The sequence below is a fragment of the Sulfitobacter sp. M05 genome, from assembly GCF_029285175.1.
Taxonomy (GTDB): Bacteria; Pseudomonadota; Alphaproteobacteria; order Rhodobacterales; family Rhodobacteraceae; genus Sulfitobacter.
Genome location: NZ_JABEDH010000002.1, coordinates 1 through 56,629, shown reverse-complemented (window position 1 = coordinate 56,629; position 56,629 = coordinate 1). Strand labels below are relative to the sequence as shown.

56 protein-coding genes and 1 tRNA gene (1 of these 57 cut by a window edge) are annotated in these 56,629 nt (G+C 53.9%); 38 read left to right on the top strand and 19 right to left on the bottom strand.

Annotated features, from left to right (window positions below; genetic code table 11):
- Positions 1-134: the 3' portion of a 50S ribosomal protein L30 gene (gene rpmD / locus HKX44_RS08420; protein ID WP_025045921.1), read on the top strand. Its footprint begins 55 nt before the window's first position; 134 of the gene's 189 nt are visible here — the last part of the coding sequence; its start codon lies beyond the left edge, outside the window; its stop codon occupies positions 132-134.
- A 173-nt stretch (positions 135-307) separates the two neighbouring features.
- Here the strand turns inward: rpmD and HKX44_RS08415 are convergent, their stop codons facing one another.
- Together HKX44_RS08415 and HKX44_RS08410 are read right to left on the bottom strand one after the other, a co-directional pair.
- Positions 308-727, bottom strand: a complete 420-nt coding sequence (locus tag HKX44_RS08415; protein WP_276151873.1) for a group III truncated hemoglobin — start codon at positions 725-727, stop codon at positions 308-310.
- Positions 727-885 (bottom strand): hypothetical protein, encoded by a 159-nt coding sequence (locus HKX44_RS08410; protein ID WP_276150894.1) that lies wholly within the window; start codon positions 883-885, stop codon positions 727-729. Before HKX44_RS08410 ends, HKX44_RS08415 begins: the two co-directional genes overlap by 1 nt.
- Positions 886-961: 76 nt before the next feature.
- Here HKX44_RS08410 and HKX44_RS08405 point away from each other — a divergent pair, with 76 nt between their 5' ends.
- The 17 genes from HKX44_RS08405 (at position 962) to HKX44_RS08325 (ending at position 15,847) form a co-directional block, all read left to right on the top strand.
- Entirely contained in the window at positions 962-1,396 is a 435-nt protein-coding gene (locus HKX44_RS08405; RefSeq protein WP_276150893.1) for an Rrf2 family transcriptional regulator, read from the top strand.
- Between the two features lie 121 nt (positions 1,397-1,517).
- Entirely contained in the window at positions 1,518-2,000 is a 483-nt protein-coding gene (gene rplO, locus HKX44_RS08400) for a 50S ribosomal protein L15 (RefSeq protein ID WP_276150892.1), read from the top strand.
- Between the two features lie 122 nt (positions 2,001-2,122).
- On the top strand, positions 2,123-3,487 hold the full coding sequence (gene secY / locus HKX44_RS08395) for a preprotein translocase subunit SecY (RefSeq protein WP_276150891.1): 1,365 nt from the start codon (positions 2,123-2,125) through the stop codon (positions 3,485-3,487).
- Entirely contained in the window at positions 3,484-4,062 is a 579-nt protein-coding gene (locus HKX44_RS08390; protein WP_276150890.1) for an adenylate kinase, read from the top strand. Before secY ends, HKX44_RS08390 begins: the two co-directional genes overlap by 4 nt.
- 266 nt (positions 4,063-4,328) lie before the next feature.
- Positions 4,329-4,697: a 30S ribosomal protein S13 gene (gene rpsM, locus HKX44_RS08385; RefSeq protein ID WP_276150889.1), complete on the top strand. Its 369-nt coding sequence runs from the start codon at positions 4,329-4,331 to the stop codon at positions 4,695-4,697.
- A 14-nt stretch (positions 4,698-4,711) separates the two neighbouring features.
- Positions 4,712-5,101, top strand: a complete 390-nt coding sequence (gene rpsK, locus HKX44_RS08380; RefSeq protein WP_025045916.1) for a 30S ribosomal protein S11 — start codon at positions 4,712-4,714, stop codon at positions 5,099-5,101.
- Between the two features lie 114 nt (positions 5,102-5,215).
- Positions 5,216-6,232 (top strand): DNA-directed RNA polymerase subunit alpha, encoded by a 1,017-nt coding sequence (locus HKX44_RS08375; RefSeq protein ID WP_276150888.1) that lies wholly within the window; start codon positions 5,216-5,218, stop codon positions 6,230-6,232.
- Positions 6,233-6,397: 165 nt separating this feature from the next.
- Positions 6,398-6,814, top strand: coding sequence for a 50S ribosomal protein L17 (gene rplQ / locus HKX44_RS08370; protein WP_276150887.1), 417 nt, complete (start codon positions 6,398-6,400; stop codon positions 6,812-6,814).
- Positions 6,815-6,947: 133 nt separating this feature from the next.
- Positions 6,948-8,261 carry a replication-associated recombination protein A gene (locus HKX44_RS08365; RefSeq protein WP_276150886.1) on the top strand — a complete coding sequence of 438 codons (1,314 nt, stop codon included), beginning with the start codon at positions 6,948-6,950 and terminating at the stop codon, positions 8,259-8,261.
- A 48-nt stretch (positions 8,262-8,309) separates the two neighbouring features.
- The gene (gene crcB / locus HKX44_RS08360; RefSeq protein WP_276150885.1) at positions 8,310-8,690 is read left to right on the top strand and encodes a fluoride efflux transporter CrcB; all 381 of its coding nucleotides are present in this window, start codon (positions 8,310-8,312) and stop codon (positions 8,688-8,690) included.
- A complete protein-coding gene (locus HKX44_RS08355) occupies positions 8,687-9,733 on the top strand; it encodes an RluA family pseudouridine synthase (protein ID WP_276150884.1) in 1,047 nt (348 codons plus the stop codon). The genes crcB and HKX44_RS08355 overlap by 4 nt, the downstream gene beginning before the upstream one ends.
- On the top strand, positions 9,730-10,413 hold the full coding sequence (locus HKX44_RS08350) for an HAD-IA family hydrolase (RefSeq protein WP_276150883.1): 684 nt from the start codon (positions 9,730-9,732) through the stop codon (positions 10,411-10,413). Before HKX44_RS08355 ends, HKX44_RS08350 begins: the two co-directional genes overlap by 4 nt.
- Positions 10,410-11,123: an ATP12 family protein gene (locus tag HKX44_RS08345; protein WP_276150882.1), complete on the top strand. Its 714-nt coding sequence runs from the start codon at positions 10,410-10,412 to the stop codon at positions 11,121-11,123. The genes HKX44_RS08350 and HKX44_RS08345 overlap by 4 nt, the downstream gene beginning before the upstream one ends.
- A 206-nt stretch (positions 11,124-11,329) precedes the next feature.
- Positions 11,330-12,346, top strand: a complete 1,017-nt coding sequence (locus HKX44_RS08340; protein ID WP_276150881.1) for an amino acid ABC transporter substrate-binding protein — start codon at positions 11,330-11,332, stop codon at positions 12,344-12,346.
- A gap of 137 nt (positions 12,347-12,483) precedes the next feature.
- Complete coding sequence (locus HKX44_RS08335; protein WP_276150880.1) at positions 12,484-13,728, top strand: ABC transporter permease subunit; 1,245 nt, start codon at positions 12,484-12,486, stop codon at positions 13,726-13,728.
- Between the two features lies 1 nt (position 13,729).
- Positions 13,730-15,028: an amino acid ABC transporter permease gene (locus HKX44_RS08330; RefSeq protein WP_276150879.1), complete on the top strand. Its 1,299-nt coding sequence runs from the start codon at positions 13,730-13,732 to the stop codon at positions 15,026-15,028.
- 51 nt (positions 15,029-15,079) lie between these two features.
- The gene (locus HKX44_RS08325; RefSeq protein WP_276150878.1) at positions 15,080-15,847 is read left to right on the top strand and encodes an amino acid ABC transporter ATP-binding protein; all 768 of its coding nucleotides are present in this window, start codon (positions 15,080-15,082) and stop codon (positions 15,845-15,847) included.
- Positions 15,848-15,879: 32 nt separating this feature from the next.
- Here the strand turns inward: HKX44_RS08325 and HKX44_RS08320 are convergent, their stop codons facing one another.
- The 11 genes from HKX44_RS08320 to rpmH all read right to left on the bottom strand — a co-directional run bounded on the left by HKX44_RS08320 (position 15,880) and on the right by rpmH (position 24,734).
- Positions 15,880-16,371, bottom strand: coding sequence for a histidine phosphatase family protein (locus tag HKX44_RS08320; RefSeq protein WP_276150877.1), 492 nt, complete (start codon positions 16,369-16,371; stop codon positions 15,880-15,882).
- A 2-nt stretch (positions 16,372-16,373) separates the two neighbouring features.
- The gene (locus tag HKX44_RS08315; protein WP_276150876.1) at positions 16,374-17,027 is read right to left on the bottom strand and encodes a ferredoxin; all 654 of its coding nucleotides are present in this window, start codon (positions 17,025-17,027) and stop codon (positions 16,374-16,376) included.
- Complete coding sequence (gene argB / locus HKX44_RS08310) at positions 17,024-17,887, bottom strand: acetylglutamate kinase (RefSeq protein WP_276150875.1); 864 nt, start codon at positions 17,885-17,887, stop codon at positions 17,024-17,026. The genes HKX44_RS08315 and argB overlap by 4 nt, the downstream gene beginning before the upstream one ends.
- An 8-nt stretch (positions 17,888-17,895) precedes the next feature.
- Complete coding sequence (gene yihA, locus HKX44_RS08305; RefSeq protein WP_276150874.1) at positions 17,896-18,546, bottom strand: ribosome biogenesis GTP-binding protein YihA/YsxC; 651 nt, start codon at positions 18,544-18,546, stop codon at positions 17,896-17,898.
- Positions 18,546-19,283, bottom strand: a complete 738-nt coding sequence (locus tag HKX44_RS08300) for an MOSC N-terminal beta barrel domain-containing protein (protein WP_276151872.1) — start codon at positions 19,281-19,283, stop codon at positions 18,546-18,548. Before HKX44_RS08300 ends, yihA begins: the two co-directional genes overlap by 1 nt.
- A complete protein-coding gene (gene yidC / locus HKX44_RS08295; protein WP_276150873.1) occupies positions 19,283-21,139 on the bottom strand; it encodes a membrane protein insertase YidC in 1,857 nt (618 codons plus the stop codon). Before yidC ends, HKX44_RS08300 begins: the two co-directional genes overlap by 1 nt.
- A gap of 238 nt (positions 21,140-21,377) precedes the next feature.
- Positions 21,378-22,919, bottom strand: coding sequence for a bifunctional diguanylate cyclase/phosphodiesterase (locus HKX44_RS08290; RefSeq protein ID WP_276150872.1), 1,542 nt, complete (start codon positions 22,917-22,919; stop codon positions 21,378-21,380).
- A 116-nt stretch (positions 22,920-23,035) separates the two neighbouring features.
- Positions 23,036-23,863: a tRNA 2-thiocytidine(32) synthetase TtcA gene (ttcA, locus tag HKX44_RS08285; protein ID WP_276150871.1), complete on the bottom strand. Its 828-nt coding sequence runs from the start codon at positions 23,861-23,863 to the stop codon at positions 23,036-23,038.
- A 71-nt stretch (positions 23,864-23,934) separates the two neighbouring features.
- A complete protein-coding gene (gene yidD / locus HKX44_RS08280) occupies positions 23,935-24,156 on the bottom strand; it encodes a membrane protein insertion efficiency factor YidD (protein ID WP_276150870.1) in 222 nt (73 codons plus the stop codon).
- Positions 24,153-24,557, bottom strand: coding sequence for a ribonuclease P protein component (gene rnpA, locus HKX44_RS08275; protein ID WP_276150869.1), 405 nt, complete (start codon positions 24,555-24,557; stop codon positions 24,153-24,155). Before rnpA ends, yidD begins: the two co-directional genes overlap by 4 nt.
- 42 nt (positions 24,558-24,599) lie before the next feature.
- Positions 24,600-24,734 carry a 50S ribosomal protein L34 gene (gene rpmH / locus HKX44_RS08270; protein WP_276150868.1) on the bottom strand — a complete coding sequence of 45 codons (135 nt, stop codon included), beginning with the start codon at positions 24,732-24,734 and terminating at the stop codon, positions 24,600-24,602.
- A gap of 298 nt (positions 24,735-25,032) precedes the next feature.
- Here rpmH and HKX44_RS08265 point away from each other — a divergent pair, with 298 nt between their 5' ends.
- The 6 genes from HKX44_RS08265 (at position 25,033) to HKX44_RS08240 (ending at position 31,651) form a co-directional block, all read left to right on the top strand.
- Positions 25,033-25,776: a VTT domain-containing protein gene (locus HKX44_RS08265; RefSeq protein WP_276150867.1), complete on the top strand. Its 744-nt coding sequence runs from the start codon at positions 25,033-25,035 to the stop codon at positions 25,774-25,776.
- A complete protein-coding gene (locus HKX44_RS08260) occupies positions 25,773-27,191 on the top strand; it encodes an FAD-dependent oxidoreductase (RefSeq protein WP_276150866.1) in 1,419 nt (472 codons plus the stop codon). The genes HKX44_RS08265 and HKX44_RS08260 overlap by 4 nt, the downstream gene beginning before the upstream one ends.
- A gap of 81 nt (positions 27,192-27,272) precedes the next feature.
- On the top strand, positions 27,273-28,667 hold the full coding sequence (locus HKX44_RS08255) for a HAMP domain-containing sensor histidine kinase (protein ID WP_276150865.1): 1,395 nt from the start codon (positions 27,273-27,275) through the stop codon (positions 28,665-28,667).
- A 69-nt stretch (positions 28,668-28,736) separates the two neighbouring features.
- Positions 28,737-28,813 (top strand) — tRNA-Arg (locus HKX44_RS08250).
- A 474-nt stretch (positions 28,814-29,287) separates the two neighbouring features.
- Entirely contained in the window at positions 29,288-29,806 is a 519-nt protein-coding gene (locus HKX44_RS08245) for an HD domain-containing protein (protein WP_276153203.1), read from the top strand.
- A 168-nt stretch (positions 29,807-29,974) separates the two neighbouring features.
- A complete protein-coding gene (locus HKX44_RS08240) occupies positions 29,975-31,651 on the top strand; it encodes a hypothetical protein (RefSeq protein ID WP_276150863.1) in 1,677 nt (558 codons plus the stop codon).
- Between the two features lie 79 nt (positions 31,652-31,730).
- Here the strand turns inward: HKX44_RS08240 and HKX44_RS08235 are convergent, their stop codons facing one another.
- Positions 31,731-32,405: a hypothetical protein gene (locus HKX44_RS08235; RefSeq protein WP_276150862.1), complete on the bottom strand. Its 675-nt coding sequence runs from the start codon at positions 32,403-32,405 to the stop codon at positions 31,731-31,733.
- Positions 32,406-32,636: 231 nt separating this feature from the next.
- Here HKX44_RS08235 and HKX44_RS08230 point away from each other — a divergent pair, with 231 nt between their 5' ends.
- From HKX44_RS08230 to HKX44_RS08200, 7 genes are all read left to right on the top strand, one after another.
- Positions 32,637-32,867, top strand: a complete 231-nt coding sequence (locus HKX44_RS08230; RefSeq protein ID WP_276150861.1) for a helix-turn-helix domain-containing protein — start codon at positions 32,637-32,639, stop codon at positions 32,865-32,867.
- 205 nt (positions 32,868-33,072) lie between these two features.
- Positions 33,073-33,774 (top strand): hypothetical protein, encoded by a 702-nt coding sequence (locus HKX44_RS08225; protein WP_276150860.1) that lies wholly within the window; start codon positions 33,073-33,075, stop codon positions 33,772-33,774.
- Positions 33,764-35,971 carry a DDE-type integrase/transposase/recombinase gene (locus HKX44_RS08220; protein WP_276150859.1) on the top strand — a complete coding sequence of 736 codons (2,208 nt, stop codon included), beginning with the start codon at positions 33,764-33,766 and terminating at the stop codon, positions 35,969-35,971. Before HKX44_RS08225 ends, HKX44_RS08220 begins: the two co-directional genes overlap by 11 nt.
- A complete protein-coding gene (locus HKX44_RS08215; protein ID WP_276150858.1) occupies positions 35,955-36,917 on the top strand; it encodes a TniB family NTP-binding protein in 963 nt (320 codons plus the stop codon). Before HKX44_RS08220 ends, HKX44_RS08215 begins: the two co-directional genes overlap by 17 nt.
- The gene (locus tag HKX44_RS08210) at positions 36,914-38,734 is read left to right on the top strand and encodes a TniQ family protein (RefSeq protein ID WP_276153708.1); all 1,821 of its coding nucleotides are present in this window, start codon (positions 36,914-36,916) and stop codon (positions 38,732-38,734) included. The genes HKX44_RS08215 and HKX44_RS08210 overlap by 4 nt, the downstream gene beginning before the upstream one ends.
- A gap of 541 nt (positions 38,735-39,275) precedes the next feature.
- A complete protein-coding gene (gene tcmP / locus HKX44_RS08205; RefSeq protein WP_276150856.1) occupies positions 39,276-40,394 on the top strand; it encodes a three-Cys-motif partner protein TcmP in 1,119 nt (372 codons plus the stop codon).
- On the top strand, positions 40,394-41,140 hold the full coding sequence (locus HKX44_RS08200; RefSeq protein WP_276150855.1) for a phage Gp37/Gp68 family protein: 747 nt from the start codon (positions 40,394-40,396) through the stop codon (positions 41,138-41,140). Before tcmP ends, HKX44_RS08200 begins: the two co-directional genes overlap by 1 nt.
- A 5-nt stretch (positions 41,141-41,145) precedes the next feature.
- On the opposite strand, the gene HKX44_RS08195 is transcribed toward HKX44_RS08200, so the two are convergent.
- Both HKX44_RS08195 and HKX44_RS08190 read right to left on the bottom strand, forming a co-directional pair.
- The gene (locus HKX44_RS08195) at positions 41,146-42,498 is read right to left on the bottom strand and encodes a hypothetical protein (RefSeq protein ID WP_276150854.1); all 1,353 of its coding nucleotides are present in this window, start codon (positions 42,496-42,498) and stop codon (positions 41,146-41,148) included.
- A gap of 101 nt (positions 42,499-42,599) precedes the next feature.
- Complete coding sequence (locus tag HKX44_RS08190) at positions 42,600-43,172, bottom strand: recombinase family protein (RefSeq protein ID WP_276150853.1); 573 nt, start codon at positions 43,170-43,172, stop codon at positions 42,600-42,602.
- Between the two features lie 264 nt (positions 43,173-43,436).
- Here HKX44_RS08190 and HKX44_RS08185 point away from each other — a divergent pair, with 264 nt between their 5' ends.
- On the top strand, positions 43,437-45,308 hold the full coding sequence (locus tag HKX44_RS08185; RefSeq protein WP_276153707.1) for a BTAD domain-containing putative transcriptional regulator: 1,872 nt from the start codon (positions 43,437-43,439) through the stop codon (positions 45,306-45,308).
- A gap of 46 nt (positions 45,309-45,354) precedes the next feature.
- Here the strand turns inward: HKX44_RS08185 and HKX44_RS08180 are convergent, their stop codons facing one another.
- Genes HKX44_RS08180 through HKX44_RS08170 form a run of 3 tightly spaced genes read right to left on the bottom strand, consistent with a single transcriptional unit; the run spans position 45,355 to position 48,415 of the window.
- The gene (locus HKX44_RS08180; RefSeq protein ID WP_276150851.1) at positions 45,355-46,068 is read right to left on the bottom strand and encodes a hypothetical protein; all 714 of its coding nucleotides are present in this window, start codon (positions 46,066-46,068) and stop codon (positions 45,355-45,357) included.
- A complete protein-coding gene (locus tag HKX44_RS08175; RefSeq protein WP_276150850.1) occupies positions 46,061-47,524 on the bottom strand; it encodes a peroxidase family protein in 1,464 nt (487 codons plus the stop codon). Before HKX44_RS08175 ends, HKX44_RS08180 begins: the two co-directional genes overlap by 8 nt.
- 15 nt (positions 47,525-47,539) lie before the next feature.
- Positions 47,540-48,415, bottom strand: coding sequence for a YcaO-like family protein (locus HKX44_RS08170; RefSeq protein ID WP_276150849.1), 876 nt, complete (start codon positions 48,413-48,415; stop codon positions 47,540-47,542).
- A 555-nt stretch (positions 48,416-48,970) separates the two neighbouring features.
- Between HKX44_RS08170 and HKX44_RS08165 the strand changes: the two genes are divergently transcribed.
- The 6 genes from HKX44_RS08165 (at position 48,971) to HKX44_RS08140 (ending at position 55,690) form a co-directional block, all read left to right on the top strand.
- On the top strand, positions 48,971-49,366 hold the full coding sequence (locus tag HKX44_RS08165; RefSeq protein ID WP_276150848.1) for a hypothetical protein: 396 nt from the start codon (positions 48,971-48,973) through the stop codon (positions 49,364-49,366).
- A 45-nt stretch (positions 49,367-49,411) separates the two neighbouring features.
- Positions 49,412-52,129, top strand: coding sequence for a hypothetical protein (locus HKX44_RS08160; RefSeq protein WP_276150847.1), 2,718 nt, complete (start codon positions 49,412-49,414; stop codon positions 52,127-52,129).
- Entirely contained in the window at positions 52,122-52,760 is a 639-nt protein-coding gene (locus HKX44_RS08155; protein WP_276150846.1) for a hypothetical protein, read from the top strand. Before HKX44_RS08160 ends, HKX44_RS08155 begins: the two co-directional genes overlap by 8 nt.
- A 143-nt stretch (positions 52,761-52,903) precedes the next feature.
- Positions 52,904-54,058 carry a hypothetical protein gene (locus HKX44_RS08150; protein WP_276150845.1) on the top strand — a complete coding sequence of 385 codons (1,155 nt, stop codon included), beginning with the start codon at positions 52,904-52,906 and terminating at the stop codon, positions 54,056-54,058.
- Positions 54,055-55,110 carry a hypothetical protein gene (locus HKX44_RS08145; protein WP_276153201.1) on the top strand — a complete coding sequence of 352 codons (1,056 nt, stop codon included), beginning with the start codon at positions 54,055-54,057 and terminating at the stop codon, positions 55,108-55,110. Before HKX44_RS08150 ends, HKX44_RS08145 begins: the two co-directional genes overlap by 4 nt.
- Positions 55,070-55,690 carry a hypothetical protein gene (locus tag HKX44_RS08140; protein WP_276150843.1) on the top strand — a complete coding sequence of 207 codons (621 nt, stop codon included), beginning with the start codon at positions 55,070-55,072 and terminating at the stop codon, positions 55,688-55,690. The genes HKX44_RS08145 and HKX44_RS08140 overlap by 41 nt, the downstream gene beginning before the upstream one ends.
- The last annotated feature ends 939 nt before the right edge of the window (positions 55,691-56,629 follow it).

The window sequence follows — 56,629 nt, the reverse complement described above, 5'->3', positions numbered from 1 at the left end:
AGCAAAAGGCTACACTTGTTGGTCTGGGTCTGAACAAGATGCACCGCACACGTGAGCTGGAAGACACACCTTCCGTGCGCGGCATGATCAACAAGATCAGCCACATGGTAGAGATCGTAGAAGAAAAAGGCTAAGCCCTTATTCTACTGCTGAAATTGAAAATCCCGGTCATCGCGACCGGGATTTTTTTGTTTTGCGACGTTTGGAGTAAAACTTGGCCCCCTTGTTCGTGGCTTCTTCCCTTGGTCGAACGCAAAAAGGGGTGGCATGATGTCTCTAGCGAGGGTCCGGACCCATGCACTCTGCATCAGTTTGGAAAGGCGGAAAGATTCGGCGGTGCGGCAGCGGTCTTGCGATCCGCATATTCCAATCCAAAACTCAGGCTTCTGCCGATGCGATGCGCCAGTGTAGACCAGTAAGCGGCCTTTGGTTCTGGCAAGGTGCTGTTCAGCACCGCATCAAACAGAGACAGCCAGACCGGAAAATGCGCTGGCAGGACATTGCCCGCGCCAAGATGTTTTTGCATCGGATTACCGGAGTAACCCGGTTTCCTCAGGATGGCACCACACCAGAAATCAACGATCTTTTCCTCGTGGCTGTCCCAATCGGTGACATGTGCAGCAAACACCGGCCCGAGTTCGGGATGGGCGCGGGTGCGGGCATAGAAGGCCCGTACGACCTGACGGATCTCGGGTTCGTCAGGCGGTGACTGGTTCACATGGCGCATTAGACGACCACTTTCCAAAGGATAGTCAAACATATCACAAGATAGATAAGCGAGTTCAGCATCCACCGCAGCAGACCCGCGTCGCCGTCAGGATCAATGCCAAGTTTTCGACAAATCGCGTTGCCCGGCCAGAACAGGATATCAGCAAGCAGTTGCATTGGGGTCTCCTTAATGCGTAAACTGAATGCGGAATATATACGTGGATTAATCCGTAAATGAAATACCAATTAAAAAATGCAGCTTGATAAATTCTCTGACTATGCCTTGCGGGTGATGATGGTACTGGCGGTGCGGGCACCGGAGCGGGTGTCGGCACGGGAAATTGCCGATACATTTGCCATCTCGGAGAACCACGTGGCGAAGATTGCCACGGTTCTGGTGCGTGAGGGGTATGTTTTGTCCCAACGCGGGCGGGCAGGGGGGCTCTGCCTTGCTCATCCGGCTGCGGAAATCTCTGTCGGTGCGGTTCTGCGTCAAATCAAAGCGCCCCCACCCGTGGCGGAGTGTTTTGCAGCGGGCACGTCTTGCCGGATTCTGCCGGCCTGCGGACTGCGTAGCCCATTAAAGGACGCACAGGAGGCATTTTTTACGGTGCTGGACGGATACAGCCTTGCGGATATCACGGTGCAGCAGGGGGCACTTGCGGGTCTGTTGGCTGCGGCCTCTTGATCCGCGCGCCAACCCCCTCTATACGCCCCCAGTGGCTGCGATTCCGGCCACCCTATTTGAAACGCCGCGTCTGTCCACTTCCCGTCGCTGGGGGACATTTCCGGCAAAAGGAGAAGCGACAATGTTTAAGTTGAATGAACTTTCTGACAACCCAGGTGCAACCAAGAAGCGCAAGCGCGTTGGCCGTGGTCCTGGTTCCGGCACCGGTAAAATGGGTGGCCGTGGTATCAAAGGTCAGAAATCCCGTTCAGGTGTGGCAATCAACGGCTACGAAGGTGGCCAGATGCCCCTGTACCAACGCTTGCCAAAGCGTGGCTTTAACAAGCCGAACCGCAAGTCTTATGCGGTTGTGAACCTGGGCCTGATCCAGAAATTCGTTGACGCCAAGAAACTGGACGCGAAAAAGCCAATTGATGCGGCTGCACTGATTGCTTCCGGTCTGGTTCGTCGCGAGCTGGATGGCATTCGTTTGCTGGCCAAAGGCGAGATCACAGCCAAGCTGGACCTGCAGGTTGCGGGCGCTTCCAAATCTGCGATTGAAGCAGTGGAAAAAGCCGGCGGCACAGTGACCCTGCCTGCGAAAGCAGAAGCAGCGGCAGAGTAACGTAGCCTTAAGGCTTGTGAGCGGGCTGCGTCCCGCTTACATACTCACATAAGTTTTCCCAAACGCCGCCCGCTGGAAAACAGCCGGGCGGCGTTTGCATAACCACGAAAAGAGATCGCAAAATGGTATCAGCCGTCGAGAACATGGCCGCCAACACCAGCTGGGCTGCGTTGGGCAAGGCCACGGACCTTCGAAACCGCATCCTGTTTACGCTAGGCTTGTTGATTGTCTATCGCTTGGGCACGTTCATTCCTGTTCCGGGCATCGACGGTGGCGCATTGCGTGACTTTATGGATCAGGCCGGTCAGGGGATCGGCGGCATGGTCAGCATGTTCACCGGTGGTGCGCTGGGGCGGATGGGTATCTTTGCGTTGGGGATCATGCCGTATATCTCGGCTTCGATCATCGTACAGCTTTTGGGATCCATGTATGGCCCTTGGGAGCAGTTGAAGAAAGAAGGCGAGCAAGGCCGCAAGAAGCTGAACCAATATACCCGCTATGGTACGGTCACCTTGGCGATTTTGCAGTCTTACGGTCTGGCTGTTTCCCTTGAAGCCGGGGATATCGCTGCCGATCCGGGGCTTTATTTCCGCATCGCTTGCATGATCACGCTGGTGGGCGGCACCATGTTCCTGATGTGGCTGGGTGAACAGATCACCGCACGCGGCATCGGTAACGGCATTTCCTTGATCATCTTTGTTGGCATCATCGCCGAGGTTCCCGCCGCGATTGCACAGTTCTTTGCGTCTGGCCGGTCCGGTGCAATCAGCCCTGCGGTGATTGTGGGTGTGTTGGCCATGGTGGTCCTGACGATCATGTTCGTGGTCTTTATGGAGCGCGCCCTGCGCAAAATTCACATTCAGTATCCGCGCCGCCAGGTTGGCATGAAGATGTATGATGGCGGGTCAAGCCACCTGCCGGTCAAGGTAAACCCGGCGGGCGTTATTCCGGCCATCTTTGCCTCGTCCCTGCTGTTGCTGCCGGTTACGATCAGCACCTTCTCGGGGAACTCTACAGGGCCGATCATGTCCGTCCTCTTGGCGAATTTCGGCCCCGGTCAGCCGCTTTACCTGTTGTTCTTCGTCGCCATGATTGTGTTCTTTACCTATTTCTACACGTTCAACGTCAGCTTTAAGCCAGACGAGGTTGCGGATAACCTGAAGAACCAGAACGGCTTTGTGCCGGGCATCCGTCCGGGCAAGAAAACTGCGGAATATCTTGAGTATGTGGTGAACCGTTTGCTGGTGCTGGGCTCTGGTTATCTGGCGCTGGTCTGTGTCTTTCCGGAAATCCTGCGTGGGCAGTTTGCCATCCCGTTCTACTTTGGCGGTACGTCTGTTTTGATCGTCGTGTCGGTAACTATGGATACAATTCAACAGGTTCAGAGCCATCTATTGGCCCATCAATACGAAGGTCTGCTTGAAAAATCCAACCTGCGCGGTAAAGGTAAAGGTCAACGCAAAAAACGGAGCCCGATACGTCGATGAATATTATTCTTCTTGGACCCCCAGGCGCGGGCAAAGGTACACAAGCGGGCCATCTGGTCGAGACGCGCGATATGGTGCAGCTGAGTACCGGTGACATGTTGCGTGAGGCCAAGACCTCGGGGACAGAGATGGGCAATATGGTTGCCGATGTGATGGCGCGCGGCGATCTCGTAACAGACGAAATCGTCATCGGGCTTATCCGCGAAAAGCTGTCAGGTGAGAATAAGGGCGGGTTTATCTTTGACGGTTTCCCGCGCACGCTGGAACAGGCGGACGCATTGGATCGGCTGATGTCTGAGACCGGGCAGAGCATTGATCATGTGATCGAGCTGCGGGTGAACGACGAGGTTCTGGTCGACCGCATCGTTGGCCGCGCCGAAGATGCCCGCAAAGCCGGGCAGCCGGTTCGGGCGGATGACAATGAAGAAAGCCTGAAGATCCGGCTGATGGCCTATTACAAGCAAACCTCGCCGTTGATCGGGTATTATTATGCCAAAGGTATGCTCAAGCAGGTTGACGGTCTGGCCGAAATCAATGCGGTTCAAACGTCAATCGCGGCCGTTCTCGACGCCTGAATAGGGTGCCGGGCTTTTGCAAAGGTCCGGCCCGATTTAGCGACATAAACCGCGCCATGCTCGTGCTGATGTGCCGCCGGGTTGACGGCCTTTCGAAAACCAAATAGTCAGCGCTATCTCGCAAGAGAATCAATTTGTGGATCGGGTCGCACCCGTCTGCATGATCACCTGATCAGCTTTAGCCCGACGGCCGTAATCGCCTCGGGCTTATGTTGTGAAAAAAGGGTCTGGTACAACGGACCCGCAACGAAAAAGGAATTGCACACGTGGCACGTATTGCCGGCGTAAACCTCCCGACTGCAAAGCGGGTTCCAATCGCCCTCACTTACATCACCGGTATCGGTAACACATCCGCAGAGAACATCTGCGAAGCTGTTGGCATCGAGCGTTCGCGCCGTATCAACGAGCTGTCAGATGCCGAGATCCTGAAAATCCGTGAACACATCGACGAAAACTATACCGTCGAAGGTGACCTGCGTCGTGACACGCAGATGAACATCAAGCGTCTGATGGACCTTGGTTGCTACCGTGGCCTGCGTCACCGTCGTAACCTGCCTGTCCGTGGACAGCGTACACACACTAACGCTCGCACTCGCAAAGGCCCTGCAAAGGCCATTGCCGGTAAGAAGAAATAAGGGAGGCTGAATAGATGGCACGCGATGCACGCAAGACCAAGCGTAAGGTCTCCAAAAATATCGCCGCAGGTGTGGCGCATGTGAATTCTTCGTTCAACAACACAAAAATCCTGATCTCCGACGTTCAGGGCAATGCAATTGCATGGTCCTCAGCCGGTACAATGGGTTTTAAAGGTTCTCGTAAATCGACGCCTTACGCTGCCCAGATGGCTGCTGAAGACGTTGGCCGTAAGGCACAGGAACACGGCGTCAAGACGCTGGAAGTTGAAGTGCAGGGCCCCGGCTCTGGCCGTGAATCAGCGCTGCGCGCGCTGGCCGCAGCAGGCTTTAACATCACGTCCATCCGCGACGTGACACCGATGGCCCACAACGGCTGTCGTCCGCCAAAGCGCCGCCGCGTTTAAGCGATACAAATCTAAGGGGTCTGCGTGGGTTCATGCAGGCCCCATACCGTTTTTTTGAAACCTCGAGCGTAACTGCTGATCGGACATGCGGCAGATACAAGGATGGAGGGACATATGATCCACAAAAATTGGGCTGAATTGATCAAACCCGCACAGTTGGACGTCAAGCCGGGTAATGACCCAGCGCGTCAAGCCACTGTGATGGCAGAACCGCTGGAACGCGGCTTTGGTTTGACAATGGGCAACGCACTGCGCCGTGTGCTGATGTCGTCACTGCAGGGTGCAGCGATCACATCCGTACAAATCGACAATGTTTTGCACGAATTTTCATCCGTAGCCGGTGTACGCGAAGACGTTACCGACATCATTCTGAACCTTAAGGGTGTCAGCATCCGGATGGAAGTCGAAGGGCCAAAGCGTCTGTCGATCTCGGCAAAAGGTCCTGGTGTTGTGACGGCTGGCGACATTTCGGAATCTGCGGGCATCGAGATTTTGAACCGTGATCACGTGATCTGCCACCTTGATGATGGCGCAGACGTGTACATGGAGCTGACTGTGAATACCGGCAAGGGATATGTATCTGCCGAGAAGAACAAGCCGGAAGATGCACCAATTGGGTTGATCCCGATTGATGCGATCTATTCCCCGGTCAAGAAAGTGTCTTATGACGTGCAGCCGACCCGTGAAGGTCAGGTGCTGGATTATGACAAACTGACCATGAAGATCGAGACAGACGGATCCATCACGCCGGATGACGCGGTGGCATTCGCGGCGCGTATCCTGCAGGATCAGCTGGGCATCTTTGTGAACTTTGACGAGCCTGAATCAGCATCGCGCGCCGATGAGGATGACGGTCTGGAATTCAACCCGCTGCTGCTGAAGAAAGTGGACGAGTTGGAATTGTCCGTGCGCTCGGCCAACTGCCTGAAGAACGACAACATCGTTTACATTGGCGATTTGATCCAGAAGACCGAAGCCGAAATGCTGCGGACGCCGAACTTTGGCCGCAAGTCCTTGAACGAGATCAAGGAAGTGTTGTCAGGTATGGGGCTGCACCTGGGCATGGACGTCGAGGACTGGCCACCGGACAACATCGAAGATCTGGCCAAGAAGTTCGAAGACAACTTTTAAGATTGCGCGGGCTTCACCCACCCTATGTGGGGTGGGTGAAGCCCGCGAATACCGGGTAACACGCTTTCGTTCAGGAGGCGCTTACCCCAAGGAGAACCGGTGACACGCATCGCCGGTCAGACAAAGTAAAACAGCCCGTAGAGGGCACATTTAGGAGACTACAACATGCGTCACGCACGTGGATATCGCCGCCTTAACCGCACACATGAGCACCGCAAGGCGCTCTGGGCCAACATGGCAGGCTCGCTCATCGAACATGAGCAGATCAAAACAACTTTGCCCAAGGCAAAAGAACTGCGCCCGATCATCGAGAAAATGATCACATTGGCGAAACGCGGCGATCAGCACGCCCGTCGTCAGGCCGCGTCTAAGCTGAAAGAAGACAAATACGTTGCGAAACTGTTTGAAGTGCTTGGGCCACGTTACAAGGACCGTCAGGGCGGATACGTCCGTGTGTTGAAAGCCGGTTTCAGGTATGGCGACATGGCACCGATGGCGATTATCGAATTTGTTGATCGCGACCGCGACGCAAAGGGTGCAGGCGATAAAGCCCGCCTTGCTGCGGAAGAAGCAGCCGAGTAAGAATTTTCGCATTTTGCGGATGAAAAGCCCTGCCATTTGGCGGGGCTTTTTGTTTGGGCTGTCGGATTTGAGTTTAGGGGCAAGATGAAGCTGGGGTGTTGCGCTGTGTGAACGGGCCGCGCATATGTTTGGTATGGCAGATTTATTTGATAGTGGCGCTGCGGTGCCGGATACAGCGCCGCGCCCTTTGGCCGATCGTATGCGGCCACGGTCGATTGCCGAGGTAATCGGGCAGCAGAAGGTTCTGGGGCCCGATGCGCCGCTAACGGTGATGTTGGCGTCGGGCAGTTTGTCATCGTTGATTTTCTGGGGTCCGCCGGGGGTGGGTAAAACCACGATTGCCCGGTTGCTGGCGGATGAAACCGATCTGCATTTTGTCCAGATCAGCGCGATTTTCTCCGGCGTGCCCGAGTTGCGCAAGGTGTTCGAAGCGGCAAAAATCCGGCGTCAGAACGGACAGGGGACTTTGCTGTTTGTGGATGAGATTCACCGTTTCAACAAGGCGCAGCAGGATGGGTTTTTGCCGCATATGGAGGACGGCACGATCCTTTTGGTGGGGGCCACGACAGAGAACCCCAGTTTTGAGCTGAACGCCGCTGTGATGAGCCGGGCGCAGGTTCTGGTGCTGGAGCGCTTGTCATTGGCTGATCTGGAATTGATGGCGCAGCGTGCGGAGCTGGAGTTGGGGCTGGGTTTGCCCCTTGATGGGCCCGCACGCGAAGCTTTGTTGGAAATGGCGGATGGGGACGGGCGCGCATTACTGAACCTGATCGAGCAGGTGGCGGCGTGGAAAACCGATCAAAAGCTGGATAGCGCAGCACTTGGTCAGCGGTTGATGCGGCGCGCGGCGCAGTATGACAAGGGCGGGGATTCGCACTACAATCTGATTTCGGCCCTGCATAAATCGGTGCGCGGATCGGACCCGGATGCGGCGCTTTACTGGTTTGCGCGTATGTTGGAGGGCGGTGAAGATCCGCGGTTTCTGGCCCGCCGGATTACACGCATGGCCGTCGAGGATATCGGATTGGCCGATCCGCAGGCACAGGCGGTTTGTTTGCAGTCTTGGGAAACCTATGAGCGGCTGGGGTCTCCCGAGGGGGAGTTGGCGCTGGCGCAGGCGGTGACCTATCTGGCGCTCGCCCCCAAGTCGAACGCGACCTATGTGGCCTATAAGGGCGCGCGCAAAGCGGCGAAACAGACCGGTTCGGAATTGCCGCCAAAGCATATTCTGAATGCCCCGACCAAGATGATGCAGGAGCATGGGTATGGCGCCGGCTATGCTTATGACCATGATGCCGACGACGGGTTTTCAGGGCAGAACTATTTTCCCGAAACCATGAAACGTCCGGTGCTTTACGCCCCGGTCGAGCGCGGGTTTGAGCGCGAGTTGAAAAAGCGGCTGGATTACTTCACCAAGCTGCGGATCAAGCGGGAAGATCAGGTCTAGAACGCCACTCAGCTTGACAAATGCGCCTTAAAGGCGGACAGACCGGCCATGTTTTCAACGATGCTTCTTGTTGCGTTTGGCGGTGCCCTTGGTGCCGCGCTTCGGTTCTTGTCGGGGGTCGCTGTGCTGCGTCTGACGGGACCTGCGGAGTTTCCTGTCGCGATCATCACGGTAAATGTGATTGGATCATTTCTGATGGGGGTCTTTGTGGTGGTTGCCGCGCAGCGTGGGCTGACGCATCTTAGCCCCTTTGTCATGACGGGGCTGTTGGGTGGTTTCACAACCTTCTCGGCGTTTTCGCTTGAGACGGTGACGTTGATGGAGCGGGGCGCATTTGGCGCGGCCGCGATTTATGTGGCGCTGTCGGTGGGGTTGTCCATTGCTGCGTTGATGGCGGGGCTGTGGCTCGCGCGAGGGGTATTGATATGAGCCGTGTTCAGACACTTGTTGTGCAAGAAGGCGACGGCGATCAGCGGTTGGACCGTTGGTTCAAGCGGGAGTTTCCGCAAATTTCACAAGGGCGCATCGAAAAGATGTGTCGCAAGGGGGACATCCGTGTGAACGGTGGGCGGGTCAAGGGATCGACCCGGATCGAAGTCGGGCAGGAAGTGCGCATTCCGCCGCTGCCTGATGAAAAGGCACCGCCACCACCCAAGCGGACGCGGGTGACGGATGCCGATGCCAAGATGATCCGGTCTTGTGTGATCTATCGCGACGAACATGTGATTGCCTTGAACAAGCCGCCGGGTTTGGCGGTGCAGGGCGGATCAGGGCAGGCGGACCGGCATGTTGATGCGCTCTCCGAAGCCTTGATGTTCGACATGGAAGAAAAGCCGCGGCTGGTGCATCGGCTGGACCGTGACACATCGGGTGTCTTGTTGCTGGCGCGGACGCGGATGGCGGCCAAGGCGCTGACCGCTGCAATGCGGCACCGCGAAACCCGCAAGATTTACTGGGCCATCGTGGCCGGGGTGCCCACGCCATATCTAGGTGAAATCAAATACGGTTTGGTCAAAGCGGGCGGCCATGGCCGCAGCGGTGAGGGCGAAAAGATGATCGCCGTGCATCCGCGTGATATCGACGATACGCCGGGGGCCAAGCGGGCGCATACGCTTTATGCCACACTTTACCGTGTCGGGTCGCGGGCGTCCTGGGTGGCGCTTGAGCCGGTGACAGGGCGCACCCATCAGCTGCGCGCGCATATGGCCGAGATCGGGCATCCGATTGTGGGGGATGGCAAATACGGCGGCTCTGGTCAGGAAAACATGGGGGATGGCTGGGGCGCGCAACTGGGCGGGATGATCAGCAAAAAGCTGCATCTGCATGCGCGGTCGATGACCTTTATGCACCCACACACACGCAAGGTACTGACGGTCACAGCGGAACTTCCGGATCACATCGCGCATTCCTTTGATACCTTTGGCTGGACCGAGGATCTGGCGGCGGATGACCCTTTCGAGAGCCTTCAATGAGCGCGCCTTTGCGCTTGGTGATTTTTGATGTTGATGGCACTTTGGTGGACAGCCAGAGCGACATCGTTGCAGCGATGACATTGGCTTATGAAGCGGTGGGGGAGCCGGTACCGCCCCGCGCGGATATTCTGGGTGTTGTTGGCCTGTCGCTGGATGTGATTTTTCCGCTGTTGATGCCTGACATGTCACCGCAGGGGCATCACAAGATGTGCGAAGCATATAAAACCGCCTATATGGACATGCGCGCACGGGCTGGTGTGCAACAGTCATCTCCGCTTTATCCCGGGGCAATTGAGGTCTTGCAAAGTTTGCAGGCCGCACCAGAGGTCTTGCTGGGCGTGGCGACAGGTAAATCCAAGCGGGGGATTGATAAATTGATCGAAGGCCATGGGTTGGAGGGGCTTTTCGTGACCCAGCAAGTTGCCGATTTCCATCCCTCCAAACCGCATCCGTCGATGATATTTCAAGCCATGGCTGACGCCGGGGTCGAGGCGGAGCAGACGGTGATGGTGGGGGATACCAGTTTCGATATGGATATGGCGGCCGCGGCCGGAGTGCGCGGGATCGGCGTATCCTGGGGCTATCACGGGGCGGGGCGTCTGACGTCGGCCTCGGTTTTGATTGATGATTTTGCGGGGTTGCTGCCTGTGTTGAATGAAATGTGGAAGGTGTCTGCATGAGCGATTGGAAAGCCAAACGGTTCTGGAAAGAAGCGACGGTCCAAGAAGCAAACGATGGTTTTGAAGTCCGGCTTGATGGACGTCCGGTCAAGACGCCGGCGAAACGTGGCCTGATCCTGCCCACTCGGGCAATGGCCGAGGTGATTGCAGCGGAGTGGGATGCACAAGAGGGGGAGATCAATCCGCATCTGATGCCCGCAACCAAAACCGCAAATGCGGCCATCGACAAGGTTGCCATACAGCACGGCGAAGTCGCGGATATGCTGGCCGATTACGGCGATAGTGATTTGCTGTGTTACCGCGCGGATGGGCCGTCAGAGTTGGTTGTACGACAGGCCAGCCTTTGGGATCCGATGCTGGAGTGGGCGCGGTGTACGCTGGGGGTCACGCTGGCACCGCGCACCGGGGTCATTCACGTGCCGCAGGAAGAATCTGCGATTGCGGTGCTGCGCAGCAAGACACATGCCCTGTCCTTTTTTGAGCTGGCGGCCTTTCACGATTTGGTGAGCCTTTCCGGCTCGCTGGTTCTCGGCTTTGCCGCTGCGCATCACGCGCGGGATGCAGAAACCTTGTGGGATTTGTCGCGCCTTGATGAAATTTGGCAGGCCGAACAATGGGGTTTAGACGAAGAAGCAGAGGCGATGGCGGCAGTAAAAAAGGACAGTTTTCTGCACGCAAATACCATGTTCACGCTTTGTCGCACTGATTGATCGTCTGCTTGCCGCAGGATCACGCATTGCCCGGAAACATGGGGTGTAATTGCCTAATTCTTTGGCGGAATCCCTTGACCTTCAAACTGGAATCCGATCACACTACTTGCCACTGATCGGATAAATCCGTGATGTATCGCCTCCGGTACCCAAAGGTATCGGATCAACCGCCCATCAACGTGGCGGATTATCAGGAAGAGGTAACAATGAATAAATCTGTACTTTTCGGCGCAATGACAGTCGCCGCTCTGGCAGCTGGCGCTGCTGCTGCCGGGACGCTTGACGACGTAAAAGCACGTGGCAAGCTGAACTGCGGTGTGACAACCGGTTTGGCCGGCTTTGCTGCACCCGATGCCAATGGCGAATGGAAAGGCTTTGACGTTGCGGTATGCCGCGCGGTTGCAGCCGCCGTTCTTGGCGACGCAACAGCTGTTGAATTCGTTCCAACAACCGGCAAGACACGCTTTACCGCGCTGGCTTCTGGTGAAATCGACATGTTGGCCCGTAACACCACATGGACACTTTCACGCGACGTCGATCTGAAGTTCGACTTTGTTGGCGTTAACTATTATGATGGCCAGGGCTTCATGGTTCCAAAGGAACTGGGTGTTTCTTCGGCCAAGGATCTGGACGGCGCGACCGTTTGTATCCAGACCGGTACAACAACCGAGCTGAACCTCGCGGATTTCTTCCGTGCCAACAACATCAGCTATGAGCCAGTGCCAATCGAAACAAACGCGGAAGGCACACAGCAGTACCTTGCCGGCGCTTGTGACACCTACACAACAGACGCATCTGGTCTGGCGTCCACACGTGCAACATTCGAGAACCCCGGCGATCACACGCTGCTGCCGGAAATCATCTCGAAGGAGCCACTGGGCCCGCTGGTTCGCCACGGCGATAACGAATGGGGTGACATTGTCCGCTGGACATTGAACGCGCTGATCACAGCTGAAGAGCTGGGCGTGTCCTCTGCCAACGTGACCGAAATGACCACATCCACAACAAACCCAGAAATCGCGCGCCTGTTGGGCAGCGAAGGTACACTGGGCGAGATGCTGGGTCTGGACGCAGATTGGGCCAAGCGCGCAATCGAGACACAGGGCAACTATGGTGAAATCTTTGCGAAGAACATCGGCGAAGACACACCAATCGGTCTGGCCCGTGGTCTGAACGCACAGTGGACAGACGGCGGCCTGCTGTACAGCCCACCGTTCCGCTAAATACGACGGCCAAAGGGCGCGGATCATACCGCGCCCTTTGTGCAACTTTGCTTTGGGCGACCAACAAACACACCTGGCACGGGCGCGGTTAACGCGCTGATAAAAATCAACGGCCAGGACTTACGGGGAAAACTCTGATGTCGACAACTACTGACCCTCAAGGGGGTACATTCCGGCTATCTATGCTGTTGAATGATTCACGGTATCGGTCGCTGACGCTACAGGCTATTGCGGCCATCATTTTAGCGTTAGCCATCTTTCAACTTTATTCAAATCTGGCGGAAAACCTGCGTATTGCAGGGCTTAATATTTCTTATGCGTTCCTGGGAACGCCGGCCGGGTATGACCTGAACCAGACTTTGATCGACTACAACAGTCAGTCAAGCAACCTGCGGGCGGCATTTGTCGGTATTCTGAACACACTTCTGGTCGCTGTTTTGGGATGTATCACCGCAACCGTTTTTGGTGTGATTGCGGGCGTTCTGCGCCTTTCAAACAACTGGCTGGTCAGAAAACTGATGGCCTTCTATGTCGAGATTTTCCGTAACATCCCCGTGTTGATCTGGATCATCATCATTTTCACAATCATGACGGCTGTGATGCCCGGCCCAAAACTCTATCTGGGTGCCGAGCCGGAGCGGGAACTGATTGGCGGTCTATTCGCCTTTACCAACCGCGGCATTTATGTGCCTGCGCCGTTTTTCACCAGCGGGTTTGGTGGGGAAGAGGGCAGTGGCCTGAACTGGTTGCTGGTTATTGGGGTGCTTGTCGCGTCGTTTTTCGCAGCGCGATTTGTCACTGCCAGCGCAAATGCGAAACAGGCCGAAACAGGGGTGCGTCCGAATACAATGTACCTGAACCTTGCCATCTGGTTTGTGCCGGTAGCCATTGTTCTGTTCATCCTTGGCCTGTCTTGGGATATGCCTGATCCGCTTGCCAACCGGTTTAACCTGCGTGGCGGGCTTCAGATCGGTGCGCCGCTGATTGCGCTGTGGTTTGCCCTGTCGATCTATACCGGTGCTTTCATTGCTGAAAACGTCCGCGCGGGTATTCAGGCGGTTTCCAAAGGCCAGACCGAAGCGGCATCCGCATTGGGGCTGCGTCCGGGGCGCACGATGAGCCTGGTTGTCTTGCCTCAGGCCTTGCGGGTCATCATCCCGCCGCTGATTTCGCAATACCTTAACATCACCAAGAACTCTTCGTTGGCGATTGTTGTGGGCTATGCCGACATCACCGCGACATTGGGCGGGATCACTCTGAACCAGACGGGGCGCGCAATCGAATGTGTCCTGCTGTTGATGGCATTCTACCTGATCATCTCGCTGCTGATTTCGATGGGGATGAACGTCTATAACAACGCCATGAAATTGAAGGAGCGCTGAGATGTCAGACCTACATGCACATTCCGTGTCCTTTGTTCGCACCGAAACCATTCCACAATCCGCGCCGCCAATGACCGCCTCGGGGCCGTTGCGGTGGGGGCGTGAGAACCTTTTTGCAACACCTGCGAACGGGGCTCTGACTTTGGTCGCCTTGTTTGCCATTTACCTTATCCTGTCGGCCACCGTGCCATGGATATTGAACGGCGTGTGGAACGCCGGCAGCCTGTCGGAATGCCGTGAAATTCTGAATGGGACCAAAGGGGCCTGTTTTGCGGTGCTGGCAGATCGTTGGGACCAATTAATCTTTGGCTATAGCTATCCGGCGGATGAATACTGGCGCCCAACGCTGGCGTTTATTCTGATGCTGGTGGCGATTGCGCCGGTGTTGTTCTTTGATCTGCCGCGCAAACTGTTGATCGTGACGGCCCTGTTTCCTTTTGTTGCCTTTTGGCTGATCTGGGGCGGAACCATCTGGACACCGATCTTTGCTTTGGTCGGATTTGTGGTCGGTTACTTTGTCTATGCCCGTTTCGTAACCCGGAGCTTTGCAATCGGGTTCTTTGGGGGCATCGCGGCGGCATTGGCGACCTGGTGGGTTTCAGGATTCATCGTTCCCACTCTGGCACCGGAAGAGCCATTCCTGTCTTCTGTGCCCTCTCGCGATCTGGGCGGTTACATGCTGAACATGATGCTGGGGGTGACCTGTGTGTCGCTTTCCTTGCCGTTGGGCATCGCACTGGCGCTTGGGCGGCAATCCTCGATGCCGCTGATCAAATACCTTTGTGTGATCTTCATCGAGTTTATTCGCGGTGTGCCACTGATCACCCTGCTGTTTGTGGCAAGCGTGATGTTGTCCTACTTCTTCCCGCCCGAGCGCACGGTTGATCTGTTCATTCGCGTTGTGATCATGATCACGATGTTCTCGTCGGCGTATATCGCCGAGGTGATCCGCGGTGGTCTTGCTGCCCTGCCAAAGGGGCAATTCGAGGCGGCAGATTCTCTGGGCCTGGATTATGCGCAGGCGATGCGATTGATCATCCTGCCGCAGGCGCTCAAGATTTCCATTCCGGGGATCGTGAATATCGCGGTGGGCCTGTTCAAGGACACCACGCTGGTTTCGGTTATTTCGATGTTTGACATCATCGGCATGATTCGCGGACCGATCCTTGCCTCAACCGACTGGGCTGGCTTGTACTGGGAATTGTTCCTGTTTGCCTGTGCTGTCTTCTTTGTCGTCTGCTACGGCATTTCACAATATTCGCAGTGGCTGGAACGCCGTCTTGCGACAGATCACCGTTAAGCCGCGCTTGAATAGCGAAGCATTGGCGTAAAAATAAAGGGAGGCTGAAAAATGGCCGAAACTGCAATGATGAAAGTATCGGACGAAGTCGCGATTTCGATCCAGAACATGAACAAATGGTACGGGTCTTTCCACGTGCTGCGTGACATTGACCTGACGGTTTACCAAGGTGAGCGGATTGTGATTTGCGGGCCTTCGGGGTCGGGGAAATCAACGCTGATCCGGTGTATCAACGCCTTGGAAGAGCATCAGAAAGGGTCGATCGAGGTTGACGGCACACTGCTGTCCTCCGACCTCAAGAACATCGACAAGATTCGGTCGGAAGTTGGCATGTGTTTTCAGCACTTCAACTTGTTCCCGCATCTGACGATCCTTGAAAATCTGACGCTGGCGCCGATCTGGGTGCGCAAGACACCCAAGAAAGAAGCCGAAGAAGTGGCGATGCATTACCTTGAAAAGGTAAAAATTCCAGATCAGGCGAACAAGTACCCCGGCCAGATGTCCGGTGGTCAGCAGCAGCGTGTGGCGATTGCGCGCTCCTTGTGCATGAAGCCGCGGATCATGTTGTTTGACGAACCGACATCGGCTCTGGACCCAGAGATGATCAAAGAGGTTCTGGACACGATGATCGAGCTTGCCGAGGAAGGCATGACCATGCTGTGCGTGACCCACGAGATGGGTTTTGCCCGTCAGGTGGCGAACCGCGTGATCTTTATGGATGAAGGTCAGATCGTGGAGCAGAACGAACCGGAAGAGTTCTTTAACAACCCGCAGTCCCCACGGACTCAGTTGTTCCTGAGCCAGATTCTGGGTCACTGAAGCAATGGCGGGGTGATCCCCGCCTTATGGCATCAAAGATCGCGCGGCACTGTGAAGTGTCGCGCGTTTGCATTTCCCCAGCCGGCTTGTGTCCAGTCTGTGATGTCAAACTCTGCAAGCAGGGTGGCGCCACTTGGGTAGGCGGTGAATTTTGGGTGGTCTGGCGCGTCTGAAAGGATCGCTTCGGCCATCTCGCCAATGCCGGGATTATGTCCGATCATCAATACACATTCCCCCGTTGCCCCGCGTAACGTGGCAAGGATGTCCGCCGCCGGCGCAAGGTAGAGGCCACGCAGGTGTTGCGGTGCGATGTCGTCTTTGAGGTCGAGCCGTTGGTGGGTTTCCATTGTGCGCGCAGACGAGCTGCACAGGATTTCATCCGGTCGCACCTGTTGCTCATTAAGCCATTTTCCCAAAGCAGCTGCGGCTTTGCGTCCGCGCGGGTTGAGCGGACGGTCTTGGTCACTGGAGGGGCCACCGGACCAGTCGGATTTGGCGTGACGCATCAGGATCAGGCGTTTCATTTTCAGACTCCTTGGAACTGGCGCATGTGATAGGCGGATTGTGCTGGTAAACGGGCAAACGTCTGTGACACCGGGCAAATGCGCCGAACGTTACATCCCGTGGACAGATTTGCCGCGCCTTGAGGGGTGGCAAGAAAGCTCTTGCAGCTGGGCACATCGTATCCCGCAGGGGTTAAGGCACCGGACAGGCAGGCCGTGCGACAGGGCTGCGCTGTACAGGTCTGGCAAGGGGATGGTGGCGCAGATGGCAGTTCAATGTGGTCGCGCAAGGCAAGGGCCCCGCGGAACGACACAAAAAGCCCGGCCTGATCATGTACCAAAAACTGCACTGGTGCGCTGTGAATGCGCCCCGTGCGCAGCGCCCATGTGTAAAATGGCTGAAAAGGGGGGCCGCCAAAGGGATAAAGTGCGAGCGCATTCAGATCAGCGGCCCAACCACCAATCACCCGGATTGACCACCGGTCCATTGGGTCAGGCGCGCCGTCCTGCCATTCGGGGGACTGCGTAAAGGCCGGCCAGAAAGCGGGTTCGTCCGGGCCCAGTAATACAAGGGTTTTGCAATCGTCAGGGGCGTTATCATCCGCGTTGGGATGAAACCCGCCAAGCACTGTCAGGTGGCGGGCCTTTGCGGCCGTTTCAAGGGCCGCAAACGTCATCCGTGACGGATGATGCTGCCCGCACCGTGTTCGGTGAACAGCTCCAGCAAGCAGGCGTTGGGCGCGCGTCCGTCAAGAATCACAGAGGCTCGCACGCCACCGGCCAGCGCGTCGATTGCGGTCTGGGTCTTGGGGATCATGCCGCCGGCGATGCTGCCATCGGCAATCATGTCGTTGATCTGCGCTGGAGTCAGCTCGGTCAGCACATCGCCTTGCGGGTTCTTCACACCGGCCACATCGGTCAGCAGTAACAAGCGGTCGGCCTGTAGCGCGGCCGCAATGGCCCCCGCAGCCGTGTCGCCGTTGATGTTGAATGTCTCACCATCCATCCCCATGCCCAAAGGTGCAATCACAGGGATGATATCTTTTTCGGCCAGATCACGCAGGACACGCGGATCAATCTTGACCGGCTTGCCCACCAGCCCCAACGCTGGGTTTTCGGGTTCACAGATGATCAAGCCGGAATCCTTACCCGAGAGGCCAACCGCGCGACCACCCTGTTCGGAAATCGCCTGAACGATGCGGGAATTTACCAGACCGCTCAACACCATCTCGACCACTTCCATGGTCGCGGCGTCGGTCACGCGCTTGCCGTCTACAAATTCGGATTTGATGTTTAATCGGCCCAGCATATCGTTGATCATCGGGCCGCCGCCATGCACGACAACAGGGTTCACACCAACCTGCCGCATCAAAGCCACGTCACGGGCGAATTCATTCATCGCTGCGTCGCTGCCCATGGCGTGGCCGCCCAGTTTGATGACGACGGTGGCGTCTGCGTAGCGCTGCAAATAGGGCAGGGCCTGTGACAGGGTTTGTGCGGTGGAAATCCAGTCGCGGTTCATGTCTTGGGTTCTCATGGCTTGGGTCATTCGAGTGTGGCGATGATGGCACGAAGCGTTGGGATGCCCCAGCCTTTTTCCGATGATGTCACCACGATTTCGGGGAAGGCGGCAGGGTGTTTTGACAATGCGTCGCGTACCTGATCCAGCACTTTCGGGCGGTCCACTTCCTTGACTTTGTCGGCCTTGGTCAGCACCACCTGAAAGGTCAGGGCTGAACTGTCCAGCAGGCTCATAATTTCCTCATCAACCTTTTTGACGCCGTGGCGGGCGTCAATCAGCAGAAAGGCGCGACGCAGGGTCTGACGTCCGCTCAGGTATTGTTTCAGCAACCGCTGCCATTTTTCAACAACCGGAATCGGTGCATTGGCATAACCATAGCCCGGCAGGTCGACGAGGTAATGCCCATCTGCGGCGGTGAAAAAATTGATTTCCTGTGTCCGCCCGGGGGTATTGGAGGCACGCGCCAGTGCCTTCATGCCGGTCAGGGCGTTGATCAAAGTGGATTTACCGACGTTGGAACGCCCGGCAAAGCATACCTCCATCCGGTCAGGATCGGGCAGGCCGTCCATTGCAACAACACCTTTGACAAAGGCGGTCTCGCCGGCAAAAAGCAGGCGGCCTTTTTCCAGTGCTTGCGGATCTGGTTCTTCGGCCACAGGAAAGGGGAGTTGCATCAGATAAGCTCCAGTTTGTCGCCAAGGGCGATATCGCCGCTTTGGATCACTTCGACATAAACGCCGAAATCCTGATGGCCAAGGGTGTTCAGGGCACGCAACGTATCCACGTCAATTGCGCCGGTCTCGGGGTTTGCAGTGGTGGCCTTGCACCGCGTGATGCGTTCTTTGACGCGTAAAACGGCCCCCCCCAATCGCAAATCACGGTCGATCCACTCAAATTCGTCCCATGCGGCGGCACCATCAAACCAGATGTTTCCGCGCCAGCGCAGGGGGGACAATTCCGATTGGGCAAGGCCTTCCACCGCGTGGTGGGTGGCGGCGCTGTTCAGGGAAATCGACGCATATGGGGTATCCGTAAAACCACGTTCCACAAGTTCGACAACCCGCGCAGGCAAGGCCCGATCTTGTGGCACAAGGGGCATGACCCACGCGAGCAACTCGGCTGCGTCGCGCATCGGGTGAACTGTCAGCGGATCACGATCAGGGTGCGTTAGCGTGACCATATCAGTTTCGTCGTTCAGCACTGCGTTTATCGCCGCCAGTTGGGGTGCCTTGGCACCCCGGCTGAAGTTGGCGCAAGGGGCCCATTTTGTCCCGTCGGCCTTGGCATTGTCATGCGCGACCGCCCAGCGGCGATCGTTTGGCATGGACTGCCCGGCTGTCAGCCGTACCCGCGCCAGGGCCTCGCGGCCATGGCTTTTGATCGGATGCCGGTAAAGAGCCGTAACTTGCATCACTTCTTGCTCTTGCCTTTGGGCGCTTTTGCGTCGTTCGCCGCGGCAGGTGCCTTGCGTTTAAAGCTGCCTTTGATGTTGCCCATCAGATCGGGTTTATACCCCTGACTGCGCATGATCAGATATTGCTGTGTAAAGGTGATCGTATTGTTGGCAATCCAGTAAACCACCAGCCCGCTGGCAAAGCTGCCCAGCATGAACATGAAGACCCAAGGCATCCAAGCAAAGATCATCTGCTGTGTCGGATCGGTGGGTGCCGGATTAAGTTTCTGCTGCAACCACATGGAGATACCCAGCAACAGCGGCAGGATGCCGATAAAGACCAGCGCCATGATGCTGCCGGGTTCCGGTGTGCCCCAAGGGGCGAAACCGTAGAAGTTAAAGATCGATGTCGGATCCGGCGCGGAGAGGTCCTGAAACACGCCGAACCATGGTGCATGCCGCAGTTCGATCGTGACGAAGATCACCTTGTAGAGCGAAAAGAAGATCGGAATCTGCAAGAGAATCGGCAGACAACCCGCGGCGGGGTTAACCTTGTTCTTCTTGTACAGCTCCATCATGCCTTGCTGCATTTTCTGGCGGTCGTCGCCGGCGGCTTCCTTGAGCTTTTCCATCTCTGGCTGAAGCTCTTTCATCTTGGCCATGGAAACGTAGGATTTATAGGCCAAGGGGAACAGGACCGCCTTAATGATCAGGGTCAGGCCGATGATCGCCCAGCCCATGTTACCGATCAGTTTGTTGATTTCATGCAGCAGCCAGAAGATTGGCTTGGTCAGGAAAAAGAACCAGCCCCAGTCGATGCTGTCGATGAATTTCGCCACGCCGGCGTCTTCATATTCGCGCAGGATTTGCCATTCCTTCGCACCGGCAAAAAGCTGTGTTGTGACCTCTGTTGTCGCACCTGCATCGACAGTTTGTGTCGGCAAGCGGGTAACGGCGCGGTAGATGTCGCTGCGCGCGTCATAGGTAAGGGCCTGATCGAATGTCTGTCCGGTGCCGGGAATCAGGATGGCCTGCCAGAAATGGTCGGTGAAACCGATCCAGCCTTCGTTGACGTTCTGCTGCACGATGGCCTGACGGCCCCAGGTCGGGTTCATTTCTGCTTCGGCGATGTCGTCCCAGTCGGTTTCCGACAGTTCGCCGTCGGCAATTGCAACAGCGCCTTCATGTAGAATAAAGAATTTTTCCAGATCGTCGGGCTGGGTGTGCTGGACGATCATGCCGTAAGGCGCAAGCGTGACGGGCGCGGCACCGTTATTGGTTACGGTTTGCGTCAGCGAAAACATGAAGTTTTCATCAACCGAAATGGTGCGGCCAAAGGTCTGTCCCGCACCGTTGTCCCAGCTGAGGGACACAGGGTTACCAGCACTCAGAGTATCGCCCGAGCTGAGCGTCCATTCTGTGTCGGGACCGGGCACTGCGGCGGCGTCGATGCCGGCACCTGCGGCCCAGCCCTGCAAGGCGTAATAGGCATCAAGTGAGCCCTGCGGAGACAGCATTGTCACAATTGGTGCGTCATCGTCGGTTGAAGTGCGGTAGCCCTTGAGTTGCAGGTCGTCGATGCGCCCGCCCAAGAGCGAGATCGAGCCGGTCAGGCTTGGGGTCTCGATGCGGATGCGCGGTGCAGCTTGCAGCGCTTCAACGCGGGTTTGAGGGCCGGCACCGATTGTCGAGGCCGCGGTACCTTCTGGAGTAGCGACGGGAACCGAGGCGTCAGCCGGGGCGGTTTCGGTGGTCTGGACCGTGCCATCAATGGGGGTATCGGGTTCCGGCGGCGGGAAAAGGACAAACCAGATCAGGATCACAACAAAGCTGAGTGCTGTTGCGAGAATTAGATTTTTGTTCTGTTCGTCCATGGGGAGAGCCACCTGAATGTCTGCCGAAAACTAGGGTGGTTCAACAGAGTGCAGCCCTAAAGGTCAAGCGGATTCGGGTATTTCGGGCCTGATAGGCCCTGCCGCTGCCGGATATGCCAAGACAATGCTGTTGCAGGGTTTGGTTTGTTCTTTGCGGATCGATGGTTTTGATGCCTGAACAGGCAGGCGGCGCAGGCCGGCAGGAAGCCGGGTGGCACGCGGCGGAAAGAGGCGGCTGTCAGTGACTATTGTTCTTCATGATGTGGGGCATATCCGCAAGTTTGGCATTGTGGCGGTCGATCCAGTCTAGGGTTTTTTCAAATGGCATAGGGCGGGCGATGCCAAACCCTTGCACATGATCACATCCCAGCTGGGCCAGCAGAACATGTTCCCCCACGGTTTCGACACCTTCGGCCAGCGTTTCGACGCCCAACCGTTCTGCCATGGTTAGTATTGCGCTGATCATGCGTTGTTGTTCCGGGTCACGGTCGGCTTTCATGACAAAGGAGCGGTCGATCTTGATCCGGCTAACGGAGAACCGGCGAATGGACGCTATCGAGGCATGACCGGTGCCAAAGTCATCCAGATCAATACGGCACCCCAGCTTGCCCAATGCATTAATGTTGCGGGTGATCATGTCGTCCGGCGCAGTGGCAACAACGGTTTCAAGAACTTCCACTGCCAGCCGCGCAGGGGTCAATTCGAATCTGTCCAGTTCCCATTGTATTTTATCAACCAGTTTAGGGTTGTTCAGTTCTGATCCGGCAAAGTTCACCCCGACCTGTGGCACCTCCGCGCCGGCACCGTCCCAGGCTTTCAACGCAGCGAACGAGTGATACATCATTACCTCCGCAAGGCGCTCAAGCTGACCGGCCTGTTCGACAACCGGCAGAAATTCAGCAGGCGAAATCATGCCGCGATTTGGGTGGGACCATCTGGCCAAAGCCTCAAATCCGGTAATGCGCCCGGTGTCTGTGGAAATCTGCGGTTGGAACCACGGTTGGATTTGCCCGCCTTCCAGAGCTTTCACCACATCTTCACGCAGTTCTGCCGTTGCTTTGCTCGCCCGGCGCATTTGTTCGGAAAATGCGCGAATGGCCGAGGGGCCGCGTTGTCGGGCCTCGCGTAGGGCGATGGCCGCCGCGTCGAGCCAATCGGCCGCGGTTTTGCCGGGCGCGCGACTGTGTTGGCAAAAACCAACCGATGCCGAGATATAGATGCCGGTGCCGTCCACTGAAACCGACTCTTCCACAGCGGATTGCACACGGCCCGCCAGCTGGATGCAGAGTTCCAGGTCAAGGTGGCGTACTGGGGCCGTGCAAATTGCGAAACGGGCATCGCCAAACTGTCCGACCCGATCATCGGCACGCAGGGCGGCGAGAATTCTGTCGCCAACCCGTTGCGAGACGGTATCGGCGGCGGCCTGTCCAAAGCGCTCCGCGACTTGATCGAAGTCTTCAATGGCGACAAATAGGGTCGCTGCGTGGGTGCCGTTTTCCTGTGCCTTTTGAAAGGTTTCCTCGGTCATTTCTTCAAAGGCCTTGCGGGGCAGGATGCCTGTGCTCAGCTCAGCCGAAAAGGGCGAGCGGGTGTGTATGCCGCCCCCAACCAGATAAAGGACAGGCAGCAGGCCTGCCAGCACGACAAGCGCCCCTTCACCGCCGAACCAGAATGCCGCCAGACATAATGCAGGCACAAAGGCAAAGGCGGGGGGCCCTGTCAACACAAGGGCAAGCCGCTGCCGAAGGCGTTTCATCGAACGGGGCCAGGTTTGATGCATGGGCCGTCTCCTGTAAGCGACGAAACCGCGTCGCAACAGGGATGAATTTAACGGTAAACCAGTGTGCTGTGAGTTAACGTGCCTTCAAAGACTTGTCAGAAACTGCGTAAAATTGATCAGATTTTACGTTGCAGCCCCGCAAAATCGAACAATCCAGCATCCAGCAGGTGGGACGGTTGGGTGTTCATCAGGGCGCGAAACATGATCTGGCGGCGACCGGGGGTGGTTGCCTCCCAACCGTCAAGTATCTGCTTGACCTGCTGGCGTTGCAAACCGTCTTGCGAGCCACATAGATCACAGGGGATAATCGGATAGCTCATGGCGCGGCTGAACTTTTCGCAATCCGCCTCGGACACATGGGCAAGGGGGCGATAGAGGAACAAATCGCCTTCTTCATTCAACAGCTTGGGTGGCATCGTCGCCAACCGGCCACCGTGGAAAAGGTTCATGAAAAAGGTCTCTAGTATGTCGTCGCGATGATGGCCCAGTACCACGGCTGTGCAGTTTTCCTCCCGCGCGATCCGGTATAGGTTGCCCCGGCGCAAGCGAGAACAAAGTGCGCAAAATGTACGGCCCTCGGGCACTTTATCCATGACGATTGAATAGGTGTCGCGGTACTCGATCCGGTGGGGCACGCCCATCTTTTCAAGGAACTCTGGCAGGACTGTCGCGGGAAAGCCCGGTTGCCCCTGATCAAGGTTGCAGGCCAGCAGTTCCACTGGCAACAGGCCGCGCCATTGCAGCTCGTGCAACACGGCCAGCAGGGTATAGGAGTCTTTGCCGCCGGACAGGCAGACCAGCCATTTCCCCCCGGGTTCGATCATTCCGTATTGCTCAATCGCCTCGCGGGTATGGCGCACAAGACGTTTGCGGAGTTTTTTGAACTCCGTTGTTTGCGGTGCGCCATGAAACAGCGCGTGAATGTCTTCGGGTTTGTCGAGCATGGAGACGGCTTAGTGGAACCAGCTGCGCCGATCAAGCGCCGGATCAGCGTTGTTTCGCAGGTTGTCGCGGGTCAGTCGGGGACGTTGTCGATGCCCGATCCGCCGCAGGGGTGGCAGCGGGCGATACGGCGCGCAGCCAGCCAGCCGCCTTTGATGCCGCCGTGTTTTTCCAGAGCTTCAAGCGCATAGGCGCTGCACGTTGGCTGGTAGCGGCAGTTGAACCCGACCCATGGGCTGAAGATCAGGCGGTAGGCCCGGACCGGTATGGCAAGCAGGCGGGCAAACAGGGTCATTTTTTGACGCCGTGCAAGATATCAAGAGCTGCGTCAAAATCGGCCTGAAGCTGCAAAAACGGAAGCTCGGCCGTGGCCCCCTTGCGCCCAATCAGCACGTAATCGTGGCCGGGTTTTCCTCGATTGGTCAGGCCAAGGCGTGCCACTTCACGCAGGCGCCGTTTGGCCCGGTTGCGCGCCACGGCGTTCCCCACCTTTTTGGAGCAGGTGAAACCGACGCGCAGGATCTGAGGCGGGCAGGGTTCATCCTCGCGGCGTTTACGCATTTGCAGCACAAAACCGGTTTTGGCCACATGGGCGGCACGCGAGGCACGTTGAAAATCGGCGCGTTTCGTCATGACAATAAGACGTGACGAAACCGCCGGAGGCGTGTTCCCTCTGGCGGCGATGTTGCCATCCATTGGGGCCTCCGGCGGTATCATGTCGTCAACGCGATGAGTGCTTTACGCGCTCAGCTTGTTCCGGCCTTGGGCGCGGCGTGCGTTAATGATTTTACGGCCTGCTTTGGTGGCCATACGTGCGCGAAAGCCGTGGCGGCGTTTGCGAACGAGGTTGCTGGGTTGAAAGGTGCGTTTCATGCGCTCTCTCCATAATGTGTCGGGCTGTCCCGGATTCGCGAGGACAACAGTATTTCAAGCCCGCTCATTACGGGGGTGTCCGGCCCAAGTCAAACCCCATGGCAGGGAAAAAGTGCCGATGTGCAACATTTTCCACAAAGCAGGACGTCCAATTGTTTCAATACCGGTTTATCAGGTGTGATACATCACGAAATAATACACCCACGATCAAGCCGCTGTGATCGGGCTATCTTCCGCCGGCAGGGCGGGTCAAATACATCACAGGTTAAACAATTGCAGCAATGAAAAGGTGCCGCGCATGGGCAAGACGAAGAAAACGGAGGCGCCGGTTGCGGGTTTGCGACGGTACTTGCCGCTGATCGTGATTGGCGTGATTGCGGTGATCGGGGCGTTTACGCTGCGCGACTACATCAGTTTTGACGCATTACGCGACAATCGCGAGGCTTTGATTGCCTTTCGCGACGGTCATTTTGTGCTGACCATCTTGCTGTTTATCGCTGTTTACGTGGCGATTGTTGCCTTTTCGCTACCGGGTGCCGCAATCGCGACGCTGGCCGGGGGATTCCTGTTTGGCACGGCTCTGGGCACGGTCCTGAACGTCACCAGTGCCACCCTTGGGGCGGTTGTGATCTTTCTGGCGGCACGGATGGGATTGGGGAACCGGTTGAAGGACAAGATGGACGCCGCCGACGGTGTTGTGGCCAAGATCAAAAAGGGCATCGACGAAAACCAGTGGTCGATGCTGTTCTTTATCCGTCTGGTACCGGCGGTGCCGTTTTTTGTGGCCAATCTGATTCCTGCCTTTGTTGGTGTGCCTTTGTATCGGTTCGCGATTTCGACCTTTCTGGGCATCATCCCGGGCAGCCTTGTTTATACTTCTGTGGGCGCAGGGCTGGGTGAGGTGTTTGCGCGGGGCGAGACGCCGAACCTTGGCATTATCTTTGAACCGCATATCTTGTTGCCCATACTGGGGCTGACCGCCCTGTCACTGTTGCCGGTCCTGATCAAAGCTGTAACCGGCAATAAGGAGCTTGTGAAATGAACCGGATCAAAACGGATGTCCTGATTATCGGTGCAGGCTCTGGCGGGCTTTCTGTGGCGGCAGGGGCGGCGCAGATGGGCGCGGATGTTGTCTTGTTGGAAGGGCATAAAATGGGTGGGGATTGCCTGAACTACGGCTGTGTCCCATCCAAAGCGCTGATCGCTACAGGCAAGGCTGCCTATGGTCAGCAACATGCGGTGCAATATGGTGTCGCGGACGCCGCTGGTGCGGTGGATTACGCGGCAGCCAAGGATCATGTCGCGGATGTGATCGCGCAAATCGCGCCAGTGGACAGTCAGGAGCGGTTTGAGGGCTTCGGGATTAATGTGATCCGCGAATACGGGCGTTTCATTTCGGAAAACGAGGTTCAGGCGGGGGATAAGGTGATCACGGCACGCCGGATTGTGATTGCCACTGGATCATCCCCGCTGGTGCCGCCGATCCCGGGTCTGGCCAGCGTCCCGTACGAGACCAACGAAACCCTGTTCGAATTGCGGGAAAAGCCGGAACATCTGTTGATCATCGGCGGTGGTCCCATCGGGATGGAGATGGCGCAGGCGCATATCCGCATGGGCTGTAGGGTGACAGTGATCGAAGGGGCCAAGGCGCTGGGCAAGGATGATCCGGAGCTGGCGCAGGTGGTGCTGGACGCTTTGCGCGGCGAGGGGGTGGTGATTGAAGAAGACGCGCTGGCGGCAGAGATTCGCGGTACGGCTGGCGCAATCGAGGTAGAGGCCAAGGATGGCCGCCTTTTCAAGGGGTCACATCTTTTGATGGCGGTGGGGCGCAAGGCGAATACCGACAAGCTGGATTTGGGAAAGGCGGGCATTGAACCGACCAGATCGGGCATTAAAGTAGACGATGGTTTGCGCACAACAAACCGGCGCGTCTATGCCATTGGAGATGTGGCGGGTGGGCTGCAATTTACCCATGTGGCGGGGTATCATGCCGGCGTGATTATCCGGTCGATGCTGTTTGGTCTGCCGTCCAAGGCCAAGACTGCACATATTCCCTGGGCCACCTATACCGATCCAGAGCTGTCGCAGGTTGGGCTGACCGAGGCGCAAGCGCAGGCGCAGCACGGCAGCAAGCTGGAGGTGATACGGTTTCACTATACCCACAACGACCGCGCCATTGCTGAGCGTAAAACCAATGGTTTCATCAAGGTGATGGTGGTCAAGGGACGCCCTGTCGGGGCATCCATTGTGGGCTATCAAGCCGGCGAGTTGATCAATCTGTGGGCGCTGGCGCTGGCCAACGGCATGAAAATGAGCCAGATTGCCGCCATGGTCGCTCCCTATCCAACAATCGGCGAGATCAACAAGCGCGCGGCGGGTGCTTACTTCAGTCCGCGACTGTTTGAGAGCGACACTATCAAACGTGTGGTCGGGTTTGTGCAGCGGTATCTGCCATGATGCGGGCTTGGGGGGGGATTGCGCCGGCTGGTATCAATGCCGGTCGCCCGCCCCGCCAGCCAGCCAGTTAGGTAGTACAATATGTTCCATTCCTTGTCCGGGCGGCTTTTGGTTCTGACGACGGTCTTTGTGATGATCGCCGAAATCCTGATTTTTGTGCCGTCGATCGCGCGTTTTCGCGAAGGCTATATGCTGAACCGGCTGGAACGGGCGCAGATCGCATCACTGGCATTGTTGGCCGATGATATGTTGGACCCCGAGTTGGAAAGCGAGCTGCTGGAAAATGCAGAAGTATTCAACGTGGTGTTGCGGCGTGACGAGGTGCGCCAGCTGATGCTGTCTACCGATATGCCAAAGGCTGTGGCGGAAACCTATGATTTGCGTGATGCGACGGCGATGTCCCTGATCAGGGACGCGCTTCGGCGGATGTTTGATACGCAGAATAAAGTTGTACGTGTCATCGGGGCTCCGGTGCGCGACGCCGGGTTGCTGATTGAGATCACGATGGAAACAGCGCCGTTGCGCATGGCGATGATCGATTACGGGAAACGCATTCTTTTGCTGTCCGCAGTTATTTCTATGATCACCGCTGTGTTGTTGTTTGTTGCTTTGCGGGCTTTGCTGCTGAAACCGATCAAGGGCGTGGTGGGGCATATGCGACGCTATGCCCGCGCCCCAGAGGATGCCCGTCGAATCATCGAGCCCTCTGCCAGTATCACTGAGTTACGTGAGGCCGAAATGGCGCTGATGACCTTGCAAACCGATTTGACGCAGGCACTCAAGCAGAAGGAACGGCTGGCGCAATTGGGGTCAGCCGTGAGCAAAATCAGCCATGATTTGCGCAATATCCTGACCTCGGCGCAGCTGTTTACGGACCGTATCGAAATGTCCGAGGATCCGGTGGTGAAACGTATGGCACCCAAGTTGGTTGGCTCGATCACCCGCGCGGTGCATCTGTGCGAAAGTACGCTGGCTTTTGGCAAGGCTGAAGAGCCGGGGCCAACCCTGACCATGGTACGACTTGAGACTGTGGTGGAGGACGTGATCGAGGGCGAGAGGTTGGCCAGTCGCGATTTGCCAATCAGTTATGTCATTGATGTACCTGCCGGTTTGATGGTGCGGGCGGATGCCGAGCAACTCTATCGGGTGATTTCGAATCTGACGCGCAATGCCCGGCAGGCGCTGAGTGGTGCAGGGCAGGGCGGTGAAATTGCGGTGCGCGCGGATGAAACCGAAAGTGCGTGGATTATTAACGTTGCTGATACGGGGCCAGGTTTGCCCGCCAAGGCGCAGGAACATCTCTTTACCCCGTTTCAGGGCGGGGCCCGAAAGGGTGGTTCGGGTTTGGGGCTGGCCATCGCGGCGGAGTTGGTAAAGGGGCATGGCGGGCAGCTTGTGCTTGCAAAAACAGGCCCAGAAGGCACCCATTTTGAAATGACTCTCCCTAAAGGAGATGGGGCGCTTAACATTCAGTGAAGATTGTTTTGATTAGCGTGAAACTTGGGCTTGCAAACCCCAGGCAAGCCCACTAAACCGCCCCTCAGTGGACCGATAGCTCAGCTGGATAGAGTACCTGACTACGAATCAGGGGGTCGGGGGTTCGAATCCTCCTCGGTCCGCCACTACCACATTGTTGAACGTCACATGACTTTGACCTTTGCGTCATAAACTGACCCAACATTTTCATTTTATGCTCCCACGTTTTGTTTCATTGATCTGACTTCCGTTCCCAAAAATCAGGGCTGATTTGGAGGTCAGACGGCAAAGCCGCCTGCTCCTGTAAATCTGCCACGTGGCGAACGCGGGTGGGGGCGAGGCAATGCAATTCGACAGAGGTGGTGCGGCCCGCAGGCGTAGCCGAGGACTCGGCTCTGTCTAATTGGGTTGCCCGAGGGGGAGGGCCGCGCCCTCACCCTATTTTTTTTATCGGGTGTGGTCGGCTCATCCCCGCTGGTGGCAGGTCTGGGAGCGATGCTATCCTTGTTAAAGTTGCACCAGCATTTGGCGGCCCTGAATCCAGAGTGACTGATGCTGAGTTGAATGCCACAGAAGGAGTGCTTAAATCCTTTTCCTGAATATGCTGTTTGGAGCTGGCATTGCTGAAATCTCGGGAAGACGCTTTCAACCTGCTCGAACGATTAGGTGCACCGCGAAGATTGTTCAAACACCTTCAATTAGTCGGCGAAGTCGGTGGTGAAATCATCTCAAAGCTTGATGACCTTGGGGTTCAGTACGATAAACGCTTCGTTCAAGTCGGCATTGCGGTACATGATGCGGGAAAAATCGTTCATCCGAACGAGCTTGAAGGAGGTGGTAACCTGCATGAAGCAGCAGGCGAAAAGTTACTTCTTGAACAAGGAGTTTGCGCCCAAATTGCTCGGTGCTGCCGCAGCCACTCACAATACGCCAGCATGAGTGTGTCGTTCGAAGAACTTTTGATCGCGCTTGCTGATACATTGTGGAAAGGTTCGCGAAACGCCGACCTGGAGCTACGAATTATCGATGGCGTCGCAGCACGGCTACAAACTGACCGATGGGAATTATTTCAAAATCTCGATAGCGTCTTCGAAGAAATCGCCTCTGACGGAGATGAACGGCTGTCTCGGAGTATTTAGTTAACGTAGGCTACGTGCAAAATTGGTGTGGAGCGTTCTCACTGGGCGACAATGACCGCCCAGAGCCGCCCTTCAAAGGGCGCGCAGTGAATGGCAGCTTACAGATTTTTGTGACATTATCGGCTAAAGGCTCAAAATCTGCAGTTGCGGAAGAAATAGGGAAAAATCATGTCGGACGATACCTCGAAGCTCCAACATGATTTTTCAGATCCGCAAGCGGATCAGTTTGAGGTGCCATTGAGCTTCGCAGCAACGACAAAATACCATGGCGTATATGAGACTACCCGCTTCGTTCTGCGTCTCAGTCCGCACAATCATGAGTATATGGAAAAGATTGAAGCCAATGCCTTTGGCGATGGTCCCGTGCCGTGGGCGGCAATAAAGGCTTACTCGACCTACATACATGAAACCATGCATTGGTGGCAGCATGTAGGCTCAACATCGGGGTTGCTGCTAAGTCTGAGCTATTTTTCGCAATGCCACTCGACTATGGGCGAACTTCGAGAGTGTTTGGAAAATTTCGGACCAATCAAACCCCTGAAACGGTGGACAGATCAAATTCTGCAGGATGAGGGGTGGGATGCACAGGAAAAACTCGCGCCCGCAAATTTTGCAGTAAATAATGCACTCGACGTTTTCTATTATAAATCCTACGCGTTTCGCCCACGGGAGGCCATAAAATGGATGATAGAGCAAAACCATTTTGAAGATATTGCCTATACCTACAGTATTGTTCATGGAATGATGATCGGCTTGATTTCAGATGTAATCGATCCAGATTTTGAATTTCTTCAGAGCATTACACAGTTGAGCGACGAGACTTTGAGACTTCATGAAGAAGGCTATGAAGGATTCAAAAAAGGGTCGAATGTTCACCTTCCCTACGTGGGTCTCCAAGCAATCTATGAAGGGCAAGCTCACTTCATTCAGCTGGATTTCCTGAACCGTGCCAGAACCGAACCGCTGACATGTGAAGATTGGCGGACCGAAGGTTATCTGTCAGGCATATACGTCGAGGCATTTGAGAGCTTCTTAAAACTGACGGAGACAAGTTGGCCGTCGTCCTTGTTCGATCCAATTGTCCCCTTGTTTCTCCTTGTATGCGATCTCGCGATAAATCCGACGCGCGGATTTCCATTCGAGGTAGGCCCCGTTGAAAACCTCATTCACCAAGTCGATGTAGGCATAAGATTTGCCGAATTCTGTTTTGCTATCAAAGCCGCACCACATCTTAAAACTGCGATCACCGACCTTTCTCTTGAAGAATACGCCGAGGTGTCTGCGGAGCTATGCGAAGCGCGCGGATATGATCATCCGATGGCCGCTTTAGAAGAAGTTGTAAGGTGGGTCGAGGAATATCCGAGTGTCCAGAAACTCATGGAGGAGCATCGAACGTTTGAATTCGAATCTGAAAATCTAAATGTCAGGGTATTCCTCTCACACTACATCTCAATGTGCGCCGACAAGTACGAGAGTCCCCATTTCTTCTGTTGGCCGGGCGCATACATGGCAGGCCATTCGAGCGATGCTGACGTTGAAGAAGTATGGCTGCGTCACCTTTCGCTATTCAGTGATGGGAAAGATAAAGATGGCGTGTACCCGCGGAAATGGCCAAATAGATCAGACATAGCGGTTCAGCAGACTTTTGAGCGTTTTTATGGGTCGATGGCGGTTTATGAGCTGACCGAGCAATGGGTTTTGCGCGACGGCCCCTTCAAGTTAGATTTCAGCTGGATGTCGGATAACTACGACGAAGAAAGTTTTAGTGGTTGGGCAAATGACTCCTTCAAGAAGGCGTTTGGGGTGAACCTCTCGGACTTTACCATCGTAAAGGCGAAGCGGTAGCTGCCGTTGCTGCTATGTGCAGCAAATGACCGCTGTCCGCCCAATGCGGTACCCCATATCTACTGTTGAGCCAGCCACATCAACATGCGACCCTTGCTTTCTGAACGGTTGCCCAACTCAACTTCATTTCTTTCGCAATTTTGTTTGTTGACCACCTCTTCGAAAACAGCTCTGACATCCTCGAAAGATCATATCTTTGGTTACTGTTCCGTGGCTTGATCAGCCGCCCTGTCGGCTTGATCCAGCTAGAAATGGTCTGTGGTGTTGGACCATGTTTGCGACTTAGAGCGCGTAAAGACATGCCTGCTTCCCAGTCCTTGGCGATAAACTCGATCACGTCGAGACCAGCCGATTTAAGCAGCTGCACGGCGCAGCGTCGGGTCGTTTGAGCTTGCTTCGCCAACTGATCCAATGACCCGACTTGGTGAAAAGCCGCCAACAATTCTTCAGGTGAGCGTGGAGTTTCGTAGTCTCTTTGAACACTGTAGATGAAGGCGCGTTTCTGCGATTCCTCCTTACGTTTTTGATTTTTCTCCCTAATTTTCTCGTCAGCTAGCCGTTTTCGCGCTTCCCGGTCTTCTGCAGTCAGTATTCTGCGTGGGCGCTTTCTTCTGGGCAGGGGTATAGAAGCCCTCTGTTTTTGGCGGAGTGGCTCAAGTTCGTCATAGGCGGCCTGGGCGCGCCGTAGATCGTCTTCCGCCTTACAGAGCTGCGTAAGTTCTTGATCCGTCAAGCTGTCGCTAGATTTTTCCATCTATCGTTCACTCGGAGGTTTGTCGCCTTCGATGTCCATTTGTTCTCGGTACGTCTGATTCTATCTGCCTTCATCGTGCTCAAAAGGTTCCCAAAGACCAATCCCAATTCTCATTTTGCTTGAGGCTGAATGTACCAAGTTGAAGCAAAAGACCTACACAAAGGTGAAATTCTTGACGCTCGGACGAGCGGGCGGGAAGTGTACTAAGCAGCAAAAAAGTTTGATGAATTTATGAAACCAGATCTCGCAAACCACGAACTTCTCAAGTTCAGGCTTCGACATGAAAAGAGGCTTACGCTCTCAGAGATCGCGAAGCGGTTGAACATCAAACCCGGGAGTGTGACCGCGGTCAGTCAAGGGTACCGACGTTCTAGAAGGGTCGAACAGGCTTTAGCAGATGCGCTGGACACGTCACCCGAAGAGCTGTTCCCCGATCGGAAATACGAAAGGAAAAAATCATGAGCCCATAAACAGCAAAGGCCTCGAAGGAAGCTGAAGACTTCCGACAAGGCCTTAGGTGCAAAAGTTTGACGCCCTTTGCACCTCCTTCATGACCCAAATTCCGAGACCCGTCAACTCTGCAGAGCGCTTCTGTGGACGGGTCTCGTTTGTCTCAACATCAAGGAGTGCCGTTGGCGTTGGGAAACCGGCTGCCTTGGCAAGAAACATGACTTCATTTTTTGACGACGATCTCTATCGTCCGCCTGCGCCGACAACGGCTGGGCTAATGTTCCCTGCGCGATCAAAGTTCACCGTGCGCGGTTTCACTTTAGCGATGACGCCTGCTGAAAAATACTGGCGGCAGATCATCAGCGCCAGCCAAGGAGAGCGCGAAACCTGCCTCCTGACGCTGGCGATGCCAAACCTTTGGAATCTGTTCGATCAACCGAAGCCGGTCAGCTTCGTGGACGTAGATGGCAAACAACGGACACATCGATTTGACTACCTAGCGGAGTTCAGGGGTGGTCGCCGCGTGGCTATTGCAGTTAAGCCGCTGGAACGCGCCAGAAAACTCAATTTCAAAGCCGAGCTAGAGTCTATCAAGCGCGACCTGCCGATCGGCTTTGCTGACAAAGTCTTTCTGGTAACGGAACGGGAACGGCATCGGGTGGAAGTCCGAAATGCGGAACTTCTGAATTTCTTCCGACGGTGCCCCGACGAAGACGCTGATAGCGTTGTGTCCGACCTGATCAACCGCTTGTTTAGCGAAATCTCTCTGACTGAGTTGATCAACAAGTCTGGCTTGGGCGCTCGCGCTTTCAGAGCAGCCTTTCGCGCGATTTATGCGGGGAAACTCATCGCCAACACACGTGAGCTCATTTCCACCAACTCAATCGTAGCACCTAGAGGCAATGACGATGAAACATGAATCAGTCCGCCTTGGCGTCACAACTTGTGACGCAATCATCGCAAACGGCGAACTTCACGCAATCACGAAAGTGACACCGCTGTTCGTGGAAATTAAGTATCTGCGCGGCGATCGAGAGCCAATCTCGCTCACTCACGCAGAGCTTGCCGAACTAATCGACGGGGGCCAGTTTTCGATCCAGTATGGCTACTTTGAAAGCCGCCAAGTAGCGAGACGTGCTGTTGCTGGACGCACGATAATGACACGCATTTCAACAAAGGCCCAACTGGATGCCTTCTGGAAAGAATGTTGGTCCACAACATTCCTAGAGATGGAAGTCGAAGGCCTGGCTAATCGATCTGCAGAGCGTTGGCATGAATTTTTGCCAGACCTCGAACGCCGTGTTTCCGAGAAGCTGAGGCTTGGCTTGAAGAAAGCAACGGCGGGCGCAGCTTTTGACAGCATTACTATCCGACGAACACCTTGCAGAACATCAATTATGGGGTGGGTTCGGGATTGGGAAGCCTGCAAAGATCCAATGGTCTTTGTCAAAAAGTCGACCTTCAACGGAAGCAATGCCAAGCGGGTAGGTGCAGAGCAAGAAGCCGTTATTCAATGGGCCCTCGAAAGCTATTTGCACCCAAACCAAATTGCACCGGCGCATGTCCATGAAACTGTGAATATTGAAATCCGCAAGCGCAACAAGGTTCGAGAGCTGAGTGGTGAAATCCCGTTAAGCGAAGTTTCACAAAGTACAATCGAGCGGCGGATCAAAGAACTTGATCAGTTTGAAGTTCTTGCGGCTCGAAAGGGATTGGCCGCTGCCAAGAACAAGCTTGGTGCACATGGCGGAGGATTGAAACTCGCCGTCCCGCTCAGCCGGATTGAGATGGATGAATGGGAGATTGATCTGATTGCTCTGCTAAAGAAGGGTGGGTTCGATATAAGCAAAGACAGCGTACGTGACATCGAAACTGGCCGATACTGGGTTTGTGTCGCTTTCGATACGGCCACCCGCAGCATAGTTGGCTTGAAGCTGTCGAGGAGCCCGACTGCCGAGGATGCCAAGGCGGTGTTGTGGATGGCAATGCGCGACAAAACTGATCTTGCACGTCAACTTGGCTGCGAGACGGCGTGGAAGCAGCACGGGCACATAGGTCATGTTGCGGTCGACAACGGACCTGCCTTCGTCAATGCAGAGTTCAAAGCGGCTCTTTCAGACCTCTGTATTGACTACTCGGTGTTGCCCGCCGGCATACCCAAGCTGAGGGGGCACGTGGAACGCGTATTCCTCACCTTTGTAAAACGGCTAATGCCATATTTAACGGGACGCACACACTCCAACCCGAAAGAACGGGGTGACTACCCTTCTCAAAAATACGCCGTGCACACGGCGGAGAGCATCATTGAACTATTGGTACGGTTTACTGTCGATGTATACCACAACCGCAAACATAGCGGGCTTGAGTATGCGACGCCGAACATAGTTTGGGACCGTCTGATCAAGGAATTTGGTTGGTCCCCCTCGATGAGCAACCATACATTGCGGCATATCCTCGGTGTTGCATTTTCCCGCGACACCGGACGTCACGGTGTCTTAGTCAACGGCGTGAATTACCACTCTGAGCGTCTGGCGAAGCACTTCCAGAAATTTGGAAAACAGCATGCCGATGTTCGGATTGATCCCGAAGACATGGGGCACATCTCGGTCTGGTTGGAAAACGGTGCAGACAGTGGTTGGTCCACCCTCAAGTCTCAGATTGATGGGCTTGACGGCGTGTCCTTTGCTGCTTGGGAGCAAACGATCTTTAACCTTCGACAGAACAACCGCAATGCCGCCTCCCTGACACAAGGTGTTGTCGATCGTGCAATCGAGCGCATTAAAGAAATCGATGCAGAGCAGTGTGCGCAGCGCCAATTGGGGCCAATTGGCGAGACCTACGAACAGATCAAGCGGGCCCAGAAAGAGACCTTCTGGGGGCTCTCTTTGGGTTCTGATCCTCAGTTGGACCCCAAGCCATTGGATGGTCGCGACCGAAGTAATCAGGGTCTTCTATCCAACGAAATCGAGCATGACCCGAACCCTCAGCCAGAGGATCAACCTGTCTTGCGCGAAAAACGAGACGAACCCATCCCATATTGGCCGTCCAGCGATGACGAGCAGTTCAATGATGACAACTCTGCCAACCAGGAAAACGACGATGACAACAACGAATAATGAAATCCGGAAAACCATCCAATATCTGCGCTCGACGTACCTCGTGACCCCCTCATACCAAAAGCTGGAAACACACTTCCACAACCTGCTGGAACAACGCCGTGCGGACATGGCTGACGGCATGATGAATAACGCACGCGGCATCGTTGTTGTTGGGCAATCTGGCAGTGGGAAAACCACTGCCATTCGGGAGCTTATCCGGAAGAACAAGGCGTTGCTGATGACAGATACCACGCAGGACCATTGCGAGTTCTTTGGCCTGCAGGTGCCGAGTCCAGCAACCATGAAGTTCGTCGGTGCAGCAACGCTTCGCGCACTTGGTTACCCCTATTCGGGTGACAAGCAGGGACCAGCGATTTGGGATCAGGTTAAAGTACAGCTTAAGTTGAGACAGACATGTTTTCTGCATCTGGATGAAGCACAGGACTTGGCGCGCTATCAAACCGACAAGGAACGACAGTCCGTCGTCAATACGCTGAAATCCGTTATGGAGAATTCGTACTGGCCGACAGGACTTGTTCTTTCTGGCATGCCTGATCTCAAGAAGATCGTGAACCAAGACCCTCAGTTGTCACGTCGCTTGTATCCAGTTGAGATCGGGAGGTTGCATGCGATCCGTGATGTGGCCCCAGTGTTGGGAACAATCCAGCAATACGCTGCAAAGGCAAAGATCGAAACGCTGCCATCTGTGCGCAACGAGGTGTTTGCGCAACGACTCATGCACGCGGCGGATTACGAGTTTGGCCTGATGGCTGAAATCACGGTCCAAGCTTTTGCAAAGGCGCTTCAGAGCGATGGTTTTGAAGCGAAACTTGAGGCCAAACACTTTGCGGATGTGTTTTATGAACGCAGTGCTGCGATCGACGGCCTCAACCCGTTCATTGCGGAGGACTTTGCGCGGATAAACCCGCGACAGATCTTCGAATTCGATGGAGAGGAAGCGTGACAGCGCCTCTAACACCAGCGCTCCCCCTCTTTGAGGGGGAAGCACTGTCAGGCTACGTTAGCCGACATGCTAAGCTATATGAGACGACCCCGCGTGATTTCTGTACTGATCTCGGCATGCGTTGGCCGGCCCTTTGCAGCGGTCATGATGAGCAGATTGAACGTTTAGCATGGTTGATAGGTGAGCCATCTCAAAAGCTACGGTTGTCGAGCGTCAAGCGAGTTGGGAATGGCCGATATCGAGTGGGGAAAGCGCATGCAAGCATGGGCACATTGCGGCGCACAACTGTCCGTCTGTGCCCGCAATGCGTCGCGCGTTCATTGGCTAAGGCTGGGCCTACCGGCGTCTGTCAGTTACTAGAGTGGTCACTTGTTTGTATCGATCGATGTGCAGAGCATGGCTGTCGCTTCATAACGGTTCCGAGCGCAGAGAACTCACATGCCACATATGACTTTGTCTCCCGTGTTTTGGCGCATCGTGATGAAGTGTTTCAAGCAGCCGATCGCAGCGTTGAGATACCAGAATTCGGTTTTGAAACCTATGTCAGGGAAAGGCTCCAAAATGGGGCTGCGGAAGACTGGTTGAAAGATCTAGATCTTACGCAACTTCATCGAGCCAGCGTATCGCTTGGCGCTGCTTTATGCGGCGTAAAAGTCAAACGTATGCAGGATTTGCCAGAAACGCGGATCAGGGAACTGTGCCAAGCGGGCTTTCAAAGCCTTGTCGAGGGACCTGACGCCTATCAGAACGCGTTATCCAGCCTGTACGACGGTGGAAATGCAGAGCGGCCCTATTACTCGGCCGATTTTGGCGTGCATTTTCGTTGGTTGCGTGAAGTGCGCAATGCGCCAGAGATCGAAGTGCTCGCAAGTATTGCCCGGGAGCATGTTTTTGCGCGCTATCCAACGCAGCCTGGCAAAAAGGTCTTTGACCGATTGCCCCCAGAGCAGGTCTGGCTCACGATTGATCAAGCGCGGAAACGCCTTGGGTTTGGCGCAGTTTTCCTGAAGAAACTATTGGGTCATTTGGACGGTGTGTCAGAAGAAAAAGCTCTCAAACGAACGGATGTCCATATAGACGAGATCTCAAAAGTTCGAACTTTCTGGGATGGTCTTGTCAACTTGAAAGACGCAGCTGAGCTGCTTGGGCTTATGCCGTCTCAGGTCAAAGGTTTGCAAAACCGAGGCGTGCTGGCGACCATTCGGATTACATCGACGTTGCGATATCTGTCTCTTGTTGAGGTAACGGATCTCATGAGGCAAGTTGAGCTACTACCGGAGGTGCTTCTTGGAAAGTCGGTTGCGCCGCTAAACGTGTTTTGCCGAGAAAAGGGTATACCATTGGCGGAAGTTGCTGATCTCTGGCGCAAGGGAGAATTAGAGGGCCAAATCTGCCGTGGAGACGGTGTGGGCTTGAATGCAATTGAGGTAGATTGGGACGCAATATGCCCAAGAAAGACCGTAAGGCTTTGCCAAGATATCACGTTACCTGAAGCCGCTCGGTACTTGAAAATCAATGTCGCCGCGATCAGACACCTGCGAGATCAAGGGATCCTTTCAGAAATCCGCAAACGTAATCCAGATACCAATCATCAGAAGCAATATATTTCCCAGGGCAGTATCCAAGCATTTGAGCGGTCATATGTAACCCTTGGGCAGTTGGCGGAAGTCCAGAAAGTTGCCCCAATCCATCTCGCACGCAAGCTGGATGTTGAAGGCATTGCGCCAATCCCCTGTGCGGGGGCACTTGTCCGAGTTTACAATAAGAGTGAGTTTGGCTTGCATGGTTGCAATGTAAGGCAGAGGGATGGCGTATGAAATCGGACGAAGGTGTGGGGCATCCTGATCAACATGCAATCGATGACTGGTTTCTATATGGGCCTAAGAACGTGGACATAGAAAACTTGGTCCGTGAACTAACCGTGGAACGGGGATTACGGCTTGCGCAGGTTGAAGGCGAGATCGTAGCCGCACTGCGGAAATTGATCGCTACCACGTAAGTTTCGGGTGGGCTGAAATGGACGCTTTCGCATTTTTGAAGGTGTGATGAACATGGCCGAATGGTGCGCATGTCATGACTGACGCACCAGACCGCCGGTGCCACGTATTTCACCAAGTAAGGGTGGTGCGCAAATCCGGTGCGGATCAATCCTCAAGCGCCTGCGATCAACCTCCACCTAGCGCCTTCGCGCTGATTGAGTTGCCCCTTACCTAATTCTACGGCTGGATCCCATTAAAAATGAAGGGATTGCAAAGGGGCTTTCGGTCTGGGTGGACTACAAGTCATTGAACATGTTCTTACTATGTTCTATCGTTCGATACTTCCTAAAGCGATTTCACCGTGAGAGGCGACGTATACATGAGTGCAGCTTTTTTCGAAGAACGAACCGAACCCTCGACAGTAAAAGCAACGATAGTTCAAAAATACTTTGACGCTTGGTCAAAAATCATACTTCCGATGGCCCAGCGATATCATGGCGGTAAGATCGCATACGTTGATCTATATGCAGGTCCTGGACGCTACCGAGACGGTGCCGCATCTACACCTTTATTGGTAATCGAAAAGGCCCTTGAGACCCCCAGTGTGGCCGCTGCTCTGGTCACTATGTTCAATGACCAAGACGAGAACAACACACAGACATTGGCAAACGAAATTGCCAATCTCCCAGGTGTCGAACGTCTGGCACATAAACCGACCGTCAACCAAAACACCGTTGGTGAAGACGCAGCCGACTACTTTGGAAAAACGCGAAGAGTTCCAACATTCACATTCCTCGACCCCTTTGGGTACAAGGGCCTATCCCTTCAACTGGTGAATGGCGTCATCAAAGATTGGGGATGTGATTGCGTCTTCTTTTTCAATTATAACCGAATAAATGCAGGGCTTACTAACCCACCAGTTAAGGCGCATATGGATGCACTATTCGGTGAAGAGAACGCGGATCGACTTAGGGCAAAAGTGGCAGGGGCTAAGCCTCACTTGCGTGAAGAGATGGTCCTAGAGGCTATGTCGGAAGCCCTACATGAAATGGGTGGCGAATACGTGCTACCATTCAGGTTCAGGAACGAAGGTGGCAGGTTAACGCATCATCTCGTCTTCGTATCCAAGGACTTCAAGGGCTATGATGTGATGAAAAGCATAATGGCGAAAGCTAGTACAACCGCAGATCAGGGCGTTCCTTCCTTCGCTTACACGCCAGCCGACGAGTCAATGCCGCTCTTATTTGAGTTGACTCGGCCACTTGATGAATTGGAAGGTATGTTACTTACGGAGTATGCGGGTCAGCGAGTTTCTATGGAAGACATCTATCGCCGACATAGCGTGGACCGACCATTTCTATCAAAGAACTACAAAGATGTTCTTGGAAAACTCGCAGATGAAGGAAAGATCGAGACCTTCAATTCGAAGGGCAAGGGGCGGCGAAGCGGCACCTTCGCAAATCACATAGAGGCCATTTTCCCAGAGGAGACTACCTAATGGCTAATGGATCACGGATTGAGTGGACTGAAGCAACTTGGAACCCAGTTGCGGGCTGCACTATCATCTCTCCAGGCTGCACCAACTGCTATGCCATGAGGATGGCAGCGCGTTTAGAGGCGATGGGCCAACCAAAGTACACTGGCTTGACACGACGCAGTGGCGGGCGCTCCAAGTGGAATGGCAATGTAAGCTTAGATGATCATTCTTTGCGAGTGCCGTATAGCTGGAAGTCAGGGCGGATGATATTCGTCAATTCAATGTCTGATCTTTTTCAAGACGCTGTACCACTTGATTTCATTAAGCGCGTTTTTGACGTGATGGATGATTGCAGCCAGCATACGTTTCAGGTGCTAACCAAAAGGTCTTCTCGATTGCTTGAACTGTCCGAGAAACTTGAGTGGCCTTCGAATGTATGGATGGGCGTAAGTGTTGAGAACGCAGATTACACTTATCGGATCGACAATCTGCGAAAGACTGGTGCAGCCGTAAAATTTCTTAGCTTAGAGCCTCTGATTGGCGACCTTGGGCGTCTGAATCTTGATGGGATCAATTGGGCCATCGCAGGCGGAGAGAGCGGCCCAGGTTCACGACCTATGGACCCACAGTGGGTTAGATCAATTCGCGACCAATGTATCGCAGCCGAGGTAGCTTTCCATTTCAAGCAATGGGGTGGGATCAACAAGAAGCGAACTGGCCGGACGCTCGATGGACGTACGTGGGATGAGTTTCCGACTGCGGCATAGGACTTCTAGTCGTCTTTTGTTTCATCATTGGTCGGCACAATAACGGTCGTCATCGAGGTTAATACATGCTTTGGAGTGAACCGATACCGCACTTGATTTGTCATTGGGTCAAGAATTGCGTGACTGATGTTGGGGAATAGCTCGTCAGGAACTGGATTTTTTGCCCAAGGATTGTGAAACATCGTCACTGTATCACCCCATGCCTCATCATAGTCGTCAGAATCAACATCTGTCGCGAAGGGTTGTGTAGTCCCCATCTCGTCGCTCACCCACATGCCCATGCGAAGCATCTTCACGTCATGCTCACCTAGCCCTGCAATTTTTCCCATCCGACCGAATGTCGTCACGGTTGCTCCATTAGAAAACAATACCGCACTGACGTTTTCAGCATCAGGCAGACCAAAGAAGCGGCTAGGTATGGTCTTGTCGCCATACGTATGCTCAGTTGTAATCTTGATGGCAGGTTCCAGGCCGTATTTGCTCACAATCATTCGCGGCCTTACGGTTTCGCCTTCAATGATCACGTCATCACGCACACCATACAGATAATTTACCAAACCGGCACGTGACCATGTCATCGAACCAGGAGTGTCCGAAGTCGCAAGGCCGTGGTAGTCGTGAATTGCTAGAACAAATGGGTGACCTGCGACGTGCGGTAGGTCCCAGTACTTGTTCTTTCTGTTAAGTTTGCTGAAGAGCGGGCTGCCAAATTTGATCGGCATGTAATTCTGAGACAACTCTGCAATTTGGGCCGCGGTGTCAGCGGGAACATCGAAATCTGGATTTTGGCCGACGGTAACGGCTTCTACAAAAACAGGCATTCCAAACCTGGAGAGTGAGAAGTCAGGGGCTGGCTTAGTGTGATCAAATTCAAAGCCTTCCTTGTGAAACAAGACATACAGAAATAGTTCCCAAAGTCTTTGATCGAAGCCAGTTGTTTGAAACTGTTCGATGTAATTTCCGTCTACGTCAACGAAAGAATACGCTACTTCTTGGATAAGGTTACGAGCTGCAGAACGCATCTCATTGGATGAAAGAACCTTGAAGTAGTCATGTTGCTTATCGTCAGCCACTACAGGAGCGAAGATGTCTAGGATCGGCTTAACCTCATCACCCTGAGGGTACTCTGAAATACCGTCGGCTTCGTAAGGTTTGATTGCTTCACGCAGTGCCTCTTCAGCCTCGTCCGCAGATGCATAAAACCTGTTGCCAACCTCAAGGCACCTAAAAATCTTTCGGGCATCGCGGCCAAGTATAATGTAGCCGAAATCACCATCAGTCTTATCAAAGACAACGATGGCAAGGTTGGACTTGTCAGGCGTTTCATAGTGACGGACCTCAGCGGCCATCATATTCATGTAAGGCGCTCTGACGTAGCACAACGCATCAAAACGTCTTGGTGAAATAAGCCGCACTAAAGTTCCAATCAAATACAGAAAGTGGCACCCCTATAGATTGATCACTCATTCTTGGTTTGCAAGTAACGATAAACAGAAGATCGGGCGATCCCAAGCTTATTGGCAATCGCTGTTGGGTTCAATCCATCATCGTGTAAATGACGAATAGCCATCGGATCAATCGTTGCGGGTCGCCCCTTAAACGGGCTGTCGGCACCCTTGGCCAAGGCGGCATCTATTCCTTCACGCTGGCGTTCTGCGCGAATGCTGGCTTCAAACTCCCCAAACGCTCCGAGTATGGTGAAGAATAATCGCCCTGCTGGTGACGACGTATCAATGGGCTGTTCCAGCACCTTTAGGTCAACACCCTTCTGCTCTAGCGTCTCTGTGATCTGCAAGAGGTCACGAGTGGAACGGGCCAAACGATCCAGACGAGTGCAAACAAGGGTATCGCCTTTGCGGATGCCACGGCCCAGCAGGTCTTCCAGTGCGGCACGGCCTTTACGCTTACGGCCTGATGTTTTATCCAGGTATAGATGTTCACGGCTGACACCTGCGTTGCTCAAAGCCTCGATCTGAATGTCCAGTGACTGTGATCGCGAACTAACCCGAGCGTATCCGATAAGTTCTCCCATTCATGTACCTCCTGTCCTATATGACGGTCCGATAAACACCTGTCGTCCGATAAATGATTCGTTAAGTCTAATGAGACAGATAGGATAACACTTCTAGCGTCCGTTGCGAGTATACCTAAAAAAGACAAATGGCAGCTAAAAGGATCGTGTCTTGTCGCAATCAAGTTTGAAGTGCTAGCTGACAAGATCAATGCTATTCGACTATAATTGCCCTGTAGCGCATGCTTTAGCTACGATTGGTATGTAGTTGCAACGGCGAATTCTATGGAAACTATAAATTCAAGACTGGCGTTTGTTCGTAAGCTTCGTTTGCGAAAATCTCAGGCCTTGCTGCTATATCTGATTTCAACGCCTGGTCGGTTCTACCGCAACGAAATGATTACGCAGTTGCTTTGGGATGGAGCGGGTGAAACCAAAGCGGCGAACTCCTTTCGGCAAGCCGTGCGCCAGATCAGACTGGAATCAGAGAACGTGATTGCTTTGACGCTGATCACGCGTAGCTCCACGATCGGGTTTGAGATGCCTGATGATCGACCGATTGAGGTGGCCCTGGCTACGCAGATTGGTAGCTCTGTGGGCGATAGTGATGCATTTCAGGATGTCCGAGAATATATATCGATACTTGATGCACTGTTGGGAGTCTCGACACCATTTGACAGCTGGTTGGCGTTTGCGCGCGCCCAAACTCTGAAAAAGGTGCAAGAAGTGATGGATGCCATTATCGTGGACTCTGATAACCAGGCGGCGCGATGGGCAGCCCAATGTTCGTTAGAACTGGAGCCTTCCAATGAAACTGCTGCGCGCTTTATCATGCGGGACTTGTGGCAGTCGGGGTCTGCAACTCGAGCAATTGCGACCTATAATGAGCTCTACGCCTACCTTGATCAGTTCTTCGACCAAGAACCTGACGCTGAGACAATTGATCTATTGGCGGCCATAAAACTCGACCCCGAAGGACAACGTTCAAACATGGATAGGGGGCCAGCCAAGCCGCGTATCACACTGGAGGTCGTGGAAGAGGAAGAACCGCCCAACAAGAGTCATGACGCGAGCCTACAGGCCGTTTTGACCTCCGATTTACGGATGCGGTTGGGTCGCTTTCGTGAATGGGAAATCCAACCGAATGACACTGCGACGGCCCCGTTTTTGTCTATCAAGTGTCGGCTCCACAGCATTGAAGACGCGCGGTATCTATCAGTGGATGTCCATCGCTCTAGTCCACGCACTGTAGTATGGTCTGAGATGATCGAAAGCCCGAATATCGATTGGACGCGCAAGGTCAGGATGCTTGTGGTCAACATTGCAAATGCGCTCAGTGTTGTGGTGTCACATCGTAAGCATCACGACACGAATGCCAGTGTTTATGACAAATGGCTTGAATCTCAAACTCTAATTGGCACGTGGCAACTTCAAGACGAGGAAGAGGCGATCAGGCTCTTGCATGAGGTCACCATAGCCGCACCCGATTTTGGGCCAGCCCACGCAGAACTGGCAGGTGTTCTTAACGTCCGCCATATTCTGCGGCCAGGTACACGTCACACAGAAGATGCGATGCTTTCGGCCCTTGATCATGCCCTTGAGGCCGTTGCCAGTGACCCGATGGATACGCGGGCGCATCGGGTGTTGGCGTGGTGCTATTGCCATTCGGGCAAGTTTGATATGGCCGAGTTTCATTTTGAACAATCCCTGTTGCTCAACTCTCAAAATGCCATGACGCTGGCCTCTGCAGCGTTGGGGTTTGCGTTTTCGGGCAACATGCTCCGCGCACAGGAACTGATTGTTGAGGTTGAGCAACTCCCCCGTGCTATGGAGCCGTTCCAGTTGATCTATTTGGCAGCGTCAAACTTTCTGTGCGGAAACCATGCGGTCGCAGTTGAACAATGCGCTCAAGGGCAGGGGCTGATGTCTACTGTTGGCGGTTGGCATGCGGCGGCCTTGATGCTCACAGGTCAACCAGAGGCCGCACGGGAACGATTGGACAGTTATGTTGTCGAAATTGCAGGGCAATGGTGTGGCCAAGGTGCCCCTAACGCGAAGGCCGTGATTGATTGGTTCGCGTCGTGTTTTCCATTGCGCTCGGAGGCTGTCAGGGAAGAGTTGCACGCCACGTTGCTGTCCGTTTACACCCAAAACTAGCGAGGCGACCCCGCGTCAAGGGCCGCCTCTCCTCGCCGGGGAGGGGTCACTTACACATTTCGGTAATGTAAATACCGACGGCGCGGTAGTATGAGACCAGCTGTTGTTCCAGTACAGCCTGTTTGCTGAGGATCTCTGGTCGGTCTTCATCTGGATCCACAAAGAAACGGCCCAGTAGCTCTTCACGAATATGGTCCTTAAGAGCTTGGTTTTGTGCCTGACTTAAAGGGTCGACACCCGCTTTGGGCACAAAACTATCGATGGTGCTTAAGGCGCGGTCGATATTGGCCGAAAACACCAGATCGACGTCGAGTGGATAGGTCAAAGGAGGGGGAAACCCCATGCCGTGTGGCTGCTCGCTCATAGTGGTGACGTTGACTGAGTGTGTATTGTCTGCAGGAATGACGATGATGCGGGTGTTTTCATCCGTAGCGCCATTGGGCCTTCGCTTGTCCCACTTCAGCTGGACTGTTGTGTTCTCCCAGATGGCTTCTTTTTCCGCGGTTGTAAGGTTCGTGGAGCCTTGCGGGATCACCTCAAGCGAATATTTGATTTCCCGAACGGCTCGCTCGTATTCAGGCGTCCCTTCTTTTATTGCGCCGTTCTCGGACATCTCGACGACACGTTTACCGATGTGGGCCACAGTCAGCGGAATGCCGTCATCGCCGCGGGTTTTGTTAATTTTGTTACTGGCGGTGTGCAAAAAAAACTTTGCCTCTCCGACCTCGCGGCCAACGATGATGTAATTCTTTTCAGGCATGTGCCGTTCCTTTCAAAGTGCGAACAATTTCAATCATGGAGTTTAGGTGTGCGGGCCCGTCGTCGGGTAGGTCGTTTTTGCCAAATTCGATGGCATCAATTCGATCAGAAAGCGCGCGGCGGAGCAAAACACTGCCCAAGGGGCCTAGCTGTCCCGCGCCACCGTGTAGATGGGCTTCGATCATCAACAGCACGTAAAGCGGCATTTCAGAAAATGCTTGAGGGCTCAACGGTTCAAAATGCTGCCCTTTGATAACCGCGTTGAAAGCGTCGCTCAGCGCCTGCGGGGTGAGCTGATTTCGCCAGTTTTCATGGGGCAGTAAAGCGACAACGGCCTCCATATCGTGGGATGAAAGACGCAAGGGATTCGTGTTCTGCGCAGTGGCAAAGTCCTGTCTGATTAATCCCTTCAACGCCCAAGTAAGGCTTGCGGAAACGCCCGTTTTGTCGCCTTTGCCATTAGTCGGATCAAACAACTCATCCAGATCGGCTGTCCAACCTTCGTGCTCACCTGCGGAGCGTTTTGGAAGATTGCTTGCAAGAAGCTCGTGCAAACTCTTGGGGCCTTTGCCTTTCATGCGATAGTCTGCGCGGGGCATGCAGTGGAAGGTCCGGAAGATGCCGTGTTGCAAGGTTGTCTCGTCCACGGGATCGAAGGTCTTCATATCAGTCTCTGACATGGCGGCCACATCAGGGTGTATCATCGCGTTCACAAAATCCTGTCGGATCACACGGTGCCATGTGGCCAGCACGTGTTTGCGGGCTTTGACGAATGTCTTCATCGCAAGGCCATCTTCTTCTTCAGCACGCTCCCTGAGATCGGATCGAAACGCGAGGGCGACATAGTTGTGGTACTTCATCCAAGTGATCGCCAATTGATGTACCATGAGGTTGTCACGATTGCGTACGTCATAAAGGGCGTAGATGTGCTGGTGCTCTTTTTTGCTGAGATCGACCGAGAACGCAGTGGTCGAAGACACTCTAAACAGCATTGTGATTGGGTCAAAAACGTGGTGCAGCGTGATCGGGCCCGAGCCATAGAGGGTTTCAAATGCAAGCGGATTTTCGATGATATTGTAACGACCGTTTGGGCGGGTATCCGCACCTGTTTGGACGTCTTTGTTGCCGCCGTCCCCTACTCCGTTGCTTTGCTCATCAGCACTTGGCTGACTGGTTTGAACATGAGGGATTTGATTCGCGTTGCGGCTATCGCCTGCATCATGGCCGATCAATTGTCCCAAATAGGTATAGCCAGCCGGAATGCTGGCTTTTTCGGTCATACAGGCGTTGCGCCAGTCACGGGCAGCGAAATCAAACGCTGGAAGCCTACGGGGTAAGTCATTATCCGATTTAATTGCACCGGTTTGCACCCCGTGAGGGTCGTAAACCGTGCAGCATTGCCCCATCGGCTTATTGCTGAAATCCAGCGTGACTTTTTGTGGGCCTTTGTCTGTCATCCTGTCGCTCCTTGCCTATTGCGCCATGAAAGGATGGTCGGGTCTTAAGACATCGACGATCCGCTTGTCGTCAAGTTGGCAAAGCCATACTGGACGTGATTTTGGGTGCGGTGTGAGATCAATCAGGCGATGGGCGGGCATTGCGATTGACAGATCATGGGTGGTGCCAGAAGCCAGACTGGCCTCGTTGGCGGATCTATCCGACAAGAGTGCACCATGTCTTTTGGCATATTCGTCAATAATAGCCTCAATGCGAGCGGTGTCAGGGTGGCGGTACCCACCCCGCGCTGCCATGACGGAATAGAGGTTTAGTTCCATCAACATGACTTCCGTGACGGCCAGATGTGCGGCGCTTGCAGCGTCGGTTGCGGTGCCAAATCCAAGAATGATGTCTTGGCCCATACGATTGGTTGAACAGGCAATCATACAATGGACGGGCAGGGTGCAGGCAAGATGCCACAGCTGGGTTTTGCGATAGACGGTGGCACCTGCCCGCGCGCGATCCACAAACGCGGTGACCTGAGCTGCGTCGAGCCAATCGTCTGAGAGATATTCAGCAGGGCACGCACCAGCCCACCAGTCCAATATGAATTTCCGTTGAAGCGCCTCAAGCTGCGCATGATGCCGCGCGATTTTTGCATCTGGATGGGCGGCCAAGCCGTCAGTGACGCTTACATAGTCGGTTTTTTGATCCGCGAGGGCTAAAATCTCGGCAGTTTCACTGAGGCATTTTTCAAAAGCTACCTCGCGGCTGCCTCCTGCTCCGCTGGCGGTCTGCCCGTTATGGGTGCGGCTTTGCAAAATAGCCAAGGCGGGGGCGTAGATGCTTTCGGGCCAGATTGGCGCGGTCCAGATATCATTCAAATTAATGTCTGATGTAATGACATGCATGCCGCAAAGCTCCTTTCGCCTATGCCGTAAGTGTTCGCTGTTTTGATCCATCAAACAAGGCGTGTGTGATTTCGATGTGAATTCTGCTGATAATCAAAATCACAATTAAATCACATGCGTTCGATTTCCTGACAAAGACACGGCCCAATTCGGGCTGATTTGCGATTGGAAGGACTTTGAAATGCGCAATCAAATGCACGCGCGGTGTGGGCCGCTAACCGACGAAGACGGTTCGCAGTTTATAGTGTTGCGACATTTGCCTGAGGGTCTTCAAATCCCCGGTTGTTTTTTCCCTGCGGATGATGCGGCGACTTTAACGGATAGCGGAAGTGTTCTGGGCCTGATCCCAATCGGGCGGAATGCCCACGGCCGAGGCGCGGAAGGTGATTCAGTTATTTTGCACGTCACACCAAACCCCGCACTTAACGCAAAAGGTGCGATCAACAGGTGTTTCTCGACTGAAGAACGGCCATGGGCTGCTGAAGCATAAGCTGGAAAATCAAATGATATCTGATGGCTCTAGCTTACTAACTATTCAATTTGGAGGGAATAACGATGAGTGGAATACATTTTGAGACCGTAATACCGGTCGTGGTCAGCTTGGCCGTTTTGATATGGGGATTGCGGCTGTTATCTGCGACACTGCTCGCGCCGGTTGATGGTGCGGGACGCCCGTTGATCGCCAGCGCGCTGACAGAAAAGAATGACCCGCAAAATGGCACAAGTTTTAGCCGCGTTGCAGGGGCAATCGGGTCAATTGGCCTCGCCTCTTTTGTCACGGGCCTAGGGATTTGGGTGTTCTTCGCACTCAATAATGCCGAAATTGCCAAGCCACCTATGATAGAGCAGCTGTCCGAATTGTGGCCCTATATCGGAGCCGCCGGATCGCTCTTTGCGCCTTACGCTTTCAATCAACTCAGCGCTGTATTTGGCGGAGGTCCGCGCGGCTGAGTCTGTAACAGTAGCCTTTTTCCACATTTCAATTGGAGATTTAAGATGACCAGAAACCTGGATAACCACCTTCTGATTTCGAGCCCTTCAGAGATCACCCGATCAGGCATCTGGGCCGGTCTGGATGCGGAGTATATGTCTGCTGCACCTCCCTTTAGATTTCGCCGTTCCCGCGAAATTGATACCACCGCAAATAATGATTTGACGGAGCTGCTCGACGGCGAGGCCAATGACGAATGGCAGCGCAAGAATGGCGTTCAGGCCGTGCGCGATATGCTCGAGCGATATTGGGTGCCGACCGAAGATGCAACGGTGGCAACGATTTTTGCTACGGCTGACGATTTCATTGTGAACTATCCCGATGCCAGTCTGCCAGCAGATGAGCGTGGAGATGTTCCGATCTTGAAATACAAGAGTGACGCCAGCAGCGATGAGATGGATTTACCGGCCAATGCGGTTATCGCATTTGCGCGACCCAACGGTCAGGCTGCGGGCATCTATTTTATGCTGACCACGCAAAGTAAGATCAGCTTCACCAAGGAGTTGTTTTTAGCCGGGCCTAGTGACTACGAGGATGCTTGGGCCAATAAAGTGGACGGGATTAAGCGGGTTTATGAAGTGGGCACCGGTGTTCGAGACTCGAGCCATGAATTCCTAGACCTTGGTGTTGGGGCAACATTAGAACGTTATCCATTTTTGAAAGAGCAGCGTGTGGTCAAAAACCAAATGCGCGAAAAGCTCAAGACGATGATAGACGGCGAAGCGAATTATCTAGGGTTGCAGGCGCTGTTTGGTGAAGTGCAGGGGCTCAATCAGGAAATTGCACGGCTCAAACGATCTACATCGAGTTTAGTGGGATATGCCGCGTCTCGAGGCTACCGACTGATGGAGAATGATGAACCTCTCAAACAGACCTTGAAGGGGGCGGCCCAGTCGCCGTTCCCGGCCAAGGAAGGTCAGCTGATCCAAGAAAAGCGTTTTGTTACCCGTTGGGTTGAAGAGAAAGTCACCCATCATAAGCGCAGTCGCTTCATGCGCAGATCAAAGCGTTGGACCACAGTGCAACGCTTTAACCGTAAAGCAGAAGATGTGAAGTTCAGAAACATCAACAGTAACGATTCAATGGTCACGGAGTTCATCCAGACCGAACTTGCGAATAAAAACGTAGTTGTTTTGCAGAATGTTGCGTCAGGTTTCCAAGCCGACGATGGTCGCACACTGGAGAGCATTTTACTACGATGCGAACTGGACCCAGGTTTTCAGGAGGCGTGTGTCTTGCTGATGCCGGTCTATAAGCAGAACCTGTTTGGCGAGGACGTTATCGCTGGATATCATGTGATCCGCCGTCCGACCCGTGGGCGCAGCATTGTCGGGCTACCTGAGTTTTTCTTTGAAGAGCAGATAGCCTATAAGCTTCGTTGGTTGGGCATGGAGTTGGGCGAATTGCTGTCGAGCATCAATCTGTTGCCTGGCGAAGTGCGCGACATTTCGATCAAAACGACACGTTCAGCGCTTCGCGAAGACGAGCTAAAGACAAACCTGAGCTTTGAGACCGATAGCTCCACTTCCTTCGATACTGTCTCGTCGGTGGAAAACGAATTTCAGCGTGAGAACACTTCCGAGAAATCCAAGAGCTGGAGTGTCAAAGCGTCCGGATCTTATGGAGGGTTCTCGGCTGGTGGATCATCGTCGGGAATGTCCAAACAGACAGCTCGACAGTTTGCAAAAAGCCTTAACAAACTGACCACGCAAGCGATCAGTAAAATGCGCAAGACGTCGCGCAGCGAGGTTGTTGCAAGGGAGCTGAGTCGCGAAGAAATGGAATCTGTCTCAAGTTCGTCCGGTCAAATTTCAAACCCAAACATCGGCCGTACGTTGAACGTCAACTATTTCGCGGTGAACAATATCTTTGTCTCGTCGACCTATCTTGATGACATCGGGTTTACCTATATCTCGCCGTTTGAATTGATCGACGGGACCGACATCCGCGAAGTGCGTACCTTCTCCAAGGAAGAGTTGCCAGAATTCCTCAACAGTGTGCAAGAGGACATGACACGGATGCTTATGCTGGGGCTACATTTTGAACCGACTGTGGGCGGTGCCGGGGCCGCACGTAACCAGGTTCAGCAGATGGCGGAGGAAAAAGCAGCTGAGTTCGTCAAGACACTGGAGGGAGATTTTCTCACTGCGTTTCAAGACTACTCATCCAAGAAAGCAGGAACAGGCGCAGAAGCTGAGAAGGCAGCGGTCTCTGCGTTTAGTGTGAAGTATGACGGCAAGCCAGTGCGCGCGATTGATGCGGCCAAAGACAAAAACCTCCAGAAGATGATTGATCAGCTGGTAGCAACCGGTGAGCCAATCGAGCCTGACATCGTAATAAGCCCGTCAGCCGCAGTATATTCAGATGCAACAATCGGAGCAACGGAAGGCTTAGAAAGCTATGCGGTTGATATGCGCAAGCTGGAAGTGGAAAAGCAGCTGGCCGAAATAGTCACCCAGATGACCACGTCCAAAGTGGACAGCAAGGCGACTGTTCAGGTTCACCACAATGTCTCCCATAAAAAGACGGGGGCGGATTTGTTGACGATCCAGATCGGAGGTTCGATTATGCCGGGTAAATGGCTTTACCGGGTAGGCGCGGAGATCATTGGGCCCGTTAAAGTGATCACTGGCACTGACCAATATTCGCTCACCCTAAGGGATGATGCGCCAAGCAGCGCTAAGCTTGATCAATTGCCAGGGAGCTTGATTCGCGATGTTTGATCTTGACGCTTTAACAACCGATCTGGGGGCGCTTCTCGACTACCCCACTGCTCGTAAAGGCAATGGGGCACAGCCCGTGCTATACACTGTACGCAGTGACGAGACTGGGTTTTTGGTCGGTGTAAAACTGAGCAAAAATGCTGGGAGCGATACTACATTGACGATATTTTCGGGGGCGGGTCCGCGAGATGGCAGTGGAAAGCGCTTACGACCTAATCAAACCTACGGTGAAATTCCCAAGGGGACATGGTTCATCGTTCGTTACGGTAAGCAAAAGACACCTGCGGAAACCTTCAAGGTTTTGAAGCAACAACAGATATTGGGGGCGCTTGGTTTTGATATTTACCGAGCTGCTACGCAGAATCCTCTGTGGCTCTCGTTATTTCGCGACGATGGCGACCGCATTGATGATTTGACCAGAGAAGGGCCGGTTGTGCGTAAGGGGGTCCGATTGCATTTTGGTAGAGTCAGTGATGGCTGCTTCACCTTCAGCAAACTGAGTGGTTATCTTAAAGTTCTGGCACTCTTACGTAAAACACTTCCAAAATTCTACGATATGGATGGCAATCCGGTTCCGAAAGGGACGCCAAATGCGCTGGAAGTTTATGGAAAGCTGGTAGTGTCTGGTTGAACGATGCGCGCAAGTGCGCGCACTTTCAATTTTAGATGTTTTTCGCGAGTTTTTCCATCAAGTTTGTCGAAGCGGGCAGTTGATTTTTCCCAACTTGAATATGCTACTCCCGTCATGCAACCTATAAGAGTTGAGAGCCAATTATGTTCAAATTTTTTTCTTTGAAATTATTTCTGTTAGTCTGTCTGGCACAGCCAGCAATTGCTCTTCCCAAGAGGATTACACTCGATCATCAGCGACAGGCGTTCGTTCCTCATTCCGCGATTGGAGGCCGCTTTGGAGGGGTGATTTTGATTAATGATCTCACGAGTGCTTACGTTGACGGGGTCCAAGTCTCCCTAGACGAGCTGCAAATAATTTCTCACGACGAGACTGACGGTTTATGCATAATCGCCGGTCAATTTTCCAGCAGAGGTGATTGCTACTTCGTGCAGGTGTCGGAAGATCATTTAGCACGTATGATTTCGTTCATCGACAATGAAGGTTTCGGTGTTTACACCTATTTCGGTGATCAAAACACATTAAACGCAACTTATCGCTCAGCGGGCATGTCAAGAGCCAATCTCGTACCCGAAGGAGGCCTCATTGCCATTGAGTTCGCTGGTGATGAATATCTTGAAGAGATCGCTTATGGATTAGATTTTAGAGGTGTTTCGCCAGTCAATCTGGAGGCAATTCGAGAAAACGAAGTTTTAGCTGAGCTGAATGGTCCTCGCCTACCAGGTGGTAGCGCACTAAGCTATGTAGTGGCAGACTTCTCCACCCAGTTCCAAGCCTCTTTGTTTGAGGGGCAGGTGACTGTGTCTGGTGGGCTATTTCACTATGATCGGTCGATGGATTCAAGCGGTGATTTTGTTTACTACACAAGAGCACGTCTTTACCCAGAACGGGTTCCGCTTTTACAGGCCGTTCATGAAGATGCAGAAGCGCGCCTGCATGACTACAGACGCATTCTAGCTTCAACCGAATCTGTGACCATAGATCAGATATCTGACGAAGCGCTCGCAGATTTTGTTTCCCAAACTGTTAAGGAGACGATCGCAAGAGAACGTTTAATTCCCCTAGCTGATGTTGCAATTCAAGACACTTCAGATATCCAGTCAGTGCTTTTTGGCGTCGCGACAGAGAACGAAATTGAGCGCGTCTTTGATCAAGTCCCCAGCTTGCGAATACAATATTTGGACTTAATAACTTATGCATCACAACAAGAGTTTGCTGGTACGTTAGCGTTGCTTCGAACTGTCAAGTCTCAAAACCCGGAGAATTGGGAAAATTTTGCTGAGGGGTTCTTCGATTGAGAATGAATGACTCGCCATCGCCTCTACGTTTTGTGCATTCGTTTCCGCGTGTTTCGACCTCGATCGCCTCGGCTGATCCAGGCAAGGCGGGGATTGAGCAGCTTAGGTCTATTTTTTCGAATGGGATCATCCTCACCCCCGAAAATCTAGACTTTCCCGTGGATCATGAAAACTCGATGTATGATTGCCCACCGGAAACTTCTGTTGTTCAAAGAAGAGCCAGCTTTGGGTTGCTAGCCGTGAAGGATGCAATGCTTGATGAAAAACGCTCCAACTTGTTTGGAAAATTTGCCATCGGTCTCGACACACAAGCAGCGCGAAGACTCGGTATGCTCCCGACAATTTACTACTATGCAGCGGAGTGTGGGACCGATCAAACCCTCGCTGGTAATAAAGGTGTCAGCCACGAGCTACTGTTTAGACTAGCAGAAATAAGACGATTGCTCATTGCTATAGCTTGGCTAGAAGCTGGAGCAGCTGAGAGTGACGACGAGTACTTCAGCAAAGAGAAGCTTACGTACTATGACTACGTCTTAAACGATGAGCCAAACGTTTGGCCTGCGATCCAGAATGTAAAACGCCGACATGCCGCGCGCCTACATGCGTTACTGGATACAGACCGACCACCGGCAACAGCACTGATTGGATGTCTCGATCTCGTTCTTTCGCTCTTTCAAACCGCAGACTCGTCTTATGAGCGACGACATTTGGACTATTACTCGCAAAGGGAGTGGCGAATTGTTGCGGCCGATACGGCAGGCTTGCTTTGTATACCTTTCTCGGCTGCCCATGAAAAAATCAATAGCGCACGAATGATTTTTGAGTTTTGCAGGCGCTTTACTGGTTCAACAATCGAGCTTGATGACGCCTTCCTGCTTGTCTCTTCTGATGGAGTGCCATTTTCCAGTTTCATTAGTGATGTGATTGTCCCCTTGGAAAAGGAAAATGACGCGCAACAAGTCCTAGGACGAGAATTCATTCGTAGCTTTGAGGGTGGAGGGTGTGTTCAATATGAACGGCTGGGAGGCCAAGGCGATGGATTTAGACAATAATCAGATGATTGCGTTGATTGGCGATGTTGCATTGCCCGCCAGTATATTTTTGCTTGGCATCATCGTCTCGATTTCATTGGAGCGGTTGAAGGGTGAAGTCGCTCGAAGAAACTTCGTTATCGAAAAGCAGTATGAAGTTTTCGCCGTAGCCAATGCTCAGCTCAACAAAATCTACCAATATTGTACTTACGTCGGCGGTTGGTCGGTCCAATCACCGACGGAGATAATCGCGCTGAAAAGAGAGTTAGACGAAGTCATATTTGGTTCTCTACCGCTGATGAATGATGGCCTCGTTGAGGCCTACAATGAATTTATGGCTGCCTGCTTCGACACGAAGCGTGGTCGCAGCTTCGGGGTCGCCATAAAGGCTAACCGCGCAAGGTTTGAAGAGAACGAGAACTGGGTTGAAGAATGGGTAGACTGTTTCGTTGAACCCAATAGCCTTGAGATTGGGGCAGGTTCATATCGCCGAGATGTCGTTCTTCCCAGCTACGTGAAGCTTTTGGCTGAGTTTTCCGAATTGCTAGTCGGCCGCAGCGGAGTTCAGACGGAAAACTTGAAAGTACTTTTGGAAAATTGAGCTCGGCTTCGTCGTTTTGCTTTCAGAGATAATGGACCCATCTAGGTCAAAAATGCTTGACGTTTGGGTCAGAATTGAATGACGTGTAGTCGCGCTTTTATAAGGTCATAGAGATTGATTGAGTCAAAGGTATGTGACGTTCCACACACATTTGTGAGACGACACATAGTTCTGCCTTTTGCGACAGACCTTTGCCTTTCCCATCCATTTCAGTGCTTTGACTCATCCCTTGTTCCTTCCAATTGGGGCAGGATTTCTGAACAACCGCTTTAGCGGCTTGCTCTGAAACCTTGCCACGTGGCGAACGCGGATGGGGGCGAGGCAATGCTATTCGATAGGGGTGGAGGGGCCCGCAGCCGGAGGCGAGGACACGGCCCTATCTAATGGGGTTGCCGGAGGGGGAAGGCTGCGCCTTCACCCTGATGTGACGCAGTGGCGTATCGCGCTTGCGCGAACCCCCAGGAACCAGAAAACCTTAGGTGTGGCAGGGCCGGGGGCCCTGTCTCTATTCAAAGCTGACCTTGGTTCAAGACGCAGCGAAAGGCACGCCTTCCTAGACCAGCTGTTCGTGCAACACGCGGTGAAAGTGTCGGGAGAGCCCAAAAGTACCGGATGCTGCGTTGAGCATGGACGTCCGGTGTTTAAAAGTTGGTGAGAGAAATCTGTCAAGTCTTATAGGAGCGTCACCAAGCGTTTGTGGCCAAGGATGTTACATGGTTCCGGGCGTCGCGCCTTAAGTGCCAAAAAAGCCCTTGCGGTGTATTTTACAGACTTGGTGAATGACGGGCTTTGGTCTGAAGGAATAGATACTCTGGACCTGTCGCGCTTTTGTGCCGCCCCAAGTGCTCGTTTAGGCCACTTTCCGTTCGAAGGCGACGGGGCTTTTCCAACCCAGTGCTGAATGCCGTCGGCGCGGATTGTAGAAGCCGTTGATATATT

Excerpts from the sequence above, each read along its gene's own strand:
- HKX44_RS08415 (WP_276151873.1), bottom strand. The coding sequence starts at position 727 with ATGCGCCATGTGAACCAGTCACCGCCTGACGAACCCGAGATCCGTCAG.
- HKX44_RS08410 (WP_276150894.1), bottom strand. The coding sequence starts at position 885 with ATGCAACTGCTTGCTGATATCCTGTTCTGGCCGGGCAACGCGATTTGT.
- HKX44_RS08405 (WP_276150893.1), top strand. The coding sequence starts at position 962 with ATGCAGCTTGATAAATTCTCTGACTATGCCTTGCGGGTGATGATGGTA.
- rplO (WP_276150892.1), top strand. The coding sequence starts at position 1,518 with ATGTTTAAGTTGAATGAACTTTCTGACAACCCAGGTGCAACCAAGAAG.
- secY (WP_276150891.1), top strand. The coding sequence starts at position 2,123 with ATGGTATCAGCCGTCGAGAACATGGCCGCCAACACCAGCTGGGCTGCG.
- HKX44_RS08390 (WP_276150890.1), top strand. The coding sequence starts at position 3,484 with ATGAATATTATTCTTCTTGGACCCCCAGGCGCGGGCAAAGGTACACAA.
- rpsK (WP_025045916.1), top strand. The coding sequence starts at position 4,712 with ATGGCACGCGATGCACGCAAGACCAAGCGTAAGGTCTCCAAAAATATC.
- HKX44_RS08375 (WP_276150888.1), top strand. The coding sequence starts at position 5,216 with ATGATCCACAAAAATTGGGCTGAATTGATCAAACCCGCACAGTTGGAC.
- rplQ (WP_276150887.1), top strand. The coding sequence starts at position 6,398 with ATGCGTCACGCACGTGGATATCGCCGCCTTAACCGCACACATGAGCAC.
- HKX44_RS08365 (WP_276150886.1), top strand. The coding sequence starts at position 6,948 with ATGGCAGATTTATTTGATAGTGGCGCTGCGGTGCCGGATACAGCGCCG.
- crcB (WP_276150885.1), top strand. The coding sequence starts at position 8,310 with ATGTTTTCAACGATGCTTCTTGTTGCGTTTGGCGGTGCCCTTGGTGCC.
- HKX44_RS08355 (WP_276150884.1), top strand. The coding sequence starts at position 8,687 with ATGAGCCGTGTTCAGACACTTGTTGTGCAAGAAGGCGACGGCGATCAG.
- HKX44_RS08350 (WP_276150883.1), top strand. The coding sequence starts at position 9,730 with ATGAGCGCGCCTTTGCGCTTGGTGATTTTTGATGTTGATGGCACTTTG.
- HKX44_RS08345 (WP_276150882.1), top strand. The coding sequence starts at position 10,410 with ATGAGCGATTGGAAAGCCAAACGGTTCTGGAAAGAAGCGACGGTCCAA.
- HKX44_RS08340 (WP_276150881.1), top strand. The coding sequence starts at position 11,330 with ATGAATAAATCTGTACTTTTCGGCGCAATGACAGTCGCCGCTCTGGCA.
- HKX44_RS08335 (WP_276150880.1), top strand. The coding sequence starts at position 12,484 with ATGTCGACAACTACTGACCCTCAAGGGGGTACATTCCGGCTATCTATG.
- HKX44_RS08330 (WP_276150879.1), top strand. The coding sequence starts at position 13,730 with ATGTCAGACCTACATGCACATTCCGTGTCCTTTGTTCGCACCGAAACC.
- HKX44_RS08325 (WP_276150878.1), top strand. The coding sequence starts at position 15,080 with ATGGCCGAAACTGCAATGATGAAAGTATCGGACGAAGTCGCGATTTCG.
- HKX44_RS08320 (WP_276150877.1), bottom strand. The coding sequence starts at position 16,371 with ATGAAACGCCTGATCCTGATGCGTCACGCCAAATCCGACTGGTCCGGT.
- HKX44_RS08315 (WP_276150876.1), bottom strand. The coding sequence starts at position 17,027 with ATGACGTTTGCGGCCCTTGAAACGGCCGCAAAGGCCCGCCACCTGACA.
- argB (WP_276150875.1), bottom strand. The coding sequence starts at position 17,887 with ATGAGAACCCAAGACATGAACCGCGACTGGATTTCCACCGCACAAACC.
- yihA (WP_276150874.1), bottom strand. The coding sequence starts at position 18,546 with ATGCAACTCCCCTTTCCTGTGGCCGAAGAACCAGATCCGCAAGCACTG.
- HKX44_RS08300 (WP_276151872.1), bottom strand. The coding sequence starts at position 19,283 with ATGCAAGTTACGGCTCTTTACCGGCATCCGATCAAAAGCCATGGCCGC.
- yidC (WP_276150873.1), bottom strand. The coding sequence starts at position 21,139 with ATGGACGAACAGAACAAAAATCTAATTCTCGCAACAGCACTCAGCTTT.
- HKX44_RS08290 (WP_276150872.1), bottom strand. The coding sequence starts at position 22,919 with ATGCATCAAACCTGGCCCCGTTCGATGAAACGCCTTCGGCAGCGGCTT.
- ttcA (WP_276150871.1), bottom strand. The coding sequence starts at position 23,863 with ATGCTCGACAAACCCGAAGACATTCACGCGCTGTTTCATGGCGCACCG.
- yidD (WP_276150870.1), bottom strand. The coding sequence starts at position 24,156 with ATGACCCTGTTTGCCCGCCTGCTTGCCATACCGGTCCGGGCCTACCGC.
- rnpA (WP_276150869.1), bottom strand. The coding sequence starts at position 24,557 with ATGGATGGCAACATCGCCGCCAGAGGGAACACGCCTCCGGCGGTTTCG.
- rpmH (WP_276150868.1), bottom strand. The coding sequence starts at position 24,734 with ATGAAACGCACCTTTCAACCCAGCAACCTCGTTCGCAAACGCCGCCAC.
- HKX44_RS08265 (WP_276150867.1), top strand. The coding sequence starts at position 25,033 with ATGGGCAAGACGAAGAAAACGGAGGCGCCGGTTGCGGGTTTGCGACGG.
- HKX44_RS08260 (WP_276150866.1), top strand. The coding sequence starts at position 25,773 with ATGAACCGGATCAAAACGGATGTCCTGATTATCGGTGCAGGCTCTGGC.
- HKX44_RS08255 (WP_276150865.1), top strand. The coding sequence starts at position 27,273 with ATGTTCCATTCCTTGTCCGGGCGGCTTTTGGTTCTGACGACGGTCTTT.
- HKX44_RS08240 (WP_276150863.1), top strand. The coding sequence starts at position 29,975 with ATGTCGGACGATACCTCGAAGCTCCAACATGATTTTTCAGATCCGCAA.
- HKX44_RS08235 (WP_276150862.1), bottom strand. The coding sequence starts at position 32,405 with ATGGAAAAATCTAGCGACAGCTTGACGGATCAAGAACTTACGCAGCTC.
- HKX44_RS08230 (WP_276150861.1), top strand. The coding sequence starts at position 32,637 with ATGAAACCAGATCTCGCAAACCACGAACTTCTCAAGTTCAGGCTTCGA.
- HKX44_RS08225 (WP_276150860.1), top strand. The coding sequence starts at position 33,073 with ATGACTTCATTTTTTGACGACGATCTCTATCGTCCGCCTGCGCCGACA.
- HKX44_RS08220 (WP_276150859.1), top strand. The coding sequence starts at position 33,764 with ATGAAACATGAATCAGTCCGCCTTGGCGTCACAACTTGTGACGCAATC.
- HKX44_RS08215 (WP_276150858.1), top strand. The coding sequence starts at position 35,955 with ATGACAACAACGAATAATGAAATCCGGAAAACCATCCAATATCTGCGC.
- tcmP (WP_276150856.1), top strand. The coding sequence starts at position 39,276 with ATGAGTGCAGCTTTTTTCGAAGAACGAACCGAACCCTCGACAGTAAAA.
- HKX44_RS08200 (WP_276150855.1), top strand. The coding sequence starts at position 40,394 with ATGGCTAATGGATCACGGATTGAGTGGACTGAAGCAACTTGGAACCCA.
- HKX44_RS08195 (WP_276150854.1), bottom strand. The coding sequence starts at position 42,498 with ATGAATATGATGGCCGCTGAGGTCCGTCACTATGAAACGCCTGACAAG.
- HKX44_RS08190 (WP_276150853.1), bottom strand. The coding sequence starts at position 43,172 with ATGGGAGAACTTATCGGATACGCTCGGGTTAGTTCGCGATCACAGTCA.
- HKX44_RS08185 (WP_276153707.1), top strand. The coding sequence starts at position 43,437 with ATGGAAACTATAAATTCAAGACTGGCGTTTGTTCGTAAGCTTCGTTTG.
- HKX44_RS08180 (WP_276150851.1), bottom strand. The coding sequence starts at position 46,068 with ATGCCTGAAAAGAATTACATCATCGTTGGCCGCGAGGTCGGAGAGGCA.
- HKX44_RS08175 (WP_276150850.1), bottom strand. The coding sequence starts at position 47,524 with ATGACAGACAAAGGCCCACAAAAAGTCACGCTGGATTTCAGCAATAAG.
- HKX44_RS08170 (WP_276150849.1), bottom strand. The coding sequence starts at position 48,415 with ATGCATGTCATTACATCAGACATTAATTTGAATGATATCTGGACCGCG.
- HKX44_RS08165 (WP_276150848.1), top strand. The coding sequence starts at position 48,971 with ATGAGTGGAATACATTTTGAGACCGTAATACCGGTCGTGGTCAGCTTG.
- HKX44_RS08160 (WP_276150847.1), top strand. The coding sequence starts at position 49,412 with ATGACCAGAAACCTGGATAACCACCTTCTGATTTCGAGCCCTTCAGAG.
- HKX44_RS08155 (WP_276150846.1), top strand. The coding sequence starts at position 52,122 with ATGTTTGATCTTGACGCTTTAACAACCGATCTGGGGGCGCTTCTCGAC.
- HKX44_RS08150 (WP_276150845.1), top strand. The coding sequence starts at position 52,904 with ATGTTCAAATTTTTTTCTTTGAAATTATTTCTGTTAGTCTGTCTGGCA.
- HKX44_RS08140 (WP_276150843.1), top strand. The coding sequence starts at position 55,070 with ATGAACGGCTGGGAGGCCAAGGCGATGGATTTAGACAATAATCAGATG.